General features: G+C 57.9%; 58 protein-coding genes and 1 pseudogene (1 of these 59 cut by a window edge). 27 read left to right on the top strand and 32 right to left on the bottom strand.

Going from position 1 to position 55960, the window contains the following annotated elements; translation table 11 throughout:
* The 4 genes from frr to rpsB form a co-directional block, all read right to left on the bottom strand.
* Positions 1–394, bottom strand: the 5' portion of a protein-coding gene (gene frr, locus BN1125_RS03435) for a ribosome recycling factor (RefSeq protein ID WP_042010686.1). It extends 164 nt beyond the left edge of the window; 394 of the gene's 558 nt are visible here — the first part of the coding sequence; the start codon lies at positions 392–394; its stop codon lies off the left edge, out of view.
* 115 nt (positions 395–509) lie between these two features.
* Positions 510–1244 carry a UMP kinase gene (gene pyrH / locus BN1125_RS03430; protein ID WP_033137947.1) on the bottom strand — a complete coding sequence of 245 codons (735 nt, stop codon included), beginning with the start codon at positions 1242–1244 and terminating at the stop codon, positions 510–512.
* 71 nt (positions 1245–1315) lie between these two features.
* The gene (gene tsf, locus BN1125_RS03425) at positions 1316–2197 is read right to left on the bottom strand and encodes a translation elongation factor Ts (RefSeq protein ID WP_042010684.1); all 882 of its coding nucleotides are present in this window, start codon (positions 2195–2197) and stop codon (positions 1316–1318) included.
* 104 nt (positions 2198–2301) lie between these two features.
* Positions 2302–3030, bottom strand: a complete 729-nt coding sequence (gene rpsB, locus BN1125_RS03420) for a 30S ribosomal protein S2 (protein WP_042010683.1) — start codon at positions 3028–3030, stop codon at positions 2302–2304.
* Positions 3031–3399: 369 nt separating this feature from the next.
* Between rpsB and map the strand changes: the two genes are divergently transcribed.
* From map to BN1125_RS03400, 4 genes are all read left to right on the top strand, one after another.
* On the top strand, positions 3400–4188 hold the full coding sequence (gene map / locus BN1125_RS03415; protein WP_042010682.1) for a type I methionyl aminopeptidase: 789 nt from the start codon (positions 3400–3402) through the stop codon (positions 4186–4188).
* A gap of 87 nt (positions 4189–4275) precedes the next feature.
* Positions 4276–6924 (top strand): bifunctional uridylyltransferase/uridylyl-removing protein GlnD, encoded by a 2649-nt coding sequence (gene glnD, locus BN1125_RS03410; RefSeq protein WP_042010680.1) that lies wholly within the window; start codon positions 4276–4278, stop codon positions 6922–6924.
* A gap of 174 nt (positions 6925–7098) precedes the next feature.
* A complete protein-coding gene (gene dapD, locus BN1125_RS03405) occupies positions 7099–7926 on the top strand; it encodes a 2,3,4,5-tetrahydropyridine-2,6-dicarboxylate N-succinyltransferase (protein ID WP_042010679.1) in 828 nt (275 codons plus the stop codon).
* Between the two features lie 128 nt (positions 7927–8054).
* Positions 8055–8438, top strand: a complete 384-nt coding sequence (locus BN1125_RS03400) for a DUF3461 family protein (protein WP_042010678.1) — start codon at positions 8055–8057, stop codon at positions 8436–8438.
* A 270-nt stretch (positions 8439–8708) separates the two neighbouring features.
* On the opposite strand, the gene ptsG is transcribed toward BN1125_RS03400, so the two are convergent.
* From ptsG to BN1125_RS03370, 6 genes are all read right to left on the bottom strand, one after another.
* Positions 8709–10139, bottom strand: a complete 1431-nt coding sequence (gene ptsG, locus BN1125_RS03395; RefSeq protein WP_042010677.1) for a PTS glucose transporter subunit IIBC — start codon at positions 10137–10139, stop codon at positions 8709–8711.
* Between the two features lie 415 nt (positions 10140–10554).
* Entirely contained in the window at positions 10555–11520 is a 966-nt protein-coding gene (locus tag BN1125_RS03390) for a MalM family protein (RefSeq protein ID WP_042010675.1), read from the bottom strand.
* 91 nt (positions 11521–11611) lie between these two features.
* The gene (locus BN1125_RS03385) at positions 11612–12925 is read right to left on the bottom strand and encodes a maltoporin (protein WP_042010674.1); all 1314 of its coding nucleotides are present in this window, start codon (positions 12923–12925) and stop codon (positions 11612–11614) included.
* 540 nt (positions 12926–13465) lie between these two features.
* A complete protein-coding gene (locus BN1125_RS03380) occupies positions 13466–13906 on the bottom strand; it encodes a flavodoxin (protein ID WP_042010672.1) in 441 nt (146 codons plus the stop codon).
* A 103-nt stretch (positions 13907–14009) separates the two neighbouring features.
* Positions 14010–14783 carry a tRNA pseudouridine(65) synthase TruC gene (truC, locus tag BN1125_RS03375; protein WP_042010671.1) on the bottom strand — a complete coding sequence of 258 codons (774 nt, stop codon included), beginning with the start codon at positions 14781–14783 and terminating at the stop codon, positions 14010–14012.
* Positions 14780–15115 carry a YqcC family protein gene (locus BN1125_RS03370; protein ID WP_042010670.1) on the bottom strand — a complete coding sequence of 112 codons (336 nt, stop codon included), beginning with the start codon at positions 15113–15115 and terminating at the stop codon, positions 14780–14782. The genes truC and BN1125_RS03370 overlap by 4 nt, the downstream gene beginning before the upstream one ends.
* 228 nt (positions 15116–15343) lie before the next feature.
* Between BN1125_RS03370 and BN1125_RS03365 the strand changes: the two genes are divergently transcribed.
* The 5 genes from BN1125_RS03365 to BN1125_RS03345 all read left to right on the top strand — a co-directional run bounded on the left by BN1125_RS03365 (position 15344) and on the right by BN1125_RS03345 (position 18240).
* Complete coding sequence (locus tag BN1125_RS03365) at positions 15344–16384, top strand: DUF3549 family protein (RefSeq protein ID WP_042010669.1); 1041 nt, start codon at positions 15344–15346, stop codon at positions 16382–16384.
* Positions 16385–16473: 89 nt separating this feature from the next.
* On the top strand, positions 16474–16773 hold the full coding sequence (locus BN1125_RS03360) for a DUF3301 domain-containing protein (RefSeq protein WP_042010668.1): 300 nt from the start codon (positions 16474–16476) through the stop codon (positions 16771–16773).
* A gap of 61 nt (positions 16774–16834) precedes the next feature.
* The gene (locus BN1125_RS03355; protein ID WP_042010667.1) at positions 16835–17071 is read left to right on the top strand and encodes a DUF2789 family protein; all 237 of its coding nucleotides are present in this window, start codon (positions 16835–16837) and stop codon (positions 17069–17071) included.
* 83 nt (positions 17072–17154) lie between these two features.
* Entirely contained in the window at positions 17155–17451 is a 297-nt protein-coding gene (locus BN1125_RS03350; RefSeq protein WP_042010666.1) for a hypothetical protein, read from the top strand.
* Between the two features lie 3 nt (positions 17452–17454).
* A complete protein-coding gene (locus tag BN1125_RS03345) occupies positions 17455–18240 on the top strand; it encodes a Zn-ribbon-containing protein (RefSeq protein ID WP_042010665.1) in 786 nt (261 codons plus the stop codon).
* 94 nt (positions 18241–18334) lie between these two features.
* On the opposite strand, the gene BN1125_RS03340 is transcribed toward BN1125_RS03345, so the two are convergent.
* A complete protein-coding gene (locus BN1125_RS03340; RefSeq protein ID WP_042010663.1) occupies positions 18335–18883 on the bottom strand; it encodes a SecY-interacting protein Syd in 549 nt (182 codons plus the stop codon).
* Positions 18884–19070: 187 nt separating this feature from the next.
* On the opposite strand from BN1125_RS03340, the gene queF reads away from it, so the two are divergent.
* The 7 genes from queF to BN1125_RS03305 all read left to right on the top strand — a co-directional run bounded on the left by queF (position 19071) and on the right by BN1125_RS03305 (position 28263).
* Positions 19071–19919 carry an NADPH-dependent 7-cyano-7-deazaguanine reductase QueF gene (gene queF / locus BN1125_RS03335; RefSeq protein WP_042010746.1) on the top strand — a complete coding sequence of 283 codons (849 nt, stop codon included), beginning with the start codon at positions 19071–19073 and terminating at the stop codon, positions 19917–19919.
* A 178-nt stretch (positions 19920–20097) separates the two neighbouring features.
* A complete protein-coding gene (locus BN1125_RS03330) occupies positions 20098–22380 on the top strand; it encodes a hypothetical protein (protein WP_042010662.1) in 2283 nt (760 codons plus the stop codon).
* An 82-nt stretch (positions 22381–22462) separates the two neighbouring features.
* Positions 22463–24064: a GGDEF domain-containing protein gene (locus BN1125_RS03325; RefSeq protein WP_042010661.1), complete on the top strand. Its 1602-nt coding sequence runs from the start codon at positions 22463–22465 to the stop codon at positions 24062–24064.
* Positions 24065–24212: 148 nt separating this feature from the next.
* Entirely contained in the window at positions 24213–25568 is a 1356-nt protein-coding gene (ppnN, locus tag BN1125_RS03320) for a nucleotide 5'-monophosphate nucleosidase PpnN (RefSeq protein WP_042010660.1), read from the top strand.
* Between the two features lie 151 nt (positions 25569–25719).
* Positions 25720–26520 (top strand): flap endonuclease Xni, encoded by an 801-nt coding sequence (gene xni / locus BN1125_RS03315; RefSeq protein WP_042010659.1) that lies wholly within the window; start codon positions 25720–25722, stop codon positions 26518–26520.
* A 159-nt stretch (positions 26521–26679) separates the two neighbouring features.
* A complete protein-coding gene (locus tag BN1125_RS03310) occupies positions 26680–27687 on the top strand; it encodes an isocitrate dehydrogenase (RefSeq protein ID WP_042010658.1) in 1008 nt (335 codons plus the stop codon).
* 117 nt (positions 27688–27804) lie between these two features.
* The gene (locus BN1125_RS03305; RefSeq protein WP_042010657.1) at positions 27805–28263 is read left to right on the top strand and encodes a hypothetical protein; all 459 of its coding nucleotides are present in this window, start codon (positions 27805–27807) and stop codon (positions 28261–28263) included.
* A gap of 82 nt (positions 28264–28345) precedes the next feature.
* Here BN1125_RS03305 and rlmM read toward each other — a convergent pair whose 3' ends face one another.
* The 6 genes from rlmM to dinB all read right to left on the bottom strand — a co-directional run bounded on the left by rlmM (position 28346) and on the right by dinB (position 34960).
* Entirely contained in the window at positions 28346–29440 is a 1095-nt protein-coding gene (gene rlmM, locus BN1125_RS03300) for a 23S rRNA (cytidine(2498)-2'-O)-methyltransferase RlmM (protein ID WP_042010656.1), read from the bottom strand.
* On the bottom strand, positions 29433–29819 hold the full coding sequence (locus BN1125_RS03295) for a DUF423 domain-containing protein (protein WP_042010655.1): 387 nt from the start codon (positions 29817–29819) through the stop codon (positions 29433–29435). The genes rlmM and BN1125_RS03295 overlap by 8 nt, the downstream gene beginning before the upstream one ends.
* A 51-nt stretch (positions 29820–29870) precedes the next feature.
* Positions 29871–30500, bottom strand: coding sequence for an alpha/beta family hydrolase (locus BN1125_RS03290; RefSeq protein ID WP_042010654.1), 630 nt, complete (start codon positions 30498–30500; stop codon positions 29871–29873).
* Positions 30493–31413, bottom strand: coding sequence for a transcriptional regulator GcvA (locus tag BN1125_RS03285; protein ID WP_042010653.1), 921 nt, complete (start codon positions 31411–31413; stop codon positions 30493–30495). Before BN1125_RS03285 ends, BN1125_RS03290 begins: the two co-directional genes overlap by 8 nt.
* Before the next feature lie 283 nt (positions 31414–31696).
* Entirely contained in the window at positions 31697–33838 is a 2142-nt protein-coding gene (locus BN1125_RS03280) for a methyl-accepting chemotaxis protein (protein ID WP_042010652.1), read from the bottom strand.
* Positions 33839–33904: 66 nt separating this feature from the next.
* Entirely contained in the window at positions 33905–34960 is a 1056-nt protein-coding gene (gene dinB, locus BN1125_RS03275) for a DNA polymerase IV (protein ID WP_042010651.1), read from the bottom strand.
* A gap of 131 nt (positions 34961–35091) precedes the next feature.
* Between dinB and BN1125_RS03270 the strand changes: the two genes are divergently transcribed.
* Positions 35092–35298, top strand: a complete 207-nt coding sequence (locus BN1125_RS03270) for a hypothetical protein (protein WP_042010650.1) — start codon at positions 35092–35094, stop codon at positions 35296–35298.
* Positions 35299–35439: 141 nt separating this feature from the next.
* Here BN1125_RS03270 and BN1125_RS03265 read toward each other — a convergent pair whose 3' ends face one another.
* Together BN1125_RS03265 and BN1125_RS03260 are read right to left on the bottom strand one after the other, a co-directional pair.
* Positions 35440–36000, bottom strand: coding sequence for a DJ-1 family glyoxalase III (locus tag BN1125_RS03265; RefSeq protein ID WP_042010649.1), 561 nt, complete (start codon positions 35998–36000; stop codon positions 35440–35442).
* Between the two features lie 37 nt (positions 36001–36037).
* Positions 36038–36991: a ketopantoate reductase family protein gene (locus BN1125_RS03260; protein ID WP_042010648.1), complete on the bottom strand. Its 954-nt coding sequence runs from the start codon at positions 36989–36991 to the stop codon at positions 36038–36040.
* Positions 36992–37191: 200 nt separating this feature from the next.
* Between BN1125_RS03260 and BN1125_RS03255 the strand changes: the two genes are divergently transcribed.
* Entirely contained in the window at positions 37192–37674 is a 483-nt protein-coding gene (locus BN1125_RS03255) for a YajQ family cyclic di-GMP-binding protein (protein WP_033137915.1), read from the top strand.
* A 107-nt stretch (positions 37675–37781) separates the two neighbouring features.
* Here BN1125_RS03255 and BN1125_RS03250 read toward each other — a convergent pair whose 3' ends face one another.
* The 5 genes from BN1125_RS03250 to BN1125_RS03230 form a co-directional block, all read right to left on the bottom strand.
* The gene (locus BN1125_RS03250; protein WP_042010647.1) at positions 37782–38606 is read right to left on the bottom strand and encodes a nucleoside-specific channel-forming Tsx family protein; all 825 of its coding nucleotides are present in this window, start codon (positions 38604–38606) and stop codon (positions 37782–37784) included.
* 156 nt (positions 38607–38762) lie between these two features.
* The gene (locus tag BN1125_RS03245; protein WP_042010646.1) at positions 38763–40142 is read right to left on the bottom strand and encodes an AmpG family muropeptide MFS transporter; all 1380 of its coding nucleotides are present in this window, start codon (positions 40140–40142) and stop codon (positions 38763–38765) included.
* A 173-nt stretch (positions 40143–40315) separates the two neighbouring features.
* Positions 40316–40903 (bottom strand): peptidylprolyl isomerase, encoded by a 588-nt coding sequence (locus BN1125_RS03240; RefSeq protein ID WP_042010645.1) that lies wholly within the window; start codon positions 40901–40903, stop codon positions 40316–40318.
* 2 nt (positions 40904–40905) lie between these two features.
* Positions 40906–41490, bottom strand: a complete 585-nt coding sequence (locus BN1125_RS03235; RefSeq protein ID WP_042010644.1) for a YajG family lipoprotein — start codon at positions 41488–41490, stop codon at positions 40906–40908.
* A gap of 17 nt (positions 41491–41507) precedes the next feature.
* Positions 41508–42641 (bottom strand): methyltransferase, encoded by a 1134-nt coding sequence (locus tag BN1125_RS03230; protein ID WP_042010643.1) that lies wholly within the window; start codon positions 42639–42641, stop codon positions 41508–41510.
* Between the two features lie 194 nt (positions 42642–42835).
* Here BN1125_RS03230 and BN1125_RS03225 point away from each other — a divergent pair, with 194 nt between their 5' ends.
* The 9 genes from BN1125_RS03225 (at position 42836) to nqrM (ending at position 50718) form a co-directional block, all read left to right on the top strand.
* Complete coding sequence (locus BN1125_RS03225) at positions 42836–43150, top strand: BolA family protein (protein WP_042010642.1); 315 nt, start codon at positions 42836–42838, stop codon at positions 43148–43150.
* A gap of 445 nt (positions 43151–43595) precedes the next feature.
* A complete protein-coding gene (locus BN1125_RS18880; protein WP_042010641.1) occupies positions 43596–44939 on the top strand; it encodes a Na(+)-translocating NADH-quinone reductase subunit A in 1344 nt (447 codons plus the stop codon).
* 3 nt (positions 44940–44942) lie between these two features.
* Positions 44943–46172 carry an NADH:ubiquinone reductase (Na(+)-transporting) subunit B gene (locus BN1125_RS18875; protein ID WP_042010640.1) on the top strand — a complete coding sequence of 410 codons (1230 nt, stop codon included), beginning with the start codon at positions 44943–44945 and terminating at the stop codon, positions 46170–46172.
* Positions 46162–46962, top strand: coding sequence for a Na(+)-translocating NADH-quinone reductase subunit C (locus BN1125_RS03210; RefSeq protein ID WP_042010639.1), 801 nt, complete (start codon positions 46162–46164; stop codon positions 46960–46962). The genes BN1125_RS18875 and BN1125_RS03210 overlap by 11 nt, the downstream gene beginning before the upstream one ends.
* Positions 46955–47587 (top strand): NADH:ubiquinone reductase (Na(+)-transporting) subunit D, encoded by a 633-nt coding sequence (locus BN1125_RS03205; protein WP_042010638.1) that lies wholly within the window; start codon positions 46955–46957, stop codon positions 47585–47587. The genes BN1125_RS03210 and BN1125_RS03205 overlap by 8 nt, the downstream gene beginning before the upstream one ends.
* A 3-nt stretch (positions 47588–47590) precedes the next feature.
* Entirely contained in the window at positions 47591–48187 is a 597-nt protein-coding gene (gene nqrE, locus BN1125_RS03200; RefSeq protein WP_042010637.1) for an NADH:ubiquinone reductase (Na(+)-transporting) subunit E, read from the top strand.
* A gap of 32 nt (positions 48188–48219) precedes the next feature.
* Positions 48220–49443 carry an NADH:ubiquinone reductase (Na(+)-transporting) subunit F gene (gene nqrF, locus BN1125_RS03195; RefSeq protein WP_042010636.1) on the top strand — a complete coding sequence of 408 codons (1224 nt, stop codon included), beginning with the start codon at positions 48220–48222 and terminating at the stop codon, positions 49441–49443.
* Positions 49444–49446: 3 nt separating this feature from the next.
* Entirely contained in the window at positions 49447–50484 is a 1038-nt protein-coding gene (locus BN1125_RS03190) for an FAD:protein FMN transferase (RefSeq protein ID WP_042010635.1), read from the top strand.
* A 9-nt stretch (positions 50485–50493) separates the two neighbouring features.
* A complete protein-coding gene (gene nqrM / locus BN1125_RS03185) occupies positions 50494–50718 on the top strand; it encodes a (Na+)-NQR maturation NqrM (RefSeq protein ID WP_005338668.1) in 225 nt (74 codons plus the stop codon).
* Between the two features lie 73 nt (positions 50719–50791).
* Here nqrM and BN1125_RS03180 read toward each other — a convergent pair whose 3' ends face one another.
* The 8 genes and pseudogenes from BN1125_RS03180 to BN1125_RS18870 form a co-directional block, all read right to left on the bottom strand.
* Positions 50792–51331, bottom strand: coding sequence for a DUF3833 domain-containing protein (locus BN1125_RS03180; protein ID WP_042010634.1), 540 nt, complete (start codon positions 51329–51331; stop codon positions 50792–50794).
* Positions 51332–51345: 14 nt separating this feature from the next.
* A complete protein-coding gene (locus BN1125_RS03175) occupies positions 51346–51888 on the bottom strand; it encodes a chalcone isomerase family protein (protein ID WP_042010633.1) in 543 nt (180 codons plus the stop codon).
* The gene (locus tag BN1125_RS03170; protein WP_042010745.1) at positions 51845–52066 is read right to left on the bottom strand and encodes a TIGR02450 family Trp-rich protein; all 222 of its coding nucleotides are present in this window, start codon (positions 52064–52066) and stop codon (positions 51845–51847) included. Before BN1125_RS03170 ends, BN1125_RS03175 begins: the two co-directional genes overlap by 44 nt.
* Entirely contained in the window at positions 52066–52539 is a 474-nt protein-coding gene (locus BN1125_RS03165) for a DUF2878 domain-containing protein (protein WP_042010632.1), read from the bottom strand. Before BN1125_RS03165 ends, BN1125_RS03170 begins: the two co-directional genes overlap by 1 nt.
* 2 nt (positions 52540–52541) lie before the next feature.
* Positions 52542–53798, bottom strand: coding sequence for an SAM-dependent methyltransferase (locus BN1125_RS03160; protein ID WP_042010631.1), 1257 nt, complete (start codon positions 53796–53798; stop codon positions 52542–52544).
* Positions 53798–54580 carry a DUF1365 domain-containing protein gene (locus BN1125_RS03155; RefSeq protein ID WP_042010630.1) on the bottom strand — a complete coding sequence of 261 codons (783 nt, stop codon included), beginning with the start codon at positions 54578–54580 and terminating at the stop codon, positions 53798–53800. Before BN1125_RS03155 ends, BN1125_RS03160 begins: the two co-directional genes overlap by 1 nt.
* On the bottom strand, positions 54577–55836 hold the full coding sequence (locus BN1125_RS03150; protein WP_042010629.1) for an NAD(P)/FAD-dependent oxidoreductase: 1260 nt from the start codon (positions 55834–55836) through the stop codon (positions 54577–54579). The genes BN1125_RS03155 and BN1125_RS03150 overlap by 4 nt, the downstream gene beginning before the upstream one ends.
* Positions 55833–55960 (bottom strand): annotated as a pseudogene (locus tag BN1125_RS18870) (short-chain dehydrogenase); the annotation flags it as partial. The gene BN1125_RS03150 and the pseudogene BN1125_RS18870, both read right to left, overlap by 4 nt.

The raw sequence follows: 55960 nt of genomic DNA, 5'->3' as shown, positions 1-55960 counted from the left end.
GGATGTTGCGCACAGCAACACGGGCGTTTTCCGCTTCGGCACGGACGATCTTGGTCAGATCGCGGCGGCGCTCTTCGGTCAGCGGCGGCAACGGCACGCGCAGGGTCTGGCCATTACTGGACGGGTTCAGGCCCAGATCGGAGGTCAGGATCGCCTTCTCGACCGCCTGGATCATGGAGCGGTCAAAAATGGAGATGGAGAGGGTACGAGCATCTTCTGCCACGACGTTGGCCAACTGTTTCAGCGGAGTGGCCGCACCGTAGTACTCAACCTGGATGCCGTCGAGCAGGCTCGGATGAGCACGGCCGGTACGGATCTTGGACATTTGGGTCTTGAGCGCTTCAACGCTCTTGCCCATACGGTCCTTGGCGTCGTTTTTAATCTCGTTGATCACAGTGGTTTTCCTTTTGGCGAACGAGCCGTTACACGGCCCGTGTCTATCTTATTTACTGACGTGATGGATAGGATAAGAGCGCCTTGCAGCTTGCCGTTATCTTACTTACCCACGTTTACTTGCCAACGTGGTGGATCAGAGTACCTTCCGGCTCCCCCATGATAACCCGACGCAGGGCGCCCGGTTTGTTCATGTTGAACACGCGGATCGGCAGATCATGGTCACGTGCCAGGGTAAAGGCAGCAAGATCCATTACCTTGAGCTCTTTTTCAAGAACCTCATCATAACTCAGTTCATGATACAGCACGGCATCCGGATTCTTGACCGGATCCTCGTTGTATACACCATCGACCTTGGTGGCCTTGAGTACCACGTCGGCTTCGATCTCGATCCCGCGCAGGCAGGCCGCAGAATCGGTAGTAAAGAAGGGGTTGCCGGTACCGGCAGAGAAGATCACCACTTTGCCGGCACGCAACTGGCTGATGGCCTCGGCCCAGCTGTAGGAGTCACAAACGCCCTGCAGAGAAATGGCAGACATCAGACGGGCATTCACATAAGCACGATGCAGGGCATCACGCATGGCCAGACCGTTCATCACGGTTGCCAGCATACCCATGTGGTCGCCCACCACGCGGTTCATGCCCGCTTTGGCAAGACCGGCACCACGGAACAGGTTGCCGCCACCGATGACCAGACCGACCTGAACACCCAACTCAACCAGTTCTTTGATCTCTTGGGCCATCCGCTCCAGCACCGCTGGATCAATGCCAAAACCCTCGGATCCTTGCAGGGCTTCACCACTCAACTTCAGAAGAACACGTCTGTATGCAGGTTTGGGATTGGTACTCATGTCACTGATTCCTGGTCATATAAAGACCGCGACATAAGTCGCGGTCTGGGGAAACGGAAAAACCGGTTCGATTAGGCCTTCTGAGCGGCCGCGATTTGAGCTGCAACTTCAGCAGCGAAATCGGTCTCTTGCTTCTCGATGCCCTCGCCCACTTCGAAGCGGGTGAAGGAGACAACGTCAGCGCCTTCTTTCTTCAGCAGCTCGGCAACAGTCATGGAAGGATCTTTCACGAACGGCTGACCAGTCAGGGAAACCTCACCGGTGAACTTCTTCATGCGACCTTCAACCATCTTCTCGGCGATCTCTTTCGGCTTGCCGGAGTTGATGGCGATGTCGATCTGAATTTCGCGCTCTTTGGCAACGACTTCAGCAGACACATCTTCAGGCTTGACGAATTGCGGGCTGTTGGCTGCAACGTGCATGGCCAGATCTTTGGACAGCTCGGCAGAACCACCGGTCAGCTTGGTGATAACACCAATGCGGGAACCGTGAACGTAGGTACCCAGGTTGTCACCTTCAACCAGCATCACGCGACGCAGGTTCATGTTCTCACCGATCTTGGCGATCAGGTTGGTGATGGTCAGCTCGACGGATTCGCCGTTACCGAAGTCAGCGGCTTTGAGCGCGTCAACGTCAGCAATTTTCTGGGCAGCAGCGATGTCAGCGATCTTCTGGCCCATAGCCATGAAGCTGGCATCTTTGGCGACGAAGTCGGTTTCGCTGTTCAGCTCGATCATGACGGCAACGTTGCCTTCGGTGCGAGCAAAGATCACGCCTTCAGCGGCGATACGGCCCGCTTTCTTGGCGGCTTTGGCCTGACCGGATTTGCGCATGTTCTCAATTGCCAGCTCGATATCACCAGCAGCTTCTTCCAGTGCTTTTTTGCAATCCATCATGCCAGCGGCGGTGCGCTCGCGCAGTTCTTTTACCAGGGCGGCAGTAACGTTAGCCATGTCCAGTATCCTCGGTCTTGATTTGACAAGAAACAGGGGCCACAAGGGCCCCTGCTAACCAATTACATCAGCTTGGTTAATAAGGGCTTTACAGTCCTTATTAATTACTCAGCTTCAACGAAGCCATCTTGTTCGGCTTGAACAACGATGTCCTGTTCGCGAGCTTCCAGTACGGTGTCAGCAGCAGCATTCAGGTACAGCTGTACGGCACGGATAGCGTCGTCGTTACCCGGGATGACATAGTCAACGCCGTCCGGGTTGGAGTTGGTATCAACGATGGAAACTACCGGGATACCCAGGTTGTTGGCTTCTTTGATAGCGATGTGCTCGTGGTCGGCATCGACAACGAACAGAACGTCAGGCAGGCCGCCCATGTTCTTGATACCACCCAGGCTCTTCTCCAGCTTTTCCATTTCGCGAGTACGCATCAGCGCCTCTTTCTTGGTCAGCTTGTCGAAGGTACCGTCCTGGCTCTGGGTTTCCAGATCTTTCAGGCGCTTGATAGACTGACGAACGGTTTTCCAGTTGGTCAGCATACCGCCCAGCCAGCGGTGGTTTACATAGAACTGGTCGCAACGCTCAGCGGCTTCTTTTACGGCTTCAGACGCGGCACGCTTGGTACCAACGAACAGTACCTTGCCTTTCTTGGCAGCTACGGAGCTGATAAAGTTCATGGCATCGTCAAACAAGGGAACGGTTTTTTCCAGGTTGATGATGTGAACCTTGCTGCGGGCACCGAAGATGTAGGATTTCATTTTCGGGTTCCAGTAACGAGTCTGGTGACCGAAGTGAACGCCGGCTTGCAGCATGTCGCGCATAGAAACTTTAGCCATTTTATACCTCTGTATGGGGTTAGGCCTCCACACATCCCATATAACCGACCTGTTAAGGCACCCCGGTATATGTGTCGATGTGTGTGTGTTATTGATTAAGGGTGATGAAATGTGGACGCAAGTTCCCCATTCCGGCGCGCTTTATACCATAACTTTGCTCGGGATACCACCGGCCGACACCCGAAACAGGTGTAAATAGGGATCCCGCCAGAGGATGTTGTGGCGGCGATTTGACGTTGTGATGACAATCACACTGGAAGTAGACGGGGGTTGCGGATAAAATTTTGCCCTGATTGCAAACGCATCTATTTTTCATTACCTGTCCTGTCGGCCCTCACCGGCCCAGCGGCAGGCCGTAAGAGAGATCCCATGTCCATTAAAATCAAGACACCGGAAGAGATTGAAAAGATGCGCGTTGCCGGCCAATTGGCCGCCGATGTGCTGGTCATGATTGCGCCCCATGTCAAAGCTGGCGTCACCACTGACGAACTGAACACCCTCTGCCACGACTACATGGTCAACGTGCAGCAAGCGGTGCCGGCTCCGCTCAATTACCACGGCTTCCCCAAGTCCATCTGCACCTCGGTGAACGATGTGATCTGCCACGGTATCCCGAACCATAAGAAGCTGCGCGATGGCGACATCGTCAACCTGGATATCACCGTCATCAAGGATGGTTACCACGGCGACACCTCCGCCATGTTCATCGTGGGTGAGACCACCCCGCTGCGCCGCCAGCTCTGCAAGGTAGCCCAGGATAGCCTCTACGCGGCCATCAAGAAGGTGCGCCCGGGTGCCTGCATCACCGAGCTCGGTGCGGTGATCCAGCCCATTGTCGAGAAGGCCGGTTTCTCCGTGGTGCGTGACTATTGCGGTCACGGCATCGGTGCCGAATTCCATGAAGAGCCGCAGATCCTCCACTACCGCAACAGCGGCAAGCTGGCGCTGAAAGCGGGCATGTGCTTTACCATCGAGCCCATGGTCAACAGCAAGAAGTATCACTGCAAGGTCAATCCGAAGGATGGCTGGACCGTGACCACCAAGGATGGCGGCGACTCCGCCCAGTGGGAGCACACCCTGCTGGTGACCGATGATGGCTGCGAGGTACTGACCCTGCGCCCCGACGACACTATCGACCGCATCATCAAACACAGCTAACATCGAACCCCGGCCCTGATATCCCAACGCGCCGGGGTTTTTACTGCCTGTTTCAGCCAGATGCCTGCCACTTGTGTGTGAGATGCCATGGACGCCAGCCTGATTTCCCCCCATCTGTTACCCGACGATCTACTCACCCGCGACAACTGCAAAGAGTACCTGAGCCGCTTTCTCGGCTGGCTGCACGCCCGTTTCGATGCCGGTGACAACATCATCGAGCTGGTCGCTACCCGCTCCGAATATATGGACCAGCTGCTGACCCGGCTGTGGCAGAAGTTTGGCTTCGACAAGACGGATCTCACGCTGATTGCTGTAGGAGGCTATGGCCGCGGCGAGCTGCACCCCCACTCCGACATCGACCTGCTGATCCTCTATGACGGCGACGAACTGGACGAGGTGCTGGGGCTACGCATTGGCGAGTTCATCACCTTGCTGTGGGATCTCAAGCTGGAAGTGGGCCAGGCGGTACGCAACGTGGCGGAGTGCATCGAGCAGGGCCAGGCCGACATCACGGTGGCCACCAACCTCATCGAGGCGCGCTATATCACCGGCCGCGAGGGGGGCTTCCAGCAGCTCAAGGAGGCCACTGGCCCCCAGCACTTCTGGCCGAGCGAAGCCTTCTTTCGCGCCAAACGACAGGAGCAGGCAGAGCGTCACCAGCAGTTTCTCGGCACCGCCTACACGCTGGAACCCGACCTCAAGAGCAATCCGGGCGGCCTGCGCGATATTCAAACCCTCGCCTGGGTCGCCCGTCGCCACTTCGGCGCCACCACCCTGTTCGAGATGACCAGCCACGGCTTTCTCAACCGCGCCGAGTACCGCGAGCTGCTCGACTGCCAGAACTTCCTCTGGAAGGTGCGCTTTGCCCTGCACATGGCCATCAACAAGGGGGACAACCGCCTGCTGTTCGATCGCCAGCGCACCGTGGCCCAGATGCTGGGGTTCGAGGGGGAAGGCAACACCCCGGTCGAGCAGATGATGAAGCGCTTCTACCAAACGGTGCGGCGGGTCTCCGAGCTCAACGAAATGCTGCTGCAGCTGTTTGACGAGGCGATCCTCGGCAACAGTGCCATGGATGTGCGTCGCCTCTGTGACGAGTTCCAGCTCCGTGGCCGCCTCATCGATGCGGTGGATGCGGAGCTGTTTAGCCGTGAACCGGTCGCCATTTTGCGCCTCTTCTATCAGATGGCCCAACATCCCGAGATAGCCGGCATCCACTCGGCCACCCTGCGCCAATTGCGCGAGGCGCGCCGCAAGCTCAACTGCTGGCTGCAGGAGTTGCCGGAGTGCCGTCGCCTGTTCGTGGCGCTGCTGCGCCACCCCAACGGCATCGGCCTGCCGCTCACCCTGATGCACAAATACGGCATCCTGGCCGCCTACCTGCCGCAATGGAACCTTATTGTCGGCCAGATGCAGTTCGACATGTTCCACGCCTACACTGTCGATGAGCACACCCATCGGCTGCTCAAGAACATTCATCAGTTCCCCAATCCGGCCAACCGTCAGAGCCACCCGCTCTGCCACGAGGTCTTCACCCGGCTGCGCAAACCGGAGCTGCTCAGCATCGCCGCCCTGTTCCATGACATCGCCAAGGGGCGGCGCGGCGATCACTCGGAGCTCGGTGCCGTCGATGCGCTGGAGTTCTGCCAGTTGCATGGTCTGGATCGCTACGAGAGCCGGCTGGTCGCCTGGCTGGTGCGCCATCATCTGCTGATGTCGGTCACCGCCCAGCGCCGCGACATCTATGATCCCGACGTGGTCACCGATTTTGCCCACAAGGTGCGCGACGAGCAGCACCTCGACCTGCTCTACTGCCTCACCGTGGCCGATATCTGCGCCACCAACGACACCCTGTGGAACGACTGGAAGGGCACCCTGCTGCGCGAGCTCTACTTCGCCACCCAGAAGGCGCTGCGCCAGGGTCTGGAGAATCCGCCCGACATGCGGCTGCGCATTCGTGAAAACCAGCGTCAGGCCAAGCAGTTCATGGCGCAGCGGGATGTATCGGAAGAGGCTATCAACCAGCTCTGGGCCGATTTCAAGGCCGATTACTTCCTGCGCCACAGCCCGGAACAGATCGCCTGGCACTGTCGCCACATCATCGAGCACGGCGATAACCCGGCACCGCTGGTGATCATCGGCAAACACCCGACCCGTGGCGGCAGCGAGGTGTTTATCTACTGCCGCGATACCCCGAATCTGTTTGCCACCGTCGCTTCCGCGCTGGATCAGAAGAACCTCAATATCCACGACGCCCAGATCATGAACTCGCGCAGCAACTATGTGCTCGATACCTTCGTGGTGCTGGAGCCAAACGGTGACCCAATTAGCCCCAACCGCACAGCCACCATCAAGAAGGCATTGGAGAAGGCGTTGCAGGAGCCGGGCAAGCTGGTACTGCGCAACAAGCCGCTGTCACGGCGCCACCGCCAGTTCAGCGTGCCGACCCGGGTCGTTTTTCTGCCCCGCTCCTCACCCCATAAAGGGGAGAGCCGCTACACCCTGATGGAGCTGACCGCCCTCGATACCCCGGGCCTGCTGGCACGGATCGGGGCCGTGTTCCAGCAGTGCGGTCTGTCGCTGCACGCTGCCAAGATCGCCACTTTCGGCGAACGGGTCGAGGACTTTTTCAGCCTGACCAGCCTGGATGGCGAGCCATTGACCGCCGAGCAGCAACAGCAGCTGGAAGAGCGGCTGGTGCACCAGCTCAACCCCCAGCACTCGGTGCTGGATTAAGCGAAAAGTGTTTCGAAAGACACTGATTGTCTGGCGTTTTTTGCCATGCCAAACAAATGGTTGGCGCACACAGGGCGAAGAAATGGCCGCTGGCCGGAAGAATTCCGATCCCCCCCTTAAAAACAGTCGGAAAAGTGTGATACAACAGACAGAATTTTTTAAAGGAAACCTGTCATGACCGAGTTGCAACAGATCATTGAAGCGGCCTTCGAGCGCCGCGACACCATTACCCCAAGCGCTGTGGACAGTGCTACCAAATCCGCCATCCTGCAAGTCATCGAGCTGCTGGACTCCGGCAAGGCCCGTGTTGCCGAGAAAATCGCCGGTGAGTGGGTTGTCCATCAGTGGTTGAAGAAAGCGGTACTGCTCTCGTTTCGTATCAACGACAACGGCATCATCAAGGGCGATGACGCCCAGTACTACGATAAGGTTCCCCTCAAGTTCTCCAACTACACCGAAGAGCAGTTCAAGGCCGCCGGTGTACGCGTAGTACCGCCAGCGACCGCCCGCAAAGGCTCCTTCATTGCGCCAAATACCGTGCTGATGCCCTCCTATGTCAACATCGGCGCCTTCGTTGATGAAGGCACCATGGTCGATACCTGGGCCACCGTCGGTTCCTGCGCCCAGATCGGCAAGAACGTTCACCTCTCCGGCGGCGTCGGCATCGGCGGCGTGCTGGAGCCGCTGCAGGCCAACCCGACCATCATCGAAGACAACTGCTTTATCGGTGCCCGCTCCGAAGTGGTTGAAGGGGTGATCGTCGAAGAGGGTTCCGTCATCTCCATGGGGGTCTTTATCGGCCAGTCCACTCGTATCTATGATCGTGAAACCGGCGAGATCCACTACGGCCGCGTACCGGCTGGTTCCGTGGTCGTCTCCGGCTCTCTGCCCTCCAAGTGCGGCAAGTACAGCCTCTATGCAGCGGTGATCGTCAAGAAGGTCGATGCCAAGACCCGTGCCAAGGTCGGCATCAACGCCCTGCTGCGTTCCATCGACGAGTAAGCGGTTTTGCTGTGATTTCAAAGGGCGCCTGATGGCGCCCTTTTGATTTTGGCGCCCCTGTCACAGGCAAGCCATGAGGCTTCGGTTAAGATAGAGATGACAGGATCGTTTCACACCGAGGAAGCCCGATGTACGAGAATCTCAAGAGCCTGGGGATCCAGGAACCCACCTCAGTGGATAGCTATACCCTGCGCCAGGAGGCCAACCACGACATCCTCAAGATCTACTTCAAGAAGCAGAAGGGCGAGTTCTTCGCCAAGAGTGTCAAATTCAAGTATCCCCGCCAGCGCAAGACCATGCTGGTCAATTCGGGCACCCATGAGTACAAGGATGTCACCGAGATCAACGCCAACCTCAAGTATGTGGTGGATGAGCTCGACAACCTGACCCAGGGCGTCCATCTGCAGGCCGACCCGGACATCAAGCAGAAGATCCTGCGCGACCTGCGCCATCTGGAAAAAGTGGTGCAGAACAAGATCAGCGAAATCGAGCGGGATCTGGAGAAACTCTAACCCCCTCCACTTCCAACAAAGGAGCGCCCGGGTGGCGCTCTTTTTATTGGCAGACACGTTAAGCCCTTAATTTGCGAAAAAGCGGTTCAATACAGTGAGCCACACACGCTATGTATCCATCCTAGCCGGAGCTGGGCTCCTGCAAACCACATCCCAGGCAAACCAATTGCTTCGGCTATCCAAGCCGTACCGCCAAGGCAGGCTCACGCAAATAGCAAGAGGGAGGCTTGCGCCTCCCTCTTCAAGAACTCTGCTATGCAGGCAACAGGATTAGTTGCTCTTCATCCAGATATCCATGTCAGTTTTCAGGTTGTCGGACTTGGTACCGAAGATGGCTTGGACGCCGGAACCCGCCACGACCACACCGGCAGCACCCAGTTTCTTCAGACCAGCCTGGTCAACTTTGGCGACATCTTTCACGCCAACACGCAGACGGGTGATGCAGGCATCCAGCGACGCGATGTTCTCTTTACCACCGAAGGCGGCAACCAGCGCAGCAGACATCTCGTCTTTGCCCTGACCAACGGTCTCTTCAGCAGTCTCGTCTTCACGACCCGGGGTTTTCAGGTTCATGGCACGGATAACGAAGCTGAATACGACGTAATAGATACCAGCGTAAACCAGACCCAGACCTACCAGCAGCAGCATGTTGTCGGCACGCGGAGATTGCACCACGAAGTCGATGAAGCCGTTGGAGAAGGTGTGACCATGTACCACACCCAGCATGTTGGTCAGCACATAGGCCAGACCAGCCAGTACCGCGTGGATTGCGTACAGTACCGGCGCGATGAACAGGAAGGAGAATTCAATCGGCTCGGTAATACCGGTCAGGAAAGAGGTCAGGGCAGCAGAGGCCATGATACCCACGATCTTGGCGCGGTTTTCCGGCTTGGCAGCGTGAGCAATGGCGAACGCAGCAGCAGGCAGACCGAACATCTTGAACAGGTAGCCACCAGCCAGCTGACCGAAGCCGTTACCGGCAGCGCGGGACGCCTCATCAGCAGTCAGGAAGCAGGTCATGATACCGTGAACAGTCTCACCGGCGCCGTTGACGCAAGTACCCGCCTGATAGAAGAAAGGTACGTTCCAGATGTGGTGCAGACCGAACGGGATCAGGGAGCGCTCAACCACGCCGTAGATACCGAAGGCCAGAACCGGGTTCTGGTTGGCAGCCCAGTCAGAGAAGGCACCGATAGCGCCACCCACTGGCGGCCAAATCACGGACAGGATCACACCCAGACCGATGGAGAGGAAACCGGTGATGATGGGTACGGCACGTTTACCCGCGAAGAAGCCCAGATACTCGGGCAGCTGGATCTTGTAGAAACGGTTGAACGCCCAGGCAGCCACACCACCGGCCAGGATACCCCCCAGCACACCGGTATCGATGCTTTCAACGCCCATCACCGGCGCCATCACCTTCAGGGTGGCGGTCATGATGCCGTAGCCAACGATGGCAGACAGACCGGACACGCCGTCGTTATTGGTGAAACCCAGTGCCACGCCCACGGCGAACAGCAGGGCCATCTGGCCAAATACTGAGCCACCGGCTTGCTCCATCAACTGGGAGAAAATTTCTGGCAACCAGCTGAAGTTTGCAGCACCGACGCCAAGCAGAATACCTGCTACTGGCAACACGGATACTGGCAGCATCAGCGATTTACCAACCTTTTGCAGATTAGAAAACGCATTTTTCATCATGTGTGTATGCTCCTGAATGGATCGTCTTCCCTGAACGATTTATCTGGATGATATTTCATCCAAACGCTTTCGCTTCAGGTTTGTTTATTTTGACCATCAGAATATAACCCAGCGGGTCATAAATTGCTGCTTTCGAAGGTGGGGGAATATTGAATTTGGAGGGAAGATCACAACTTGTTTAGCCGCTAAAAAGCAGCACCAACACAAGTTAATAATCCGCATTATAAGTCTATGACAGATAAATATACATTGCAGTTTCAGTTTGTATTTTAATAACGCAAACCACATCAAACTGAAACCAATTGTAACTCAATGTAACTTCATCATTTTTATTTATTACAGTCTACCGATTAAAAAGGCCTCCAACAAGGGAGGCCTCAATAAATATATCTGACCAGCAAAGGCCGATATTAGGTTATTTTTGCGAGCGCTTCACCGCATCGACAAACACGGTTTTTGCCTTGGTTGAACCGGCCCGTTCGGCCTCGTTCACCAGCTTCATCGCCTTGTCGATATCCCCCGCCTTGACCGCTTTTTCGATCTGGCTCTGATAGAAGGTTTCAGTTTCACTCAGCATGGCTGGCGCCGGTTTAGCTGCGACTGTTGCCGTCGTAGTAACGGCTGCAGCCGTCGCTATCTCGGCGACCTGCTGACCCTGGCTCATGGCCACCTTGTCGGCATATTCGGGTTTGAATACCGCTTCAAGACCACTTCCTTTAGCCATATCTTTTACTTTGATCTGCAGCAAGCCCCACGGCGAGTGCGGGATCACCGGATCCTTGATATCAGGCTCAACGGTGCCATTAGCACGAGCAAAAGCTTTTGATGGATGCAAAATTGTGGTGCTGCCTGAGAGCTGATCCGCGGGCGCATAAACGATCATATATGTTTCGCTGGCCGGATTGCCCGGCATGCTGCGGTCAACAAAGAGACGCCCTTCTATACGGTCGTTATCGAGCAAGTGAGCAGGCTGATAACTGAATACTGACTCACCCAGTACGCGAGTCACCTTGAACTCGGCATCCAGCATAATGACTTTGGGCACCATCACGGTTTTGCTCACCTGTGATGCCAGGCTGATCGCCAGATTGCCGGTGTTGACCGGCAGGCGATAAGCCGCAAAGTAACTCATCCCCTCATCAAACTGAAAAGTGGGTTGCTTGCCATCGATGGCCAGCAAGGTCTCACCTTCAGGCAAGGGGGCATAACTGAAATCTTTAAACGCCACACAGCAGCTTGAGGCTTTGGCCAACGCTTGCTTGGCTTGAGCGGCATCGCTCAGAATCGCGCCATGTTCTTGCAGAGGAACGATCATGTTTCCGGCACAACCGGTTAATAGCGCAGTGATTACGGCTGCAGTAGACATCTTTACCCGTTTCATTTTTCTTATCTCCATCATCCGGTGGCCGTGATCCGGCGAAACAAAACTGCCCCCATAAGGGGGCAGTGACTAACTTAACTTAAATTTTTGCTTACCACCAAGCTTCTGCTTGAACACCATAGTTCCAAGTGTCTTTTGATGATTTACTATCGAAAGGCTTACCAGCCATATCGTTATCATCAAGACCCACGTAGGAGGCAAACACACGAATTTCAGGACGGGCCCAGAAGCTGGAACCGGCAGACCAGGCTTGAGCCAGAGTCAGCTTGTAACCAGAATCCTTTGCTTCAGAACCATCGGTGGACTTGTTGTTGTCCTTGTAGTAACCGCCTTCAAAGATGGTCTTGTTGAAGTCATCCCACTTGTACATCGGGCGAACAACAACTGACATGGTTTCCCACTTGTCGTTGCCATCCCACATTTCGTTACCTACCCCGTAGACCAGCTGGTGACCCATCTCCCAGGAGTTACCCATCGGAAGAACGCCCCAGTTGATGATACGGAAACCATCGGCACCGTCTTTGGCTTCAGCACCGTACCAGGAACCATCACCATAGAAAGCCATGGTCTTGGAGTAACCTTCGGTACCATACTGCAGCACGGTTTTGTTGAAACCACCGAGGATGCCTGCGGTCAGTTCAGCAGTCAGCATGACACCATCTTGCGGGTCTTTGTTCAGTGCTTCCTGATCATCGGTCTCGTTAACCAGTGCGTAATCCACGCCCAGTTCCAGAGAGGCATCGGTCCACAATGGGATGCCGGCATAACGCAGATCCAGGGTATTAACGTTCAGATCTTCGTTTTTCTGGAACTCACCAGGCTTGGTCTCGGTGTACTGACCGAACACATCAGCCGCGCTGCGATCGTTGCGTACCCATGCGAAAGAGACTTTACCCGGGCCAGCCTGGATGCCTTCGATACCTGCACCAGCACCGGAGATGTTCCAGTAGTAGAAGTCGGAGATATGGATGTCGTGACGTTGGTAGTAACGCTTACCGGCCCACAGGGTGGCTTCAGGAGCAAAGCTCAGTAAGCCTTTGGCTTGTACGTTGAACTGACGCAGAGCGAAGTCGGAATCACCATTGCACTGCTCGGCATCGAAGTTACAAACAGTACCGGTACTTTCCCAGTCATTGGAACCGTCGGAAGTCATGGCAAACATGGAGTCAACATAGAAAGTCTTGCCATCTTTGTTGAATACTTCTTGGCCAAGCTGAACTTCACCATAAGTGTCGTCTTCATTACCAAGACGACCCACTTTTTGTTTGCTCAAAGGCTGCATGTCACCATCACTGGAGACACCGACACCAGAACGCATGTAACCGTGGAAATCTACGGCAAAGGCGGCTTGGGAAGCCAGGGCGGCAGTAACGGCTGCTGCAATCGGGAGCCACTTCATTTTCATTGTCATAATCCTTATTTCCCGCAGTGAGGAGGGTGATCCTGAATATTCAACTTCTTATCACCATGTAATCCTGTTGGTGATAACCGAGGTTGATTATAGGGAGCGGTTTTCACGACAAGTATGAGGCGACTCACAAAATGGCGACAAATCGCTCGGCAAACGATCGCCACAACACCAGCCAGTAAAAAACCGTCACAACAAGCAATAACCACCTAAATAAAGCACAAATTTGGCAATCACAGACAACCAGAAAGCGTTACCAGTAATTAATTTGCGATAGAACCAAAGTGATTATTTTACGATTGAATGACAAAAACATGACTGAGATCGCTTTCAAGATTGAACTTTTATTTGGACGACGAGTCTGCGGCACGCTTAAAACCATAACGACGAGGGAATGCAAAAAGGGGAAAATCTCACTCCCCCCCCTATCGACCATCACAATGGGGAACCTTGCTGAGTGAGATGACATGTGTGCAAATCGCCATCCCCTGCCGGTTCAGGGGCAGGGGAGTGATACGACTCTATTTCAGAGAATACTCAGGGCTGAATATCCCACTTTTTCAGCCAGGTGAGTGCCACCTGTTCGGGTTCATCGTGCAGGGTGGCATCCAGCTCCAGCGGGGGGATCACTCGCGTGGCCCCCAGCTCTTGCAGCCATCCGTCCAGCCGACGGCCTGCGCCACAAAAATGGTCATAGCTGCTGTCGCCCATGGCAATCAGGGCATAACGCAGCCCCTTGAGCCAGGGCGTCTGGTCAGCCAGCTCGCTGGCAAAGGGCTGCAGATTGGGCGGAATGTCCCCCTGCCCGGTGGTGGCACTGACCAGCAATAAAAAACGGCCGGGGTCGATGTCCGCCAGCCGTGCTTCTTCGTGCAGGGCACAGTGATGCCCCTTGCGTGCCAACTCATCTGCCAAGGTCTCGGCCACCAGCATGGCTGCGCCGTAGACAGTTCCTACCACGATATCGATCTGCGCCATTCTCCGCTCCCTGCTTGAGTCACTATCTTGAGCAATGCTCATGAGCAACTCTATCAGCAAGCTGGCGTCAGATGCCACCGGTTCAGGGCCGAGGATCAGGCGCTTAGTAGTCGCTCTCGCTGGCGGGCCAGCCCAGCGCGGCAAACAGGCGCAGCACATCCTGCCCGAGCGGTGCCTGGATCCGCATCGGTACCTTGAGTACCGGATGGGTAAAGCTCAGGGTGCGTGCTACCAGCAGCAGCCGTTCACAGCCAAAGTGCTCGCGAAAGAAGCGGTTGTGGCGGCCATCCCCGTGGGTAGTGTCCCCGACGATGGGGTGGAACAGGTGATCCATATGGCGGCGCAATTGATGTTTACGCCCGGTCTTCGGAAACAACCTGACCAGGCTGTAACGGCTAGTAGGGTGCTTTTTGGAGACCGCGTGGGGCAGCTCGACCTGATGCAGGCGGCGGAAGGTGGTGATGGCATCTTGCGCCGGGCGATCCGGGTTGCTCATGGCATCGGCGATCTTGTCCAGCTGCTCCTTGAGGGGGTAGTCGATCACCCCCTGCTCGGGCGCCCAGCCCCGCACCAGCGCCAGATACTCCTTGTGTACCTGACGCTGGGTAAAGGCTTCAGTCAGGGCACGGGCAATCACCGGATCGAGCGCAAACAGCAGCACGCCGGAGGTGGGACGGTCGAGGCGATGCACCGGATAGACATGGCGGCCGCCAATGAGATCCCGGGTCATCTGCATGGCGAAGCGGGTCTCAGCCTTGTCGAGCCAGCTGCGGTGCACCAGTAGGCCGGACGGCTTGTTGACCGCCACCAGCCACTCATCCTGATAGAGCAGGGTGAGCTTCAGGTCACTCTCTTCTCGGGTTTGCTGTGACATCATTGTTCGATCACTTTGCCGGAGAGCAGCAGATCGAAACGGGCGATCAGGCGCAGCAGCGCTTTCACCTCGGCCAGCTCCTCTTTATAGACCTCACTGGCCATGGGATAGAGAGAGACATTAGCGGGCAGCGGTGCCTGCAGCATCACCAGTTGCTCCATGCGCGGGATCAGCACGAACTGCAGCCACTGATCAAAGCTCAGGGTATCGACACAAAAAGGCAGGGTGCTTGCCAGGGCTTCGTCACCGGGATGGTCAGCTTGCCAGCGCTCAAGGCGCTGCAACTCGGCGGTGAGTTCCCCCAACAGGCCAGCTACCAGCAAATATTGATTCATCTCGCTCTCTTCCTCATTACCACGGGTGAAACCGGCCCAATCAGCCAAGCCGGATCGTCGATATGCGGCAGCCAGCGCAGCCTGCCGCCTGTAAAAAAGGGCGATACTATACACCTCCCCCCGCATGGCTGCCATGTTGATATCTGCCGCAGCGCGCGTCTGCTGCTACTGGCTATCCTCGGCCAGGGCCTTATAATCGGCCCGCATCACCTTTAGCCGGATCTCACCATGTCTGCGACGCCTACTGCCATCAATACCTTGACCGAATTTCTGACTCAGGCTGGCACCCAGTTCCAGCTGTTTGACATGGGCCGCCAGGTGCGGCCGCTGGCAAGCGATACCTTTGCCCGCGTCGAACAGCAGCAGGAACCCTACCCCTGGCCGCTGCAACAGCACGCCTGGCTGGGCGTTCACTTCTTTCAGCAAAGCGAGTCGCGCCACTACCTCTGGTTTCTCAAGTTTGCCCTCGATGAGCGCGGCCTGCTGATGTCAAACGGCCCCAAATTGTTCATGGATCAGGTGGTGGAGACCCTGGGCTACAAGCTCACCGGCGATCTGGATGAAGAAAAAGCCCAGCGCTTGGCCGACAACCCCTACACCTTCCGTCCGGCGGAGGCCAAGATGGCCAGTCTGCACGCCAAGCTGGCCCGTCAGCTGGAGCAGGCCCCTTCTGCCTACTACGATGCCCTCTGCCACTATCTGGCTGCTCCCAATGACAGCGGCTGGCAAACACTGGGGCTGCAGGGGTTTGCCGATCTGGCCGAGCGACTGCATGACGAGCGCAATCTGGCGCTGATCTGCAAGGCGCTGCCCAAGCTGCCGCAAGAGCCGCTCTATGCCCTCTGCCAGAGCCTGGAAAACGCCCCGCTGCCACCGGCGGTGCAAGGCGCCCTGCTTGAGCGGATCGGCAAAGAGCAGGAGTGCGCCGCCCCCAACCCGGAAACCTTGGCCTATCTCTGTCGCGCCATGGCCTCCTGTCCCGGCAGCACCTTGCGCAGCAACAAGCTGCTGACCCTGCTGCAAACCCAGCCGAGCCCGGCCCTGCTGCTCGCCATCGCCGGCCGGCTCTGGCCCGATCTGAAAGATGCCCATCTGCTCAGCCACTATCTGGAACAGCTGGCGTTGCAACCGACCCAGTTCTTCAATCAGGTTTTTGCCGAGTTGGTCACTTTACCGGCCCTGCGCAATGATATGCTGGCCAGACTGCGCGACCCAGAGCGCAGCGAGGCGCTGGGCAAGGCCATCGGCCGTCTGTTTGCCTCGGCCTGATCCCGCGTTCGCGCACGGACAACGACAAGGAGACGGGAAGCCCGCCATGGGGATTCCCGTCATCACACGGACAACAAGGAAGCCCCTCCATGGGAGAGATGCTCGGAATTCTGTTGCTGATGGCCGTTGCCGGACTGTTCTGGCTGCAACGCCGTCAGGCTGAAGTGGCCTGGCAATATATGCGCCGCTACTGTCAGCACCATGATCTGCAACTGCTGTCGCTGGCTCGCTATCGGCGGGAGCTGGCGCGCCATCCCCTGCGGCTGCTGACCCACTACCAGTTTGAATTCTCCAGCGACGGCGAGAGTCACTATCAGGGCACCCTCAAGATGCAGGGGCTGCATGTGGTCGGCGTCGAACTCCCCCCTCATCGCATCCCCTCTGCCTGATCGCCGGTCTCGTCTCTGCGCCCTGACTATAATCTCAGGAATTAGTTAAGGGAGAGACGAGATGGCACACCTAGCCCACGATCTGCCAGCCCTGTTTTCCCAGCTCGGGATGGCCAACGACGAGTTGAGCCTGCACCGCTTTGTGCACGACCATCATCTCGACAACGAAACGCTGTTGCCGGAGGCCAGTTTCTGGAGCGCCGCCCAGGCCAGCTTTTTGCGCGATGCCCTGTGGCACGACTCCGACTGGTGCGAGGCGATCGACCAGCTCGATCTGATGTTGCGCCAGCCCCGCTAAGCCGCCCGCCCCTTTCCTCCCCTGCCGGCTTTGGTTAAGATCCCGCCCCGATATCGATCCCCCTTTTCACCCAGAGCATGCTTATGTCCGCCCACGAGATCATCCGAATTGCCAACGAGCTGGCCGCCAAGGGGCTGATGCCCACCACCGCCATGATCAAGGCCCGCCTCACCCAGCCCGTGCCAATGGCCGAGCTGCTGAAAGTGCTGAGCCAGTGGAAGCAGCAGCCCGTCGCGACCGCCGAGAGTGAGAGCGTGTCAGAGGCAGCGCCCCAGCCAGCACCGGCGCTCACCCTGCAGCAACTCGCCGAGCAGCTCGCGCGCATCGAACAGAAGGTGGATCGCCTGACCGACCTGCTTATCCAGCAGGGGCAAGGCTGAACCATGTATATCGTCGAGCTCTGCTTTGAGTGCTACCGCGATACCTCCCTTGGCGACGCCGAGCGGGCCATCGTCAACTACCTCGACATGCTGCGCTATCAGGGGCAGATCCTCGGGCGGGAGTTCCCCACCAGCATGCACGACGGCTATTTCGTCAGTCGGGTGGTCTGCCCGGAGCAGGATAGCCTGCACCCGGACAACCAGAGCGATCAGGTCAGACTGGCCGAACAGCAGCTCAATCAGGCGGGGCTGCTGGCACCGAAACTGCAGCTGCAGGGGGCGGATCTGCTCTCTGACAGTACCGATCCATGCGGCACACAGGGCGAACGGCCGAGCTGGATGCTGCTCTATACCAGCTTTTTGCATACCTGCTCGCCGCTGCGCTGTGGCGACCACTTTGCCCCCATCCCGCTCTACCAGCTACCCGCCGTCGCCAACGGCGATCAGAAACAGATCATCAAGTGGCAGGAGGATTGGGAGGCGTGCGATCAGCTGCAGATGAACGGCTCCATCGCCGAGCATGCGGCGCTGCACGAAATCGGCGAAGTGGGCAGCCGCCTCTACCGGCGCGGCAGCGATCTCGCCAAGCGGCTGGAAGTGCTGAGCGGCATCCCCACCTACTACTACCTCTACCGGGTGGGCGGGCTGAGCGCCGCTGACGAGAAGGCGCGCCTCTGCCCCAGCTGTGGCGGTCAGTGGGTGCTGGCAGAGCCGCTACACGAGATCTTCGACTTCAAATGCGACAGCTGCCGACTGGTCTCCAACCTCTCCTGGGATTTCAAGGATTAAGCGCGTTCCCCGTACACGATGCCATAAAAAAAGAGCCTTGCCGCATGGCAAGGCTCTTTTCGTTCCGATGAGTAACCTTGGCTCGCACACGCGTCTATTGCGGCAATGTCTCCAACCGTTCCAGAAACACCGGAAGAGAAGGGGCCAACGGCAGACGGCGGCCGGAGTCGAGCCACTCCAGCCACACCTGACCACTCTCGTTATCCAGCGAGATCAGCGTCATCTCGTTACGGGTGGTGGCAATAAAGATGGAGGGGGCACGCTTTAGCTTGCGCAACATCAGCAGATGGCCGATGAGGTTCTCTTTGAGCAGATCGAGATCCGCCTCGTTCCACGGCAGGATCAGTTCAAGGCGCAGCCCCTTGAAGAGGCAGGGGATGGGACGGCTGAACCAGTGACCAAACAGGGCAATGGCGCTGGGATGAATCGTCAGCTCGAGGGCATCGGCCATAGCCGAAAAATCGGCAGGCTCGGGGCGATAGTGAGGACGCCAGCCCACCCGACCATCGGCGGGCTCACCAAGCTGACAGGGAGAACGCCACTCCGCCTCCCACTCGCACAGAGGCAGGCCTCGTCTGGCCTCGCCATCCCGTTGCCAGCGGGTAAAAAAGTGCTTCAGGGCAGACAAAACTTGATCCGACATCGAAAATCCCCACAATTGCTGGCAAAGTCTGCTATTGCACCACCAAACCGGGTGACAGACAAGGTTGCCAGCCGAGCCTGGGCGCAGGCTGTGCCGACCACCAAGCCAAACGGCTGCACAACTGCGGCCAGGCAGGCGCTAGCACGCTTCCTTTCCATCATCATGAACACATCAGGTGAGCAAACACGTGAGCAAACAAGATAGATACGCCGGGGCCAGCGCCCTGACCGGCCTGAGCCTGGGCCAGCAATCCGATTACATCAGCCAGTACACCCCCTCCCTGCTGCAGCCGGTTCCCCGCAGCCTGAACCGGGATGATCTCCAACTAGGTGATGATCTGCCCTTTAGCGGTTGCGATGTCTGGACCCTCTATGAGCTCTCCTGGCTCAACGCAAAGGGCAAGCCGATGGTGGCGGTGGGTGAAGTGACCATTCCGGCCACCAGTGCGAACCTGATCGAATCCAAATCCTTCAAGCTCTACCTCAACTCGTTCAATCAGACCCGTTGCGACTCTATCGAGGCAGTCGCCGCCATGCTGACCAAGGATCTGAGCGCCTGCGCCGGCGAGCCTGTCAAAGTGACCCTGTTCCCCCTCGACAAGGCGCCACACCAGATTGCCCTGCTGCCCGGCGAGTGCATCGACGAACAGGATATCGAAGTAGACAGCTACGAGTTTGACGCAACCCTGCTGCAAGGGGCGGCCGGTAGCGAGCAGGTGGAAGAGACCCTGCACAGCCACCTGCTCAAGTCCAACTGTCTGGTCACCAGCCAACCGGACTGGGGCTCTGTAGTGATCCGCTACAAGGGGCCGAAACTCGATCGGGAGAAGCTGCTGCGCTACCTCATCTCGTTCCGCCAGCACAACGAGTTCCACGAGCAGTGCATCGAGCGGATCTTTATCGACCTCAAGCACTATTGCCAGCCTGAGCAGTTGACCGTCTATGCCCGCTACACCCGCCGCGGTGGCCTCGACATCAACCCGTTCCGTTCCGATGTCGAAACCGTGCCGGCTAACCTGCGCCTGATCCGTCAATAAACGCAAGTATTGAAGAGGGGCGGCCCGGTATCACATCAGAGCACCCGGCTATCTCTTCCCTGCAGGGGCCGCGGTGCACTTGGCTACAGAGGAGCCTGAGTCCCCCCCTCAGTAAACGCTGGACTCGCAGGGGTGGGCTTGGATAACATGCCAACACCGCTGCGCAGTCCTTAATCCAATGAATCAACTGTTTTTTCTGGCCATGATGATGTCCTCCCTGTCAGCTCCGAATCTGGATCTGGACAAGGTGCAACTCTCCATCGATCTGCAACAAGCGCAATCGATGGTACTGACCGATCCTGCCAGATGCGTCCAGATCACCACCGCCTTCCTGACGCGCGCAGCCAATACCCCTCAGCAAATCATCAGTAATCGCCAGGAGTTCGGTTATCGCGAGCCCATCCTGAGTTACAGCACGGTGGCCCAAAACATAGGCGCCTATCTGCTCAAAGGAGAGTGTCTGCTGCAACTGGGCCAATATCAGGCCACCCAGCAAGCACTCGACAAGGCGATGGCGCTGGCAGACAAAGAGCGGCAACCGGAACTCAAGGCCCACGGCCTCTATCTCAAGGTCCGCAGTCAGGCCCTCAAACCTGATAACCAGAGCACCAGCCGCGCCCTGATGGATCAACTGGACGAGCAGCTGGCCATCCCCATTCTCAAGCAGAGCCAGCTGCAGATTTATAGCCGCCTGCAACGCACCAGCTTCGACATCGAGAACCAGCACTTCGATGATGCCAAGGCCCATCTGGCAGATGCTCGGATCTGGGCTGCCAAGACCCCCAATCCCCTCGCCAGTGCCTGGGTCAGCGCCATCAGCGGCGACCTCTATCGTGTGCTGCAGCAACCCCAGCTGGCGCTGGGTGAATATATCGATGCCCAGCAGCAGGCCAAACATCTCAACAACCCGCTCTTTCTCGGCCTGCTCTCTAACCAGATAGTCAAACTCTACCAGCAGGAGCAGGAGCCCCAGAAAGCGCTGCAATATGCCAATGAAGCGGCCAACTATTTTCACTCCATCGGCAATCCGTCTCTGCTCTGCGACTCGCTTATCGTGCTGGCCCGGCTCAATCGCTATCAGGGCGACCTCAATATGGCGCTGGTCTACTTCTTCAATGCGCTGGACTTGCTCGATGAGGGGAGCAGCCGACCACAAGCCTCTCTGCTCAAGTACGAGATCGGCAAAACCTATCTGCAGAGCGGTAACCTGTCGCTGGCCGGCAACTACCTCAATGCCGCCCGTCAGTCTCATGAGCTGAGCGATGCCAAAGAGCCGTTGATCGATACCCTGCTGTTGCTCGGCGAGCTCTATCTGAAGAAGCAGGAGGCTGCCATCGCCATCCTGCAGTTGGAAAATGCCCGGGAGTTGGCCAATCAGGTCGGTGACACGCGCCGTCAGTACGAAGTATTCCGCCTGTTGTCGCTTGCCTATGAACAGAAGGGATACCTGCACCAGGCCCTCGACAGTTACAAGCGCTTCCATCGTTTGGGGGAAGAGATCCGCCAGCAGGAAATGGATCAGGAGCAGGCAGCAATCCGCGACAACTATGTCCATGTCGAGCGGGTACAGCACATCAAGGAGCTGGAACAACAGCTTAACAACAGCCTGCACCAGCAGGAGCGTTACCTCTGGTCAAGCATCACCACCAGCCTGCTGCTGGCACTCTTTATCTACCTCTTCTTCACTCTCTGGCTCAAATTGCGTACCGCCCGCCTGCAACTGAAACGCACTGACGAGGCCCTGCTGATCGAACCCCGTTCCGGACTTGCCAACTGGCAGCGGCTGATGAATCGCTGGCCACGGGAGATGGCAAAACGCCAGCTGAAATCGGATCGCTGGTATCTGAGCGAAGTTCCCACCAGCGAATTTGATGACAAGCTGCACTATCTGTTGTTCAAGGTGCCCTTTATGGTCAACACCCTCGAGCGCCACGGCTATCAGGTCAGCCGTGAAATCGAGCAGGCGTTCGGCTCCTATATGGTGACCCTGACCCCGCAAGATGGCCGCATCTATGATCTGCGGGAGGGGCACATGCTCTACGTCGTGCCACAGCGCCACGTGACCGACCTGCACCAACTGGCAGGGGATCTGCTGACCGCTATCGCCGCCTTCCCTTGCCAGTATCCGCTGGATCGCCAGATAAGCTTGGGGATTGTCAGCCACCCCTTCCTGCCCAAGGCGGCAACCGCACTCGATCACAATGGCCTGTTCGACCTCTGCTATCTCGCCTTGTCGGGAGCCATTCAACTCAGTGAAAAATACCGGCAAAACGCCTGGCTGGAGCTCGCCGCCATCGATTGCCAACAAGCCGCATTTTTTAATGGGGATGTGTGGCAATGCGGCCTGATGGCAATTGACAAAGGGCTGGTAAAAGTGAATTCTTCTCATGAAAAGCAATGGGTTAACTGGCCCAGCCTTGCAAGGACGCAAACCGCTGATGACCAGCCGACAACAAATTGATAACAGACAACGCTCAACCTCGGGTTCGGCCACTGTTGCTATCCAACACCAAAAACAATAATGACAACAGGGCGACCTGATAATGAATGACATCGCTGCCGTAGCAGGACAATTGGCCAGGCTCAGGGAATCCCTCCAGCAAAAACAGCTGGAGCTTGACGGCGTTCTCTCCTTTTCCGATGCAGAGCGTGCCCGTGGCATCCAGTTTATCAACAAGCTGATGCTCTCCTGCCGCGGCTTCGATCGCGAGCTCGACAATCGCTGCGCCAAGCTCAAGCAGAAACTGGATAGCAATCCTGCCTTGACCTCCCTGGAGGCCGATCTGCTCGCCATCGAGAAGTTGCTGCAGCAGCACAGCAATGCCATCGAAGAGTCGATGACGCTGACACAGGCCGCCATCGATCTGGGCTCAAAGCAGCTGAAAACCATCAAGGGCTTCCCGGAGGAGACCCGCAAGTCCCTCAAGGAATTTCTGGCCAGTCCCGCCGGTTACGGCATTGCCGATCACCAGAAGAAGGTGATCAAGCTGCTGGAGTTCTATCAGCAGGCGATCAAGATCCAGCTGCTGCCAAGCCGGCCACTGCAAGGCGCTTCCCCTCCCCAGCAGCAAGAGAGTGAGCCCCGGCCTGATGTCGAACCGTTTGCCCCCAAAGATCATGCGCGTATCGCAGACGAGCTGCAGCGACTCATCACCGAACTCGATTTCGCCGGCTCAATTGGCGAGGGCCTCGGGGATATCCGCCGTCAACTGCTGATCGGCATCAATCCAGCCATGCTGGCAGAGACCTGTATGCTGGTTATCGAGCTCATCATCGAGGGCACTCGTGAGGAGCGTAAAGCCTCCCGCGCCTTCCTCAGCTCCCTCAACGAGAGCCTGTCAGCGGTGCATGTCGGGTTTACCGAATCCCTCGACGAAGGGCGCGCGCTGCAAAACGAAACCCGTGAAACCCGCGAAGCCCTGGTCTGTGAACTGCAGGCCATCGATCACTCCCTGGCCAGCCATAACTCCATCGATGCACTCAAGAGCGCCATCTCCGGCCATATGGGGGCCATTAATCTGCTGCTGCAAGAGCGCGAAAGTACTGCAGCGCGGGAGCGTCACCTGCTCACCCACCTCTCTATCATGGAGGCCAAGCTGCGGTTGATGAAAGAGGAGACAGGAGAATACAAGAAGCGGCTGACTATTCAGAAACACAAGCTGTTCCTCGACAGCCTGACCCAGGTACACAACCGAGCCGCCCTCGACGAAAGGCTGGAGCAGGAGTACAAACGTTGGCTTCGCTACCGCACTCCGCTCTGTATGGCGATCATCGACATCGATCACTTCAAGAACATCAATGACAACTATGGCCACATGGCCGGCGACAAGGCGTTGAAAGTGGTCGCCAAGGCGCTGCAAAGCGCCCTGCGTGACACCGACTTCATCGCCCGTTTCGGCGGGGAAGAGTTCGTGGTGCTGCTGCCCAACATCAACCCGGACAAGTGCCAGACGCCGCTGGAGACCCTGCGCCAGACCATCAAGAGCATCCCGTTCCGTTTTCGCGATGCCAAGGTGGAGATCACCATCTCCATTGGCGCTACCCTGTTTAAGGAGGGGGACAGCCCTTCCGATGTGTTCGAACGGGCCGACAAGGCGCTCTACCACTCCAAGAACGCAGGTCGGGATCAAGTGACACTGGCCTGAGTGGTGACTAAAAAAACAGCGAACAGTCGTCTCCCTATTTCCCTCCCCCCTCTGTTACCACTACTATCGATCTCAGGGGATGCAACATGGCGTCCCCTTTTCTCCCCAGGGAAAAACACAACGATAACAAATGAGTTAAGGGGAACCTATGATTACGCACATCAATCCCGTAGGCAGCATGGATTTGCTGTCACAACTCGAGGTGGATCGCCTCAAGCAGACTGCCTCCAGCGATATCTATCAACTGTTTCGCAACTGCTCGCTGGCAGTGCTCAATTCCGGCAGCCATACCGACAGCTCCAAGGAGATCCTGGAGCGCTTCAAGTCATTCGACATTCATGTGATCCGGCGCGAGCGCGGGGTCAAGCTGGAACTGTTCAACGCCCCCGAGCACGCCTTTGTCGATGGCGAGATCATTCGCGGCATTCAGGAGCACCTCTTCTCGGTGCTGCGCGACATTCTCTATGTCTCCAACCAGCTCGAGTCGAACCGGCTGGTCAACCTCACCAATTCGACCCATATCTCCAACGTGGTGTTCGCCATCCTGCGCAACGCCAAGGTGATCCAACCCGGTGCCGACCCCAACCTGATTGTCTGCTGGGGTGGCCACTCCATCAACGAGATCGAGTACCAGTACACCCGCGCCGTGGGCAGCGAACTGGGCTTGCGTGAGCTGAACATCTGTACCGGTTGCGGCCCGGGCGCCATGGAGGGCCCGATGAAGGGGGCCGCCGTCGGCCATGCCAAACAGCGGGTAAGAAATGGTCGTTACATCGGCCTGACCGAACCCTCCATCATCGCCGCAGAACCGCCCAACCCCATCGTCAACGAGCTGGTGATCCTGCCGGATATCGAGAAGCGACTGGAAGCCTTCGTGCGTCTGGGCCACGGCATCATCATCTTCCCGGGCGGTGTCGGCACCGCCGAAGAGCTGCTCTATCTGCTCGGCATCATGATGCATCCGGCCAACGAACGCCAGCCGATGCCGATCATTCTGACCGGCCCGAAAGAGAGTGCAGACTACTTCCGTGCCATCGATGACTTCATCAAGGCGACCCTCGGTGAACCGGCGACCAAGCTCTACCGGATCATTGTCGGCGATGCGCCGGAAGTGGCTCGGGTGATGAAAGAAGCGATGCCAAAAATCCGCGAATACCGCAAATCGGTCGGCGATGCTTACTCCTTCAACTGGTCCCTCAAGATCGAGCCGGAGTTCCAGCTCCCCTTCGAGCCGGATCACGCCAGCATGGCCAGTCTGGATCTGCACCGCAACCAGCCGCCGCAGCTACTGGCTGCCAACCTGCGCCGCGCCTTCTCCGGCATCGTCGCCGGTAACGTCAAGGAAGGGGGCATTCGCGCCATCGAGAAGAAAGGCCCCTTCAAGCTGCACGGCGACAAGGAGCTGATGCACCTGATGGACAAGCTGCTGGAAAGCTTCGTCAAGCAGCAGCGGATGAAGCTGCCTGGCAGCCAATATGTGCCCTGCTACGAAATCGCCCACTAGGGTAGAGATAGCAACCTCATCGACAGAGGGGCGCATCAGCGCCCCTCTTTATTCGCTTTCTTTGTTGACTCAGCCCTCCCCGAATACCACCAATCCCCCATCAGGCGAGTGGTTTGTTACAATGGGGCGTCCCGACCGCCAAGAGTGCCCCATGTCAACTATCCGGCCACACCTGCTCATCATCGATGCCCTCAACCTCATTCGCCGTCTGCACGCGGTACAGGCCCAGCAGGCTCTGACCCCTGCCCAGGCACTGGTCGCCACCCGTGCCAATCTGATCAATACCTGCCGCAAGCTGCTGACCAATAGCGAGCCGACCCATGTCATCGCGGTCTTTGACGGCGAGGTGCACAGCTGGCGCAAAGAGATCTATCCGGCCTACAAGGAGGGGCGAACGCCCATGCCCCCCGAACTGCGTGAAGGGCTGGCGACCCTGCAAGATGCCTTCTGGGAGTGTGGTGTCGATGCCCTGCTCTCCGACACCGATGAAGCGGATGATCTGATCGCAACCCTCGCCAGCGGCATCGCCAGCCACGGCCATCAGGCGACCATCATCTCTACCGACAAGGGTTTCTGCCAGCTTATCTGCCCGCAGATCCGGGTGCGCGACTACTTCAACAAGCGTTGGCTGGATGCGGCCTTCGTCCAGCAGCAATATGGGGTAGCCCCCGCGCAACTGGTCGACTTCTGGGCCCTGACCGGTATCAGCGGTTCCAATATCAAGGGGGTACCGGGGATCGGCCCCAAGACCGCCACCCAGCTGTTGCAGCAGTACGGCAATCTGACGACCATGCTCGAGGCTTGCCAGCAAGAGGGGGCAGCCAAGCCCCTGCTCAAGCTGCACCAACATCAGGATGAGGCCCTAATGGCCCGACGGCTGGTACGCTTGCAGCAGGATATTCCACTGGGATTCAACCTGCGGGAGATCCGTTATCCGCCCCAGCCGGACTAAATGGCCGAACAAAAATGCAGGCAAGGGCATGAACCATGACGAGACTCACCCCAGCTGTTGATAAAAATGAGTAAAATGTGAAGGAATGTGGTGGGTTTGCTGAGCAAATGCTATAAAGCAGCCCCATCCTCCCCTGTACTCTGGAAGTGGAATCCTCTCATGTCCAAAAGAAAAATTACCGTGATCCCCGGTGACGGCATCGGCCCCAGCATCATCGAATCAGCCATCCAGATCCTGACCCATGCGGGCTGTGACTTTGAATACGAATACGCTGATGCGGGTTTGGCTGCCCTTGAGAAGCATGGTGAGCTGCTGCCCCAGGCCACCCTGGATCTCATAGAGAAGAACAAGGTGAGTCTGAAAGGACCATTGACTACACCGGTCGGTGGCGGTTTTACCTCCATCAACGTCTCCCTGCGCAAGAAGTTTCACCTCTACGCCAACGTGCGTCCGGTCATCTCCTTCAAGGGTACCCGAAGCCGCTACGACAACATCGACATCATCACAGTGCGTGAAAATACCGAAGGGATGTACTCGGGTGCAGGTCAGAAACGCAGCGATGACAACAAGAGCGCCGAGGCGATGAGCATCATCACCCGCGAAGGGGCCGAGCGTATCGTCAAGTTTGCCTTCGAGCTGGCCCGTCAGGAAGGGCGCAAGAAGGTCACCATCATCCACAAGGCCAACATCCTCAAGTCGACCTCAGGCCTGTTTCTGGAGGTGGCTCGTGACGTAGCCAGCCGTTATCCGGATATCCAGAGCGAGGAGATGATCGTCGATGCCGCCTGCATGAACCTGGTGATGTATCCGGAGCGTTTCGATGTGATGGTCACCACCAATCTCTTTGGCGATATCCTCTCGGATCTCTGTGCCGGCCTGGTCGGCGGGCTGGGCATGGCGCCAGGTGCCAACATCGGCGATGGCGCGGCCATCTTCGAAGCGGTACATGGCTCTGCGCCAGACATCGCAGGCAAGAACATTGCCAACCCGACCTCGGTGATCCTCGCCGCCATCCAGATGCTGGAGTACCTCGGCATGCAGGATAAAGCCGAGCGGATCCGCGAAGCGGTGCGTGCCACCATTGAATCCGGTGATCGGGTCACCCGGGATCTGGGGGGCACGGCTTCCACCAACGAGTTCACCCAGGCGATCATCGAACGGCTGTGATTTAATTTATTGATTTTAAAAGGGAGCTTCGGCTCCCTTTTTTATGTTTACGATTACTTTGCCACTCCCCGGACAGCAACTATGTTCAATAGAGAAGAAGAACAGGGAGTGTTTTTCATGAAGGGATACTGGTGCTATCTGGTTTCGGGTCTGCTACTGGTTTGGAGCACTGCCAGTGCCTTCGAACAGGCTCAATCAACCCACACCGCCAGACTGCCGCAGCAGGAAAAACGGACGGCCAGCGAGGTCTGGCGCTCAAGCCTGGATACCAACGCTCTGCTCAAGGCGCCCAAGCCCTTGTCTTTCGGCATAGAGGTGACCACCGACAATTTTGGCAACCAGAAGCTCACCTCCTATCAACAACTCAATCTTACCCCGGAAAAAAGAGTCAGTCTGTCGGTCGATCGCTTCAGACCCAAGGTCAAGTTCAAGGCTGGCGGTATGAACACCGCCCTCAGACTGAGAGGAGACGGAATAAAATTGCAGTTTAATCCGGTCGATAAAACCATCCCGCTGCAGATCGAGATCAAAGTGACCGACGACGAATCTTCCCTGCGCCTCGACTACCGTTTCTGAGATTTTCCGGCAGCCGGATAGCAAAAGGCCGACAGGTTTCCCTGTCGGCCTTGGTATTTATCGTGCAGTCTTAACGCTTACGTCACGCTTTGGGCTCGAGTTTGGAGACCCAGAACTTGTTGTAAACATGCACCGTGATCTCTTCCCGATCGTGATAGAGCTGCTTGGCCTGAATAACGAACGCCTTGTCGATCTCCTTGAGCATCTCGCGCAAGACCTCGATATTGTGCACCGACTCGGCATACCGTTTCTTCATCGGCAGCTTGAGGTTGAACATCGCCTCCTGGCAGTCACCTTCACGGAACCAGTCCGCAATCATGTGAACGACCCGCGCCGGTTTATCGACCATGTCACACACCAGCCAGTAGGTATTCTTCTTGCTCGGACGCCAGACGAAACCGTCATCCCGGATATGCTTGACCTGACCGGTGTCCATCAGGGATTGGGCCATCATGCCGTTGTCGACCGCCGTCACCATCATGCCACGACGCACCAGCTGATAAGTCCAGCCCCCCGGGCAAGCCCCCAGATCCACCGCCTTCATGCCTGAGCAGAGACGCACATCCCACTCTTCCCGCGGCACGAACACGTAAAACGCCTCCTCCAGCTTGAGGCTGGAGCGGCTCGGCGCATCGGCCGGGAAGCGCAGGCGCGGGATCCCCATGTGGAATCCGGAGTTGTTGAACGAATAGGAGTAGCCCAGCAACACGTGATCATTGGCCATAAAGAAGGCGTGGAACACCGGACGGTTTGGCGTCTCCTTCTTGGTCAGGATCTCGTTGCTGCGCAGCGCCTGACGCAGCGGCACGGTGAACTTGCGGCAGAAGGCCGACAGCTCTTTCGCTTCGTTGGTATCCGCGGTCTCGACCCGCAGATCGCCGCAAATAGTGTAGTCACTGACCGCCTCGAGGATGGGGGTGATCCTGTCCGCGACATCCAGCGCCTTCAGCTCGTGGGTCACCACCAGCATCTGACGGATGAAGATGAGCTCCCGGAACGGCAACTTGCGCGCCAGCAGATCCGCCTGCTCCTCGTCATACAGTTCGAAGATCACATAACCGCTGTCGTCCTTGACCCGGGCGAAACCGTAGCACTGCATGTTACCGGCACGCTCGGTGATCTCTGCAGCCGCCTCTTTCTCAAAACCGGGGCGGCAATAAAGCAGCAGATTATTCATTTTTTCCTCCAAGACGACAGCCAGCCCAGATCAGGGCCGCCCATCCCAACATAAAACAGAGGCCACCGGCCGGGGTAATGAGCCCCAGCCCCTTGCTGCCAAGCAGCACCATGGCGTAAATACTGCCGGAAAATCCGATGATCCCCAGCACAAATGCGCTGCCAGCGAAGGTGATCACCTTGCTGCGCACACCACACCAGCCCAGAACCAGCAGGGCCAATGCGTGAAAAAACTGATATTGCACGGCGGTATTGAATGCCGCCAGACGCGCGGGCGTCATGCCGGTCGCCGCCAAGCCATGGGCGCCATACGCCCCCAGCATGGTAGCCGTCAGCCCGAAGAGACCGGCCAGTATCAGCCAATGTCGATGGATCTGCATCCTCACTCCCCCTCTCTCATTAAGGCTGGCAAGAAGGCCAGTCCACGCTTGCTATCCGTGCCGGGCGACAAAATGGCTGATGGCCGCCGCCGCATGCTGCATATTCTCCTGCTCACTCATGCCACTGGCTTTACGCGGTTTGAAACCATGATCACCATCGGTCAACCAATGGACCGATACGGCGGGTGAGAAGGGGAAATCGGCCAGTTCGGCGCGACGCCCGAAGGTATCGCGCTCCCCCTGCAACAGCAGGGTTGGCACTGCAATATGCTTGAGTACCTCGCCTCGCCAACTGTCGGGCTTGGCCGGAGGGTGGAAAGGATACCCGAGAATGAGCAATCCTGCAGCATTCATCTCACCCTCGCCTTCACGATACAGTTCTGCGGCCATCCGCCCGCCCATCGACTTGCCCGCCAGAAACAGCCGTGGATGGGCAAACTCGCGGATCATCTCGTGCCAATGGGCGAGCAGCACAGGCGCCCTGTCAGGCGGGCGGCGCTTGCCATCCTGTGCCCGCCTTGTCATGTAGGGAAAGTTGAAGCGCACCACTTCGATATCCGGCCCGGCCAGCAAGCGTGACAGCTCGGCCAGAAAGGGGTGTTCCATCCCTGCACCCGCACCGTGGGCCAGCAAAATGCGCACGGGGGCATCTGCTGCCCCCTCGCGGATCACATCAGGCATCGGCGAGCCTTGCCCTGCGACGTGCCTCCTCCTGCTCCACCAGCTCCAGCATCCAGTCGCGGAAAGCAACGATCTTGCCCTGATCCGACTGCTGCTCCTGACACACCAGATAGAAGGCGTTTTTGCTCACCAGTACCTGCTCGAACGGGCAGATAAGGCGACCGGCCTCAATCTCGGGTTGCGCCAGTACGCTATGGCCGAGCGCCACCCCCTGACCGTGGATCGCCGCCTGGATCACCATGGTGGAGTGGCTGAAGATGGGCCCCTGATTGACGTTGGGGGCATCGATATCGAGCTGACGGAACCAGGCCTTCCAGTCGCGGCGGGAGGTATCGTGCAGCAGGGTATGGTGCGTCAGATCCTGCGGCGTGCGCAGTGGCTTGGGCCCGGTCAGCAGCAAGGGGGAACAGACGGGAATCAGGTATTCGGTATGCAACTTGTCACTACGCAGACTGGGCCAGTTGCCGCGCCCGTAATAGATGGCCACATCCACATCGTCGGTCAGCGACCCTTCGTCAAGATCGACCGCCTTGATCCGCACATCGATATCGGGGTGACGCTCGCTGAACTTGACCAGCCGCGGTACCAGCCACTGGATGGCAAAACTCGGTTGCAGACTGACAGTCAACGCTCCCTTGGCACTGCGGGCCAGCAGCTTGTCGGTCGCCTCCGAGATGGAAGCAAAGATATCCTTGATATCGAGGAAGTAACCCTGCCCCTCTTCCGTCAGCAGCAGGGAGCGGTTTTTACGGCGGAACAGCTTGATGCCAAGATACTCTTCCAGCGCCTTGATCTGGTGGCTGATGGCAGCCTGAGTGACAAACAGCTCTTCTGCTGCACGAGTAAAGCTTAAGTGACGGGCCGCAGCTTCAAACGCCTTGAGGGCATTGAGCGGTGGTAAACGACGAGACATGACACCAGCCGACGATGAGTTTTTCTAATGGAGCGCATTATAATTTGTCGGTTGCGGGCCGACCAGTGAATAAACATAATTCGCCCAGCAATAAGTCGTCATATGGCTCACATTTTCTACTACATGTTGGTTTGCATGTGTTTTTCGTGGGCCTTTCGACTGTGATTGTGGTGTTGTGTTTCTTCCTCTGCGGGAAGAGGGGCTCAAATCTCACGGTTTGATCCTGTCTGTCATCTGAATGTGTTTGGCGCCTCCAGCTGGATGGCGCCTTTTTTCATCCTTGCTATACCTTGAACTGCCCTACCAGTTGCTGCTGTTTATCCGCCAGCGCCGACAGCTCACGACCATTTTCGGCGGAAGTTGCCGCTTCGGCCCGTATGGTATGGCTCACATCGCGAATGTTGCTGACATTGCGGTTGATCTCGTCCGCTACCCGGCTCTGCTCCTGTGCCGCCCGGGCAATCTGCTCGTTCATCTGATGGATGGTTGAGACAGACTGGATGATCTGCTCCAGCACCTGTACCGAGAGATCCACCTTGGCAAGGGTCTCATCAGCCTGGTCATGACCGTCGCGGATCGCCTTGACCACGGCGCCGGTACCGGATTGCAGCTGGCTGATCAGGTTCTGGATCTCGACTATGGCATTCTGGGTACTGCCTGCCAGATTGCGTACCTCATCGGCAACCACGGCAAAACCTCGCCCCTGTTCACCGGCACGCGCCGCTTCGATAGCCGCATTGAGCGCCAACAGGTTGGTCTGCTCGGCAATCCCCTGGATCACGATGAGGATGTCATTGATGTTGCCGCTGTTAGCCGAGAGATGCTCGGCAACCGGCTGGGCATCGTTGATGATGGTCATCAGCTTGCGCATCGCTTCCTGGGTATCGGCCACCACATACTTGCCCTCTTGCGCCGCGGCATCCGTCGTATTGGCTGCGGCCACGGCAGCGCTGGCATTGCCCGACACCTGCATCGCCGTGGCGCTCAGCTCCTCAAATGCCGTCGCCACCAAATCGATCTCCTGATACTGGGCCTGCATGCCACGACTGGTGCGTTCGGCCACCTGCGCTGCACCTTCGGCACTGTTGCGGGTGCCGGAGACGGTATCAATCACCTGGCTGATAGTAGATTGCAGCTTGTTGAGGAAGCTGTTGAACCAGGTGGCCAGCTCACCTATTTCATCCTGTCGCTGGATCTCGATGCGCTGGGTCAAATCCCCTTCACCACTGGCAATGTCCTTGAGACGGGCAACCACGGCCCGGATAGGCGCAACGATCCGGCGCGCCATCAGCCAGATAAAGCTCAGGGCCAGTAGCGAGATCAAGACCCCGATAAACAGTTGCGAGACCACGCTGCGGCTGGCCTCGCTGGCCAGTTCATCCTGTAGCTGCTGGGCCGAAGCCAGCACCACGGCTCTTGGCAATTCAATGTAAATGCCCCATTTGTGTTCAGTGCCTCGCATGGAGACAGGGACAAAGGTCTGCAACAGGGAGCCGTCACTGCTCCAGCGCGTCAGCTCTTTACCCTGAGCCTGCCACCCTTGCAGGTCACCAGCCAGTGCCTGATGGGTTTGAGCAAGTTTCTCACCCGGCGTCACAACAAACTCGTCCGCGCCAGCCACACGCCCATCGTGGCTCACCAACAATATCTTTCCCTTGCCGTCATAGAGCGCCTTGTCCATGGCGGAGACCAGATTCTGCAAGGTGGTCAGAGAGATGTCGACACCCACCATCCCCAGTAAGTTCCCTTGCTCCAGCAAGGGCACAGTCACCGAGGTCATCAATACCTTGTTGTCGCCCACTTCATCGAGATAAGGCTCCAGCAGACAGAGGGCTCGGGTGCGAATGCTGCAGCGATACCATTCGTTTTCAACCCCACCGGCAGCGGTCTGGCTATCGTCAGCCAGCGTATCCTCACTCTGCACCTCGGGCACCAGTTGGCCATTGTCATAAGCCCAATAGCTGGAGAAGCGCCCTTTATCATTTGAGCCCAGCTCCGTAGAGCCCTGATAATTGCTGTCCTCCCCATCCAGCTGATCGGGCTCAAATACCGCATAGACGCCGAGCAGGTTGGTGGAAGAGGCCGCCGCATCGTGCAATTGCTGATTGATAGCCCCGCGCAGCGCCTCCGAATGGACAAAGTTCTCGGCCGCATTTTTGCGCTGGAACAACACGCTCTCCGCCAGCAAGCTCGCCCGGAAATAGGCCTCATCGAGATAGCTGGTCACCTTGGCCGCCTGCTCCGAGCCCATCGCCTTCATCCAGTGTTCAGCCGACTGCTGCGCCTCGTGCATGGTGGCTTGCCGCACCTGCTGCTGCATCTTGTTCGCGTTGTAAATCGAAGAGGCAACCAGGGCGGCCGCTGTCACCAACAGACAGCAACCGGCGATCAGGGTGATCCGACCCTGGACAGAAAGAGCGCTCATGCCAATATTCCTACGTCATACAGAGATGAATTGATTATCGACTTTATAAACAAAAACTTAACTCTGTCACAGCAAATCCAGCGAGAGTTGATTAACTTCCCCCTCTTTTGGTAAACCCACCACCAATCCCAGCAGGCGAACCGAGCGCCCTTGCGCCCGCTGCAGCCCCTCCTTAAGCAGGGGGGCAAACAAGGCGGGCTGATATCCCCCCTGACTGCGATAGACGGTGGTCTGATGGAAGTCGGCAAACTTGAGCTTGATTCCCTGGCCCATCACCTGCTCGGCAGGACACGCCAGCTGAAATCGCCGCTCCAGCTCCGGCAACAGTTGTTGCAATATTGTCAGGCAGGCCTCTTCGTCACAGAGATCGCTCGCCAAGGTGGTTTCCACCCCGATAGTTTTGCGGATCCGGTGCGCCTGTACCGGCTGCTCATCCACTCCCCAGATCCGGGTCGTCAGCATCTCCCCCAGCTTGCCAAAACGACTGCAAAGTTCTTGTGCCGACAAGGCCCGCGCATCCTCGCAGGTGTAGAGCCCCTGCGCCTCCAGCCGCTCGGCGGTCTTGCGCCCCACCCCGGGCAGTTTGCCAAGGGGCAACGGGCAGACAAATTCGGCCACCTCGTCGGGACGAATGACAAACAGGCCATCCGGTTTGCGCTGCTCCGAGGCGAGCTTGGCGAGAAACTTGTTGGGCGCCACACCGGCCGAGGCGGTCAATCCCAGTTCGGTGACGATGGCTTGCCGGATCTCTTGCGCCATCAAGGTGGCGCTGCCGCCACAACAGCGACTATGGGTGACATCCAGGTAAGCTTCATCCAGCGACAGCGGTTCCACCAGATCGGTATAACGGCGGAAAATGGCCCTGAGCTGACGGGAGATATCCTTGTACACCGCCATCCGCCCCGGGATCAGTACCAGCGGTGGACAGAGTTTTTTCGCCAGCGCGCTCGGCATGGCGGAGCGTACCCCAAACCGGCGCGCCACATAGTTGCAGGTCGAGATGACGCCGCGCCGATCCGACGCGCCGCCGATGGCGAGCGGTACTTCGCGCAGCGCCGGGTTGTCCCGCATCTCCACCGCGGCAAAAAAGCAGTCCATGTCGATATGGATGATCTTGCGCATACCACTGTATAAATAAACAGACATGGCATCATCTTACCCCAAGGAAGGCAGCCACTCTATCTCTCTCGATGCGGCCAGAATGATAGACTCTAAGGAGACCCCAACCACCATCATGACAAGGAGCGTGCGAGATGAAATATCTTTGGCTGGGACTCTGTTTACTGCCGTTGACCGGCATCGGCAAGAACAACCCGACGGCAGAGTGCCGCTGGCTGTACGACCGGATTGAGATACTGGAGCAGGCCATCAAGAAGGGAGACACGCTGGGGACACAGAAGGAGCTGTCACGCTGGCGCGGGGAATTCGAGGCCAAGCAATGCAAACAGTATGACTATTAAGCCTGACAAGAGGGTGTGACCGGCCATTGCAGAGACAAACGGGCCCCGGTCAAGCTGACCGGGGCCCGTTTTGCGAGATGTGCTGTCGAGGCATGGTTTTACGGCCTCGCGCTCACACCGCTTCATCATGCAAGCGTGCGGTTACGGCAGCACCATAGGGCCAGCCACCGCCATGGCCACCTCATCCCCGCGCAGCACCCGTACCAGTTCGAGGGCAAACTCGATGGCACTGCCCGGCCCCTGACTGGTGATAAGGCGATGAGCCTCATCCCTGACGACCCGCTCATGTGACAACTGCGATGCCGATAGTCGGGGCTGAAAGCCGGGATGGCAGGTGACGATGGCACTATCCAGCAGACCGTGATGTTGCAACACCACTACCGGGGCGGCGCAGATGGCCGCACGCCAGCGACCAAGTACCGCCAGCTCTTTAAGCAGATCGATGGCCAGCGGGGTATCGCGGATCACTTCGCTGCCGGGCAGACCGCCGGGCACCACGATGGCTTCAAAATCCCGACTGGTCAGTTCGTCGATATGACAATCGGCCACCAGCTGTACCCCGCGCGATGCCTTCACCTGCCGGGATCCGGCAGGGCAGCAAGAGGCCAGCGCCACCTCGATGCAGGCGCGCACCAGGGTATCGACAATCGCAACCGTCTCTATCTCTTCCGACCCGGGGGCCACCAGCACCAGTACACTCACGTTCGCCTCCTTGCTGCTTGCTCTGCCATGTAAAAGGTCAGGCTGCCTGACTCTTCTCTTTGATCGCCTGATAGAGACCCTGATTGATCGGTACGGCAATGCCATGCCGGGCAGCCTTGGCCAACAGGAAGCCGGTAATGGCCTCAATCTCGGTCTCGCGTCCCAGCTCCATATCCTGATACATGGAGGAGTAATTGTCAGCGGTCAGTTCCACCACTGTCATCACCCGGCGCTGCAACTCCTCTGCCGTGGTCACAATCCCTTCGGCGCACATCACATCCGCCACTTCCACGCAGATCTGCTGCAGGGCATCGGCAAAACGGGGGCCAGCCAGCTCGCCGTTTTTCAGCTTATAAAGGGCCGTCAGGGGATTGATGGCACAGTTGATGGCCAGCTTTTGCCACTGGCGCGTCAATAACTGTTCATCCCACCCCGCCTGACCGAGGGCCGTAGCAAGATCATCCGCCAACCCGGCATGTGCCTTGGCTGCGTCATTGATCGGGCCAAGCCAGGTCTCACCCTTGCCAGTATGACGGAAGACAAAATGGCCACACTGCATGGCGCCATGGCTGGTCACCCCGGCGATCACCGGGTTGTGCGGGAACATCTCGGCCACCTGCTCGGCAATGCCCATCCCGTTGTGCAGCAATACGATCGGCGCGGCCACATCCAGCGACCCCACCAGCGGCGCCAGCGCAGCAACTACCTGACTGGCCTTGGTCATCACCAGCAGGCGCTGGATCTTGCCGGGTTTGCAGACAAAGCCGCGCTCGATATTGAGCAACTGGACATGCCCCTCCAGCGAGGTGAAATCGATCCCCGGATGGAGCGTGGACTTATGATGCTCGCGCAACAAGACACGGGTGGATTGACCGCTCTGGGTCAACAGGGAGGCAAAAACGCCGCCGAGAGCACCGCACCCCAACAATGTCCACTTTGGGGCGACAGGTGGCATAACGGGTTGTCGGGAATGTGTTAATCCGCTTGGCATGGTGTGACTCTGTCAGGGTAAGGGTTGCAATCCTCTCAACCTGTTACCGGAGATAAGTGAAGATGTCGCCAGAGGACACTAACGGGTCCTCCCGTCCTGCGCGCAGGGGATTCTAGCAGAGCACCCCCATCAAAATCAGCAAATTTGCCCGTTTTCTGGTAGATTTGCCCCCCGATAACGCAACATGAGGAGCTCCGGCTATGCCGTCATTCGATATTGTCTCTGAAGTCAAAATGAACGAGGTGTTGAATGCAGTCGACAACGCCAATCGTGAACTGGCCACCCGTTTCGATTTCCGTGGGGTAGAAGCCAGCTTCGAGTTGAACAAGGAAGAGGTGAAACTGGAAGCGGATGCCGATTTCCAGCTCAAGCAAATGGTCGAGATGCTGCGCGGCGCCCTGCTCAAGCGCAACATCGAAAACAGCTCCATGGAAGTGGGTGACTCTGTTCACTCCGGCAAGCGCTTCCACCTGACCGTCAAGTTCAAGCAAGGGATCGAGAAAGAGATCGCCAAGAAGCTGGTCAAGCTGATCAAGGATTCCAAAATCAAGGTGCAGGTCGCCATCCAGGGCGATGAAGTTCGCGTCACTGGCAAGAAGCGTGACGATCTGCAAGAGACCATGGCGCTGGTCCGTGGCGCCGAACTGGGCCAGCCGATGCAGTTCCAGAATTTCCGCGACTGATTACTCCACTCTGCCGTGGCGCACTTGATGGCTCGCGTCATGCTATCTAAATCGCGGTCATAAAAAAACCGGAGCAGATGCTCCGGTTTTTTGTACCTCAAGTTTGATTAGAACTTGTAGGTAACAGAGAAGTAGTGGCCAAAACCAGTTGATTTGCTGATATCGTTGTTTTTGACGCCGTACACGTCGTTGAAGTACTTCAGGCCGTAACCGACGGCGTAGCGATCGGAGTGCCAGTAGATGCCGTGGAAGGTCGCAACGCCGGTTTCGTTACGATCGTCGCGATCGTAGGTGTCGGCATCGAACAGGTAGTCCAGGTAGCCCTGATAGGAGACGAAGGAGCCGTTAGAGAAGGTGTAGAAGGGCTTGAACCAGTTCATGGAGAACTGATAGCCGTTCCAGGTACCCTCTTCTTCCTGGAAGAACTTGCTCTCGGTGGCGTGACGAGCGTACAGGTTCATGCCCACCTTGCCAAACCAGGGAACCATCACATCGGCGCCCAGGCCGATCTGGTTCTCCATCATGTTGTCATCAACGTTGTTCAGGGAGGCGATGTAGAGCTCTTGAACCGGGCCGAAGGAGAGATCTTTACCGGTCAGGGCATCCAGAGACAGACGCGGAGCGAACTTCATGAAGATGTTCTGGCCACCGTGCTTGTCGCTGTGACGGCTGTCGAAGATATCGAAGACGTCGACATAGCCGTACAGATCGAACAGGCCGGAACGACCACCAAACTCCATTTCGAGGTAGGTATCGTTGTAGTTACCGTCTTCAGTAAAGGTAGGACGCTGATCGATGGTGTGCATGACGTTGAACTGCATCCACTTGTAGTCATTCTTGTGGATGTCACCGCTGTAATCAGCAGCAAAGGCCGGGGTAGCAGCAGAAGCCAGCAGGCCGGCAGCGATCAGAGTCTTGGTAAATTTGGCCATTTTATTGGTCTCTTGTACGTTAGTTGAGGTTTTCCGTAGCCTGCCCACAAGGAGCGGGGGGAATTCTAATCAAATAATATTGGGGGGGAAACAACTTCTCGGGAACTTTATCCGGAAGTGTGAATCTAATCACCCCCGCCCTCACGCAAACGCTTGCTATTTGTCAGCCGCTGAGAGCAACTCACTCCCTTTTCTGGCGACAAGCACAATCAACAACAACACCGGCAAGCCCAATAAACTGGTTCCGATAAAGAAGGCACTGTAGCCAATCTGCTCCACCACCTGCCCCGAAAAACCGGCCAGCAACTTGGGCAATAGCAACATCACCGAGCTGAACAGGGCGTACTGAGTGGCCGAAAATGCCACATTGGTCAGGCTGGAGAGATAGGTCACGAAGGCCGCGGTCGCGATACCGGCACTGAGGTTATCCAGCGAGATGATCAGGGTCAGCAACTCCAGGTTGTGGCCCACCTGATTGAGCAGGGCAAACAGCAGGTTGGTGCTGGCGGTGAGCAGTGCCCCCAAGAACAGAATGCGCAGCGTGCCAAAGCGCATCACCAGCACGCCCCCCAGCGCAGCGCCCACCAGGGTCATGATAACGCCAAACACCTTGGTAATAGTGGCCACCTCGGTCTTGCTGAACTGCATATCCACATAGAAGCTGTTGGACATCACTCCCATCACCACATCGGCAACCCGATAGCAGGCGATAAGCAACAGGATCAACAGCGCCGAACGACCGTAACGGCGGAAAAAATCGGCAAAGGGACACCAGACCGCCTCATAGCCCCAGGCCCCCGCACTCGCTAATGGAGCGGGCCACCCCTTCTCCTGCAACAGTGCCTTGCGTTCGGCCTGTTGCTTGCCCTGCCCGGCCAGATCGATATCCGGCTCGTGGCAAAACAGCGTGGTGATGACCCCGAGTGACATCAGACCCGCCATCACCAGATAGGTAATCTGCCAGCCACGATAGTCATAGCCGCTGTTGCTGCCAAACCACGCTGCCAGCGCCAGCGCACCAGCGCCTGCCATGATCATCGCCAGTCGGTAACCGGTCATGTAGGAGGCCGCCATCGCCGCTTGCAGCCGCTCGGGGGCGGATTCGATGCGATAGGCATCGATGACGATATCCTGGGTCGCCGAGGCAAAGGCCACCAGCAGGGCAAACATCGCCAGTTGGGCCAGCTCGGTCTTGGGATCGCAGAACGCCATGCCAACCAGCGCGGCGGCAATCAGCAACTGGGAGAAGAACATCCAGCTACGGCGCCGGCCCAGCCAGCGGGATAGCAGTGGCAACGGCATGCGATCCACCAGCGGCGACCACAGCCATTTAAAGCCATAGGCGAGCGCCACCCAGCTCATGTAACCGATATCGGTCAGGCTGACATCGGCCTCGCGCAGCCAGAACGAGAGGGTGCCGAACACCAGCAACAGCGGCAGACCCGATGAAAACCCCATGGCAAAGAGAATAAACACCCGAAATTCGAGATAGACAGCGAGGGACTCTCTCCAGCTTGGTTTGCGGATCATGTTCAACTACCTGAGGGCTTTGGAAAAGTGCGTCATTTTGGCAGGTTGATGGCAGATAGCCAAGGCGAGCTAAGAGATACGCAAAAGAAGCCCGGATAGAGCAAAGGCCCATCCCGAACGGGATGAGCCTTGCACTGTGGCATGTCGAAGGCCCGCTGATGAGCAACGTCCGATGAACGTTACTTGCCCGCGTTCTTGTCGACTTTCTTGTCCGCCGGGGTTTCCGCCAGCAACACCACCTTTTTGAGGATGACAGGACTGGTCGGCACATCGTTGGCTCGCAGGATCGGACTGTAACCTGTCTGCACCTGAGCCAGCTTGTCCAGCACCTCCATCCCCTGCACTACCTGACCAAAAACGGTATAACCAGCGGCGCCGCTGGCGTTGAGATTGTTGTTATCGACCAAGTTGAAGTAGAACTGGCGGGTCGCACTGTCGACCGCCTGGGTTCGAGCCATGGCGATACTGCCACGTTGGTTGGGCAGGCCACCGCGGGATTCGTTGACCACAGGCTCATAGGTAGGCAACTGCTGGAACTGCTGGTTGTAGCCGCCCCCCTGCACCACGAAGTTCTGGATCACCCGGTGAAAGAGGCTGCCATCATAGCTACCGTCTGCGACGTAGCGCAGAAAGTTCTTCACCGTCTGAGGCGCCTGTTTGGGAGCCAACTCCACCACGATATTGCCGTGATTGGTCTCCATTCTCACCTGCGGGGCGGCCAATGCCAGCGGAGTGACCAACATAGCCAGCAACCAGAGTTTTTTCATGTTCAGACTCCTGCGCCGCTCGGTTGACCCTTCAGATAGCCACGCAGGGCCTCATCCGCCATGATCTGCTGCAATACGTTGCCCAGCTGCAAGTTCAGAGTGGATTCCAGATCTGCCATGCTCGGCTCGCTCGGGCTCTCCTTGCTGGAGGACATGTTGAACTGCTTGGTCAGACGGTTGCCCTGGAAATCGGCGATCACCTGCAGGCTGACGCGGGACTTGGTGACATAGGTAAAGGTCTTCTCTTCCACATTGACAGCGGCGTTGGAGATCACCAGCGTCAGGTTGGTGGTGCCACTGTTGCCCACTTCGAGACCCTGGCTGCGCAGCCCTTCGGCCAGCCGTTCGGCCATCAGCAGATTGAGCGGACGCTCGCTGTTGACCAGCACGGGGGCTTTCTCTTTATGTTTGATGGAGAAGACATAAGCTGCCTCACGCTTGTCTACCCCTTCCATGGTGATGCGATTGCCAGAGTAGTATTGCTGGTTGGCGGGGATCACCTGCGGATTGAGCAGCGCTGTCTCCGGCCAATGAGTGGCACACCCGCCCAGCATCAGGGCGGCCAGCAGCAAGAGTGACTTTTTCATCATGGTTTCCTTTGGCTTTAGCGTTTGATGGCTTTCAAAATAACGAATTTGCTGTTCGACGCAACGACTTGTGCGTTGGCAAATAAGCGCTTGAGTTTGTTGTGATAGTCCAGATGACGGTTGCCTACTATCCAGAGTTCACCCCCTTGAGGCAACACCCTGTGCGCATCGCTGAACATCTGCCAGGCGATATGATCGGTGATCGCCTGCAGCTGATGGAAAGGAGGGTTGCAGAGGATCCGATCCGCCGAGCCGACCGCCACCCCGTCGAGACAGTTATTGACCATAAAGCTGGCGCGCGGCAGTGCATCGGGCAGATTGTGCTCGACGTTGAGCTGGGCCGAGGCGACTGCCATATAGGATTCATCGATAAAGGTCACCTCCACCTCGCTGTCTTTGGCGAGCAGCGACAACCCCAGCACCCCGTTGCCACAGCCCAGATCGATCACCTTGCGGGCACTGTGGATGGGCAGGTTGTCCAACATAAAGCGGGCCCCGATATCCAGACTGGTGCGCGAGAAGACGTTGGCGTGGTTGTGGATGAGCATGTCAGTTCCCTCCAGCGGCCAGACGGTCGGGAAGGGGTTGGCCAGCGCAGGTTGCTCGGCCTGCGGCTCGCAGTGAATGAGACGCGCCTTCTTCCAGGCCAGCGAGGTACGGGTGGGCCCCAGATACTTCTCAAACAACTGGAGGGTGGAGGTATGAATATCCTTCGCCTTGCCGGCAGCAATAATGCGGGTCGCCGGTGTCACCACCCCACGCAATGCCAGCAGTTGCTGCTCCAGCAGTGCCTGATATTTGGATACCTTTATAACTACCAGTGCCGGCACATCGGGCAGTGGCGCCAGCGCATCCTGTAAGCGGATCCCGCCCACATCCAATCCGTTTTCGGCCAGATTGGCCAGGGTCGCCCGCTCACTGATGTAGGAGTCGGTGACACAGCAGGGGGAGTACGGATACAGATAGGCAGCCAGCGCGCCAAAGCCGTCATTCATGATGATGACGGGACCCGCCTGCTCGCGGGGGGACTCCGCCAGGGTGTTGATCAGATATTCGTCAGCCGCATCCCAGGCTTGCAGGGGCTCCTGACTCTGGCGCGGATAGCGGTATAGCCTGAAGCGGCAATGGGGGGTCTCGAGAAGGGTTTGCATAGGGAGTGTCCAGCCTCGGCTTGATTCGTGTATACAGGCGCCAGGGGCGACGCAAAGTGGCGCTATTCTAGCGAGGAGAAGGAATTTCACCAGTTCGACAGGGTGATCCGCTGGCGATTTCCCTCTTCCGGGGGCTTATTCCATGTCGCGACTGCCGATAGAATGGCCCGACATTCACTCTGGAAGCGGATCCTATGACTATCCAACAACTGATTGAGGCCAAGCTGACGGCAGCCCTTTCCCCCACCGTGCTGGAGGTGATCAACGAGAGCCACATGCATCGGGTTGAACCGGGCTCAGAGAGCCACTTCAAGGTGGTGATCGTCAGCGAGCAATTTGCAGGGCAGCGGCTGCTGGCCCGCCATCGCCAGGTCAATGCCATCCTGGCCGATGAGTTGGCTGGCACTGTTCATGCTCTGGCACTGCATACCTACACACCAAGCGAGTGGCAGGAGAAGGGCAAGGCACCGCGCACACCAGCTTGTGTTGGCAACCCCTCGCTGTCCTGAATGGCTGAGCGCCGCCCATTGCTCTGATGTCCCCCTATGGGTGAGAAACAAAAATGAAACAAAAAACCGCCAGCACGCAGATCCTGATAGCCATAAATGGGTATTTATTTCAGGTTTCCTTGCTGGCTTCAGCACGCCACCGGACAATAATACCTCCATGGAGGTATTAAAATGAAAAAACCTTTAAAACCACGGATTACAGGGAGTTCAGGGCTTATTCATTGCAGGTTAATTTTGTGATGACACAGGGATTTTACCTATTTGGCATGGCAGAAAATGGGCCTTAAGTGGTAAACTCAAGCGCTTTTGAGTGACCTCGCATGTTGAATAATTGCTGGGCCCGACCACCCGGCGCAGCAACAACATAGACTCATTCAACCACCCGTCGTGATGTATTTCTCGGCGCTAACCAACCTCTCTTCCCGTAACGGTAGTGCAATTAAGTATGATTACAATCAAAAGAGGACTGGACATCCCCGTGCTGGGTGCGCCAGAGCAAGTAATCTACGATGGCCCCGCCATCACCCGTGTTGCTACGCTGGGCGAGGAGTTCGTGGGGATGCGACCTACTATGTTCGTCAAAGTAGGTGATCGCGTCATCAAAGGTCAGGAGCTCTTCGAAGATAAGAAGAATCCCGGCGTTAAATTCACGGCCCCCGCCACCGGTGTAGTTTCAGAGATCAACCGTGGAGCCAAACGTGTGCTCCAGTCCGTGGTCATCGACCTCGACGGCTCCGATGAACAGGTGACCTTCGAGCACTTTGCCTCCGCCGAGCTGGCTAAGCTCGAGCGCAGCAAGGTGCAAGAGATCCTGGTTGCGTCAGGTCAGTGGATCGCACTGCGTACTCGCCCGTTCAGCAAAGTGCCTGCTGTCGGTTCTGCCCCGCGCGCCATCTTCGTCACCGCGATGGACACCAACCCGCTGGCAGCCAACGCAGAGCTGATCATCAAGGAGCAGTCACAAGCGTTCCTCGACGGTCTGGCCGTACTGACCCGCCTGACCGACGGCGCCGTCTATGTCTGCAAGGGCGAAGGCAGCCTGCCTCACTCCTCTTTGGCTCAGGTCAAGGAAGAGATCTTCGTGGGTCCTCACCCTGCCGGTCTGCCGGGTACCCATATCCACTTCCTGGATCCGGTCAGTAGCACCAAGGTGCAGTGGCACATCAACTATCAGGATGTGATTGCCCTTGGCAAACTGTTCACCACTGGTGAGATCTGCACCGACAAGGTGATCGCGCTGGCTGGCCCGAACGTGCTCAAGCCGCGTCTGCTGCGTACCCGACTGGGTGCCTGCATCAGCCAGCTCACCAACAACGAGCTGCGTGCCGATGAAAACCGCGTCATCTCCGGTTCCCTGTTGAGCGGCGCCAAGGCTGATGGTGTTCACGACTATCTGGGTCGTTACCACAATCAGGTCTGTGCACTGGGCGAAGGTCGCGAGAAAGAGTTCCTGGGCTGGATCAACCCCAGCGCCAACAAGTTCTCCATCACCCGCACCACCCTCTCTCACCTGATGAAGGGTCGCCTTATCAACTTCACCACCACGACCAACGGTAGTGACCGCTCAATGGTGCCTATCGGCAACTATGAACGGGTGATGCCACTCGATATCCTGCCCACCCTGCTGCTGCGGGATCTGGTCTCTGGCGATAGCGACGGTGCGCAAGCACTGGGCTGCCTGGAGCTGGATGAGGAAGATTTGGCGCTCTGTACCTTTGTCTGCCCCGGCAAGACAGAGTACGGCCCGATCTTGCGTGAGTGCCTGACCAAGATTGAACTGGAAGGTTAAGCGATGAGTTTCAAGCAACTTCTTGAAAATATGGAACACCACTTCGAACCGGGTGGCAAGTACGCCAAGTACTATGCCCTGTTCGAAGCGGCGTACACCCTGTTCTATACCCCGGGTTCCGTTACCCGCAATGCCGCCCACGTCCGTGATGCGCTCGATCTGAAGCGCATGATGATCATGGTGTGGCTGGCGGTGTTCCCGGCCATGTTCTGGGGCATGTACAACGTTGGTAACCAGGCCATCGCCGCCATTGCCCATCTGGGCACGGCTGCGGGTGCCAGCAGCTGGCAATATGCCCTGGCTACCATGCTGGGCGCCTCCCTCGATCCGGCTGTCGCCGGTATCGGCAGCAAGATGCTGATCGGCGCCACCCACTTCTTCCCAATCTACATCACCGTCTTCCTGGTTGGTGGTTTCTGGGAAGTGCTGTTCGCCATGGTGCGCAAGCACGAGATCAACGAAGGCTTCTTCGTGACCTCCATCCTGTTTGCCCTGATCGTGCCGCCCGAGCTGCCCCTGTGGCAAGCTGCGCTGGGTATCACCTTCGGTGTGGTGATGGCCAAAGAAGTGTTCGGTGGTACCGGCAAGAACTTCCTGAACCCTGCCCTGGCAGGTCGTGCCTTCCTGTTCTTCGCCTACCCGGGCCAGATCTCCGGTGACGCAGTATGGGTTGCCGTCGATGGCTACTCGGGCGCAACCGCGCTGAGCCAGTGGGCCCAGGGCGGCCAGATGGCACTGATCAACGGTGCAACCGGCCAGGCTATCAGCTGGATGGATGCTTTCCTGGGGAACCTGCCGGGTTCCATCGGTGAAGTCTCTACCCTGATGATCCTGCTGGGTGCGGCCATGATCGTCTACATGCGCATCGCCTCCTGGCGCATCATCGCCGGCGTGATGATCGGTATGATCGCCACCTCCCTGCTGTTCAACGTCATCGGTTCCGATACCAATCCCATGTTCAACATGCCGTGGCACTGGCATCTGGTACTGGGTGGCTTCGCCTTCGGTATGGCCTTCATGGCGACCGACCCCGTCTCTGCTGCCTTTACCAACAAGGGCAAGTGGTGGTATGGCGCGCTGATCGGCGTGATGGTCGTGCTGATCCGGGTGGTGAACCCCGCCTTCCCGGAAGGCATGATGCTGGCCATTCTGTTTGCAAACCTGTTTGCTCCCCTGTTTGACCACTTCGTCGCTCAGGCAAACATCAAGCGGAGGATTGCTCGTGGCGTTTAATAAAGACTCAACCTTCGGCACCATCAGCGTGGTCACCGGCCTCTGCCTGGCCTGTTCCATCGTGGTATCCGTTGCTGCTGTTGGCCTGCGTTCTACCCAAGAGGAGAACAAGGCGCTGGACAAGCAGAGCAACATTCTCGCCGTAGCCGGTGTGGATGTGAGCGATGTGGCCAAGCGGGATATTGCCAAACTGTACGGCAATAATATCGAAGCCCGCTTGGTGGATCTCGCCACCGGTAACTTTGTTGACGGCAAAACCAACAAAGATGCCGACAGCTTCGACACCAAGCAGGCAGCCAAAGATCCGGCCACCAACATCCGTCTTGCTCCCGCTGACGACAAAGCGAGTTTGCGCCAGATCTCCAAGCAGATCCCGGTATTCTTCGCCAAGGATGCCGACGGCAAGATCGACAGCATCATCCTGCCCATCTACGGTCAGGGTCTGTGGTCGACCATGTATGCCTTCGTCGCCGTTGCCGCTGATGGACAGACCGTAAAAGGCATCACCTACTACGACCACGGTGAAACCCCGGGTCTGGGCGGTGAAATCGAGAATCCGGCCTGGCGTGAGCTGTTTGTCGGCAAGAAGCTGTTCGATCAGGATGGCATGCCGGCGCTGCGCATCATCAAGGGTCACGCACCGGCAGGCTCCGAGCACGAGATCGACGGTCTCTCCGGCGCTACCCTGACCGGTAACGGCGTACAGCATACCTTTGACTTCTGGATGGGTCCCAAGGGCTTCGGTCCTTTCCTGGCCAAGGTTCGTGCAGGAGAAATCAACAATGGCTGACAAGAGCGAAATGAAAAAGTTGCTGTTGACTCCAGTGCTGGGCAACAACCCCATCGCCTTGCAGGTGCTGGGTGTCTGTTCCGCACTGGCGGTTACCAGCCAGATGAAGACAGCGTTTGTAATGACCCTCGCGGTCATAGCGGTCACCGCGTTCTCAAACCTGTTCATCTCCCTGATCCGCAACCAGATCCCGAACAGCGTGCGGATCATTGCCCAGATGGCGATCATCGCCTCGCTGGTTATCGTGGTTGACCAGGTGCTCAAGGCGTATGCCTATGACATATCCAAGCAGCTGTCGGTATTCGTCGGCCTCATCATCACCAACTGTATCGTGATGGGCCGCGCCGAAGCCTACGCCATGAAGAGCGCGCCGCTCCCCTCCTTCCTGGATGGTATCGGCAACGGTCTGGGCTATGGCGCCATTCTGCTGAGCGTTGCGACCGTGCGTGAACTGCTGGGCTCCGGCACCTGGTTCGGCATCGAGCTGCTGCCGCTGGTGAACAACGGTGGCTGGTATGTACCCAACGGTCTGCTGCTGCTGCCGCCGAGTGCATTCTTCATCATTGGTCTGATCATCTGGGGCGTGCGCACCAAGGATCCCAAGCAGGTGGAGGCGAAGGATTAAGGTATGGAACACTATCTGAGTCTGTTGATTAAATCGATCTTCATCGAAAACCTGGCACTCTCCTTCTTCCTGGGGATGTGTACCTTCCTGGCGGTGTCCAAGAAGGTAAAGACCTCCATGGGTCTTGGTATTGCCGTTATCGTGGTGCAAACCATCGCCGTACCGGTCAACAACCTGATCTACAACTACGTGCTGAAGGCCGATGCCCTCTCCCCTAACCTGGATCTGAGCTTCCTGAGCTTTATCACCTTTATCGGGGTGATCGCGGCGCTGGTACAGATCCTGGAGATGGCGCTGGACAAGTACTTCCCGGCGCTCTACAACGCGCTGGGTATCTTCCTGCCGCTCATCACCGTGAACTGCGCCATCTTCGGTGGCGTCTCCTTCATGGTGCAGCGTGACTACACCTTCGTGGAGTCTGTGGTCTACGGCGTGGGCTCAGGTGCAGGCTGGATGCTGGCGATCGTTGCGCTGGCGGGTATCCGCGAGAAGATGAAGTACTCCGATGTTCCGGAAGGCCTGCGTGGTCTGGGCATCACCTTCATCACCGCCGGTCTGATGGCGCTGGGCTTTATGTCCTTCTCTGGTATCTCCCTGTAATCGGCTTTCCTGCAATCAGAAAGGAACGATAGATGGAAATTATTTTGGGTGTGGTCATGTTTACCGTGATCCTGCTGGCACTGGTGGCAGTCATTCTGTTCGCCAAGTCCAAGCTGGTGACCGCGGGCGACGTGACAATCAGCATCAATGGTGACCCGGCCAAGGCTGTGGTTGGTCCTGCGGGTGGTAAGCTGTTGGGCGCCTTGGCTGGTAGCGGTATTTTTGTCTCCTCCGCCTGTGGCGGCGGTGGCTCCTGCGGCCAGTGCAAGGTACGGGTGAAATCCGGTGGCGGCGACATTCTGCCGACCGAACTGGATCACATCAGCAAGGGCGAAGCCCGTCATGGCGAGCGTCTGGCCTGTCAGGTTACCGTGCGCTCCGACATGGATATCGAACTGCCGGAAGAGATCTTCGGGGTGAAGAAGTGGGAATGTACTGTTATCTCCAACGATAACAAGGCCACCTTCATCAAGGAGCTCAAGCTGCAGATCCCCGATGGCGAGAGCGTACCGTTCCGCGCCGGTGGTTATATCCAGATTGAAGCCCCGGCTCACCACGTGCACTACAAGAACTTCGATATTCCCGAGGAGTATCGCGGTGACTGGGATCGCTTCAAGATCTTTGAGCTGGAGTCCAAGGTCGATGAGCCGATCATCCGTGCCTACTCCATGGCCAACTATCCGGAAGAGTTCGGCATCATCATGCTGAACGTGCGTATCGCGACCCCGCCCCCGAGCAACTGGACTGCCCCTCCGGGCCAGATGTCCTCCTACATCTTCAGCCTGAAGGCTGGCGACAAGGTGACCATCTCAGGTCCGTTCGGTGAGTTCTTTGCCAAAGAGACCGATGCCGAAATGGTATTCATCGGTGGTGGTGCAGGTATGGCGCCGATGCGTTCCCATATCTTCGACCAGCTGCGTCGCCTGAAGTCCAAGCGCAAGATGAGCTTCTGGTACGGTGCCCGTTCCAAGCGCGAAATGTTCTATGTCGAAGACTTTGACATGCTCGCCGCCGAGAACGAGAACTTCACCTGGAACGTCGCCCTGTCTGATCCGCAACCGGAAGACAACTGGGACGGCTACACCGGCTTCATCCACAACGTGCTTTACGAGAGCTATCTCAAGAACCACGAGGCACCGGAAGATTGCGAGTTCTACATGTGTGGACCTCCGGTGATGAACGCTGCCGTCATCAACATGCTCAAAGATCTGGGCGTTGAAGACGAAAACATCCTGCTGGATGACTTTGGTGGTTAATCCATGCACAGTGTTGTAAAGACCTGGCTAGCCTTCGGGCTAGCCTTTTTCTTGACTGGGTGCGGTCAGGAGACGGTCCAATCCAAACCGGAGATCCAGATCACCGGTAGCACCATGGGTACTTATTACTCCATCAAGGTGGCGGACAGCGCCATCAGCGATCCGGCCAAGCTTCAAGCTGAGGTGGATGTCTTGCTGGAGCGGGTCAACGATCAGATGTCGACCTATCGCCCCGATTCCGAACTGTCGCGCTTCAACCAGAGCCGTGACAACAAACCGGTAGTGGTCTCCCGCGATACCGCACGGGTCGTCACAGAGGCCATTCACATTGGCCGTGAGAGCCAGGGGGCGCTGGACGTCACCGTGGGCCCCTTGGTCAATCTGTGGGGCTTTGGCCCGGACAAACGGCCAACCAAGGTGCCGAGCGACGAGCTGATCACCCAGACTCGCCAGAAGACCGGACTTGGCAACCTGCACGTCATCACCTCGGTGGATGCCGACACCCTGCAAAAAGATGTGCCGGATCTCTACGTGGATCTCTCCGCCATCGCCAAGGGCTTTGGTGTGGACAAGGTGGCTGAATACCTAGAATCTATGGGGGCCCGCAACTATCTGGTTGAAATCGGCGGTGAGCTGAGGATCAATGGCGTCAACGGCAAGGGTAATCCCTGGCGGGTCGCTATCGAGAAACCCACCGCAGGCACCGGCACGGTGCAAGAGGTGATCGTTCCCGGTGACAACGGGGTTGCTACCTCCGGCGATTACCGCAACTACTATGAACTGGATGGTCAACGCTTCTCCCACACCATAGATCCGCGCAGCGGCAAGCCGATCCAGCACCGTCTGGTGTCGGTCACCGTGATCCACCCCTCCTGCATGACCGCAGACGGGCTGGCCACCGTGTTTATGGTGATGGGGACCGAGAAGAGCCTGGCCTATGCCAATGAGCGCGGCCTGGCGATCTTCGTGATCACCAAGACGGACAACGGCTTTGAAGAGGCTTACTCCGATGCCTTCAAGCCCTATCTGGTCAAGAAGTAAGAGGTAGAGATGCAGATTTTTCTGATCACCTTCGGGGTATTCATGCTGGTGATAGCCGCCATGGCTATCGGTTATATCTTCCAGAAGAAGACCATCTCCGGTTCCTGTGGCGGTCTGGGTAGCGTCGGCATCGAGAAAGAGTGCGATTGCCCGGAACCCTGCGACAACCGCAAGAAGAAGATGGCCAAGGAAGAGGCCCGTCGCAAGATGCTGGAAGAGAACCGCATCATCTGATGACTCTGATTTTGCCATAAATAAAAGCGCGCCCTCGGCGCGCTTTTTACTGGCCGTTATCTTTCGTTAATGGTCAGGGCAGACGTTCAATATAGAGGATCACCTCACCAAGATGGATACCGAACTTGCTGATCTCGGCACGATTGATCAGGCGATCCTCATCCAGCAGGTACATCCAGTCATCGAAGCTCACCCGCACCACCTCGCCATCCGGCAGCGCCAGATCGAGCTGATAACGCCAGTTGAGAGCAAACCCTTGGGTTTTACCCACCGCCTCACCCACCACATCAGAAGCGGTACCGCGCCAGTGACCATCAGCCCCCTTGCTCAGATACCAGGTGCGGGTCTGCTGACGGCCATCGTCAAAGTAGAACTGCTCGAACAGCTCCCCCTTGCCATCCTGCCAGCGCCCCACCATCTCGACCCGAAAGCGACTGGTCACTTCACCGCTGCGGTCGGTCACCAGGCCGTGAGCCACCAGCTTGCCGTTGAAGAAACGGGCGAGATCCCAGTTTGGCCCCTGCCCCTGATAGTCATCGAGGGTGGCGCCACAGCCGCTCAGCAGCAAAAAGGGGAGCAACAGCAACCAGCGATATGCACGATAGAAAGACATCAGAGACTCCATGTTCAGGGTTGGCCACGCAGGCGGCGGGTTAGGGCGGGGTCGCGGCTGTTGTCAGCCAGCCAGATGGCGAGGAAGGCGGCAGAAAACTGCGGATCGGCCAGGGTGCCGAGGGGCTTATCCTGCCACCAGAAGTGGCCTGCCCCGCCCTTGTCGACATAGAAGGTCAGCCGATCGCCCGCCTGCACATCGGGCCAGAGTGCAGCGAGCTGACCGAGCCAGCTCTGACGCTCGGCGTCAGTGCCAAGACCGAGTCGTTGCCACTCAGCGGCGGTAGCGCTCAGCAGATCTTCCCGCTCGATGGATCTGGCATAGGTGAGGGTCAGGGCCTGCGGATAGTGACCGGGCTGATAGCGCCCACTCGCACTGTAGAGGGTGGCATCATAGAGCTTTAACCAGAGCCAGTTCATTTCCCCCTGCCCGACCGGGCGCAGCTGCTGCCAAGGAGCGGCAGAAGCCTGCACTGCGGTTGCAGCCAAGAGCGTAAACGCCAGCAGCAGCGGGTTAATTCCACCCCATATGCCAGTGGTTGGGGTCTTCCAGTTCATGCCAGTCCATCTCCTGTTCCTGCAGGGTGTTGATCTCCTGCATCACCACCTGCACCAGCTGCCCCTGCGCATCCCGCTGGCAGGCAACCACCAGATAGAAGCGATCTGTCAGCTCATGCTGGCTCTCTTTGGTCCATTTGGAAAACAGCAACGAGTCGGTCGAAAAGGTGTTTGTCATCATTCACCCTCCAGCTTGACCATTACCCACAGTAGTACGGGTAACCACCACATCCAGATCACAGCCAGCAACGCTGTACTGACCCAGATGCCCCAGGGTAAGTCTACTGCCCCCATAGCGGCGCCCGCCACATAGGAGGAGGCACCGCCAAACACGCCAAACAGCGCCTGCTGCCAGCGGGGCAAGCGCAGCAGCCAGCGCAATCCATGGGAGAGGGTGAGGGCAAAACCGAGCCAGAGCAGGACCAACCAGAGGGGAAAACCGGACGGGAACCGGAACACGCCGATCTGCCAGAGCAGCGCATCCAGCAGACAGCCGGCCACCGCGATGGGGAGCAGCCGCCAGTCACGCTGGCGGCAGGGTGAGAAGAGAAAGTGCAGCAGCAACATTGCCAGCAGCGGGCCCGGCTGCTGCCACTTCACCGCCAGCAACCAGTAGAGGTTGAACCCCAGCAGGTGAGCCCACTGCCACATGGTCAGTGACCGCTTACTGGCACATCACCGGACCAGCCAGCTGGCCCCGGCTTGGCGGCCTCCAACTGAACCAGGCTGATAGTGCGCTCCCAGAATCCCCCCTCGCAATAGGCAAAATAGAAGTGCCACAACCGGATGAAATCCTGGCTGTAACCGAGCTTGGGCAGCTCGGGCGCCAGCGCCAGAAAGCGCTCGCACCAGTGAGCCAGGGTGCGGGCATAGTGATGGCCGTGATCGTGCAACCGCACCAGTTGCATGTCGGTCTCCCTCGCCAGCAACCCCGCCATCTGGGAGACGCTCGGCAGGCAGCCACCGGGGAAGATGTAGCGCTGGATGAAATCAACCCCGCGCAGATACTGGGCATGGCGCTGATCGGCGATGGTGATGGCCTGAATGAGCAGGCGGCCACCGGGCTTGAGCAGCCGTGACAACTGGCGGAAATAGTCGGGCAGGAAGGCGTGACCCACCGCCTCAATCATCTCGATAGAGACCAGCTTGTCATAGGTGCCCTCCAGCTTGCGGTAATCCTCCAGCAGCAAGGTGATGCGATCCCCCAGCCCCTCCCGCTCAATCCACTGCTTGGCATAGTCGTGCTGAGCCCGGGAGATGGTGGTGGTAGTCACCCGACAGCCGTAGTGGCGGGCGGCATAGACAGCGAGGCCCCCCCAGCCGGTGCCGATCTCCAGCAGATGATCGTCAGGCCCCAGTTCCAGCCGCTCACAGATGGTGCGCAGCTTGGCCTGCTGTCCCTCTTCGAGAGTGGCCTCGGCGCTCGGATAGATGGCGCTCGAGTACTGCATATGGCTGTCGAGAAACCCCTGATAGAGGGTGTTGCCGAGATCGTAGTGAGCGGCGATGTTGGCGCGCGAACCGGTCAGAGTATTGCGACTCCGCCAGTGACGTACCTTGTTGAAAGGGAAACTGAGCCAGCCGAGGCGCCGCTCAAGGGAGTCGAGCAGCGTCAGGTTGCGGGCCAGCAGCCGCACCAGCGCCACCGGATCCGGGCTGGTCCAGAGCCCCTCCACCCAGGTCTCCCCGGCTGCGATGCTGCCACCGAGCAACAGGCGACGATAAAAAGCCGGATCCTGCACCACCAGTTCGGCGTGCAGATCGGTGCCCGCTACACCAAAGCGGTGGCGCTCACCACCATCCCGCAGCAGTAGCTGGCCATGTTCTAGACGTCCCAGCAGCTTGAGCAGCAGTTGCCTTGCACTTTTATCGATGAATGAGGCTGAGAGGGTAGATTGAGCAAGTTCCATTAGCGGCTCTCCGGATGGGTAAATAGCGGTGTTCGTTTGATAAAAAGACGCAGGGCCTGCCAGTAGATCCCGATCAGCACCTTCATGGTCATCCAGGGCCAACGTGCGAGCAGGGCCACCAGCCCCTTGCGCGACAACGGCTGGCGAGTGAGCGCCAGGGTTGCGTCAAACAGCTTGGCTTCACCGGATACGGGATGACTCTCGATATGGATCAGTGTCTCCTGCGCGGGCGGCCTGATCCGCCAGTGATAACGCATCGCCAGCCCCATAAAGGGGGAGACGTGAAAATCCTTGTCATGGGGCGCCAGCGCCGCCAGATCCAGCAGGTAGTAGTGACGCTCGTTCCAGGGGGTGTTCGACACCTCAGCCAGCAGATAGCGCGCCTCGCCCTGCCGGTAGCAGAAGTAGAAGTTGACCGGGCTGAAGTAGAATCCCAGACAGCGCACATTGCCGAGCAGCAGCACCCGCCCTTCGGAGTCGGCATCGCCACCCAGTTCGCTCACCTTCTGCCACACCGCCTGTTTGAGACTCCCCTCACTGCCCTTGAGATAGTCATGGCGGTGAAACGAGAGCAGCCCCGCCCGTTCCACCCCGAACCAGCATCCCTGCGCGATCCGCGGTAGCTCGTCGAGGTCCAGTCCCAGCATAAAGAGGCTGTAGGAGAAGGCGTGGGCCCGCGGCGCAAAACGGCGATGGCGCACCGATCCCTGCCAGATGGCGCTGGTGACGTCAGCCAGTTCGCCGGCACGTTGATGGTCGGTGGCCACGGTGACGCCGTTCATAGCTCGGCTCCGAAGCGCCTGGCGACATCCAGTGCGCTGCGCACCCCATCCTCATGGAAGCCGTTGTACCAGTAGGCGCCACAGAAGTGGGTATGCTGCTGACCGCAGATCTCCGCGCGACGCTGCTGGGCAGCGATAGATGCTTGATTGAACACCGGATGGTGGTAGACGAAGCGGCGCAGCACCTTGCTCTCATCCACCTTTCCCCTGGGATTGAGGCTGACGCAGAAGGGCTCCGGCGAGTTCACCCCCTGCAGGATGTTCATGTTGTAGCTCACCAGCGGCCGCGCCTCGTCGTTGCCATCGAGCTGATAGTTCCAGCTGGCCCATGCCTTGCGACGGATGGGCAGGCAGCGGGCATCGGTATGAAGCCAGACTTCGTTGGCCTGATAGGGCATGTCGCCGAGGATGGCCTGCTCCCGCTCGTCGGGATCTGCCAGCAGCGCCAGCGCCTGATCGCTGTGGCAGGCGAAGATCACCTCGTCAAACCGCTCCTCGCCGTAACTGCTCACGATCACCACGCCGTCCGCGTCCCGCCGCGCGCTCTGCACCGGACAGGCGAGGCGGATCTGCGCCTGCCAACCCGCCGTAAGGGGGCCGATATATTCCCGCGAGCCACCTGGAATCACGTACCACTGGGGGCGATTTGCCACATCGAGCAGACCGTGATTGGCAAAAAAACGCAGGAAGAAGCCAAGTGGGAAGGCTCGCATATCGGCCAGCGTCGACGACCAGATTGCCGCCCCCATCGGCAAGATGTAGTGGCGGGCGAAGTAGTCGCTAAACTCCCCTGCCAGCAGAAAGTCCCCCAGGGTCAGCTCGGAGCCGGCTCCCTGATGTTGACCATCAGCCAACCAGGCCCGCGCCTCCCGGTTGAAACGCAAGATCTCGGCGACGAAGCCGTAGAAGCGCGGACTCAGCAGATTGCTGCGCTGGGCAAACAGGGTATCTAGATTGTGGCCGTTATACTCCAGCCCCTCAGGGCTCTTCACCGAGAAGCTCATCTCGGCCGGTTGCCGCGCCATGCCGATACGCGCCAGCAACGCCAAGAAGTTGGGGTAGGTGCGATCGTTGAAAACGATAAAGCCGGTGTCGATGGCATAGCTGCGTCCAGCCTGATTCACATCGACGGTGGCGGTGTGACCGCCCAGGGTTGTTGCCGCCTCGAACAGGGTTATGTCATGGAGTTTGTGGAGCAGAAAACCGGCGGTGAGCCCCGAAATCCCTGAACCGACGATGGCGATCTTTTTCTTCATGAATGGCTTCCTTTCGATACGAGTGCGCGGCCAAGGCGCAGCCAGAGCCCCACCGGCAGCGCACCAAGCAGGCGCAGCAACCAGATGAAACGGCGGGGAAAGTGGATCTGGTGACGACCTGCAG

The organism is Aeromonas fluvialis, from assembly GCF_000819885.1.
Classification (GTDB): Bacteria; Pseudomonadota; Gammaproteobacteria; order Enterobacterales; family Aeromonadaceae; genus Aeromonas; species Aeromonas fluvialis.
Note: the sequence above shows the minus strand (reverse complement) of the source record. Positions and strands in the feature narration are given on the sequence as shown.

Coding starts and splice junctions, on each gene's coding strand:
- BN1125_RS03330 (WP_042010662.1), top strand. CDS start 20,098: ATGAATCAACTGTTTTTTCTGGCCATGATGATGTCCTCCCTGTCAGCT.
- BN1125_RS03385 (WP_042010674.1), bottom strand. CDS start 12,925: ATGAAAATGAAGTGGCTCCCGATTGCAGCAGCCGTTACTGCCGCCCTG.
- BN1125_RS03240 (WP_042010645.1), bottom strand. CDS start 40,903: ATGAAAAAACTCTGGTTGCTGGCTATGTTGGTCACTCCGCTGGCATTG.
- BN1125_RS03255 (WP_033137915.1), top strand. CDS start 37,192: ATGCCGTCATTCGATATTGTCTCTGAAGTCAAAATGAACGAGGTGTTG.
- BN1125_RS03250 (WP_042010647.1), bottom strand. CDS start 38,606: ATGGCCAAATTTACCAAGACTCTGATCGCTGCCGGCCTGCTGGCTTCT.
- BN1125_RS18875 (WP_042010640.1), top strand. CDS start 44,943: ATGAGTTTCAAGCAACTTCTTGAAAATATGGAACACCACTTCGAACCG.
- BN1125_RS03370 (WP_042010670.1), bottom strand. CDS start 15,115: ATGAATCAATATTTGCTGGTAGCTGGCCTGTTGGGGGAACTCACCGCC.
- ptsG (WP_042010677.1), bottom strand. CDS start 10,139: ATGATGAAAAATGCGTTTTCTAATCTGCAAAAGGTTGGTAAATCGCTG.
- BN1125_RS03225 (WP_042010642.1), top strand. CDS start 42,836: ATGACTATCCAACAACTGATTGAGGCCAAGCTGACGGCAGCCCTTTCC.
- BN1125_RS03235 (WP_042010644.1), bottom strand. CDS start 41,490: ATGAAAAAGTCACTCTTGCTGCTGGCCGCCCTGATGCTGGGCGGGTGT.
- pyrH (WP_033137947.1), bottom strand. CDS start 1,244: ATGAGTACCAATCCCAAACCTGCATACAGACGTGTTCTTCTGAAGTTG.
- rpsB (WP_042010683.1), bottom strand. CDS start 3,030: ATGGCTAAAGTTTCTATGCGCGACATGCTGCAAGCCGGCGTTCACTTC.
- BN1125_RS03260 (WP_042010648.1), bottom strand. CDS start 36,991: ATGCCAAGCGGATTAACACATTCCCGACAACCCGTTATGCCACCTGTC.
- glnD (WP_042010680.1), top strand. CDS start 4,276: ATGGACGCCAGCCTGATTTCCCCCCATCTGTTACCCGACGATCTACTC.
- BN1125_RS03345 (WP_042010665.1), top strand. CDS start 17,455: ATGTATATCGTCGAGCTCTGCTTTGAGTGCTACCGCGATACCTCCCTT.
- BN1125_RS18880 (WP_042010641.1), top strand. CDS start 43,596: ATGATTACAATCAAAAGAGGACTGGACATCCCCGTGCTGGGTGCGCCA.
- BN1125_RS03170 (WP_042010745.1), bottom strand. CDS start 52,066: ATGACAAACACCTTTTCGACCGACTCGTTGCTGTTTTCCAAATGGACC.
- xni (WP_042010659.1), top strand. CDS start 25,720: ATGTCAACTATCCGGCCACACCTGCTCATCATCGATGCCCTCAACCTC.
- dinB (WP_042010651.1), bottom strand. CDS start 34,960: ATGCGCAAGATCATCCATATCGACATGGACTGCTTTTTTGCCGCGGTG.
- BN1125_RS03305 (WP_042010657.1), top strand. CDS start 27,805: ATGAAGGGATACTGGTGCTATCTGGTTTCGGGTCTGCTACTGGTTTGG.
- BN1125_RS03230 (WP_042010643.1), bottom strand. CDS start 42,641: ATGCAAACCCTTCTCGAGACCCCCCATTGCCGCTTCAGGCTATACCGC.
- BN1125_RS03355 (WP_042010667.1), top strand. CDS start 16,835: ATGGCACACCTAGCCCACGATCTGCCAGCCCTGTTTTCCCAGCTCGGG.
- BN1125_RS03290 (WP_042010654.1), bottom strand. CDS start 30,500: ATGCCTGATGTGATCCGCGAGGGGGCAGCAGATGCCCCCGTGCGCATT.
- BN1125_RS03360 (WP_042010668.1), top strand. CDS start 16,474: ATGGGAGAGATGCTCGGAATTCTGTTGCTGATGGCCGTTGCCGGACTG.
- ppnN (WP_042010660.1), top strand. CDS start 24,213: ATGATTACGCACATCAATCCCGTAGGCAGCATGGATTTGCTGTCACAA.
- nqrE (WP_042010637.1), top strand. CDS start 47,591: ATGGAACACTATCTGAGTCTGTTGATTAAATCGATCTTCATCGAAAAC.
- BN1125_RS03205 (WP_042010638.1), top strand. CDS start 46,955: ATGGCTGACAAGAGCGAAATGAAAAAGTTGCTGTTGACTCCAGTGCTG.
- BN1125_RS03400 (WP_042010678.1), top strand. CDS start 8,055: ATGTACGAGAATCTCAAGAGCCTGGGGATCCAGGAACCCACCTCAGTG.
- BN1125_RS03150 (WP_042010629.1), bottom strand. CDS start 55,836: ATGAAGAAAAAGATCGCCATCGTCGGTTCAGGGATTTCGGGGCTCACC.
- BN1125_RS03325 (WP_042010661.1), top strand. CDS start 22,463: ATGAATGACATCGCTGCCGTAGCAGGACAATTGGCCAGGCTCAGGGAA.
- BN1125_RS03310 (WP_042010658.1), top strand. CDS start 26,680: ATGTCCAAAAGAAAAATTACCGTGATCCCCGGTGACGGCATCGGCCCC.
- BN1125_RS03280 (WP_042010652.1), bottom strand. CDS start 33,838: ATGAGCGCTCTTTCTGTCCAGGGTCGGATCACCCTGATCGCCGGTTGC.
- BN1125_RS03365 (WP_042010669.1), top strand. CDS start 15,344: ATGTCTGCGACGCCTACTGCCATCAATACCTTGACCGAATTTCTGACT.
- BN1125_RS03390 (WP_042010675.1), bottom strand. CDS start 11,520: ATGAAACGGGTAAAGATGTCTACTGCAGCCGTAATCACTGCGCTATTA.
- dapD (WP_042010679.1), top strand. CDS start 7,099: ATGACCGAGTTGCAACAGATCATTGAAGCGGCCTTCGAGCGCCGCGAC.
- truC (WP_042010671.1), bottom strand. CDS start 14,783: ATGATGTCACAGCAAACCCGAGAAGAGAGTGACCTGAAGCTCACCCTG.
- BN1125_RS03380 (WP_042010672.1), bottom strand. CDS start 13,906: ATGGCGCAGATCGATATCGTGGTAGGAACTGTCTACGGCGCAGCCATG.
- BN1125_RS03180 (WP_042010634.1), bottom strand. CDS start 51,331: ATGTCTTTCTATCGTGCATATCGCTGGTTGCTGTTGCTCCCCTTTTTG.
- map (WP_042010682.1), top strand. CDS start 3,400: ATGTCCATTAAAATCAAGACACCGGAAGAGATTGAAAAGATGCGCGTT.
- BN1125_RS03285 (WP_042010653.1), bottom strand. CDS start 31,413: ATGTCTCGTCGTTTACCACCGCTCAATGCCCTCAAGGCGTTTGAAGCT.
- BN1125_RS03350 (WP_042010666.1), top strand. CDS start 17,155: ATGTCCGCCCACGAGATCATCCGAATTGCCAACGAGCTGGCCGCCAAG.
- BN1125_RS03190 (WP_042010635.1), top strand. CDS start 49,447: ATGCACAGTGTTGTAAAGACCTGGCTAGCCTTCGGGCTAGCCTTTTTC.
- BN1125_RS03340 (WP_042010663.1), bottom strand. CDS start 18,883: ATGTCGGATCAAGTTTTGTCTGCCCTGAAGCACTTTTTTACCCGCTGG.
- BN1125_RS03295 (WP_042010655.1), bottom strand. CDS start 29,819: ATGCAGATCCATCGACATTGGCTGATACTGGCCGGTCTCTTCGGGCTG.
- BN1125_RS03270 (WP_042010650.1), top strand. CDS start 35,092: ATGAAATATCTTTGGCTGGGACTCTGTTTACTGCCGTTGACCGGCATC.
- BN1125_RS03165 (WP_042010632.1), bottom strand. CDS start 52,539: ATGTGGCAGTGGGCTCACCTGCTGGGGTTCAACCTCTACTGGTTGCTG.
- BN1125_RS03160 (WP_042010631.1), bottom strand. CDS start 53,798: ATGGAACTTGCTCAATCTACCCTCTCAGCCTCATTCATCGATAAAAGT.
- BN1125_RS03155 (WP_042010630.1), bottom strand. CDS start 54,580: ATGAACGGCGTCACCGTGGCCACCGACCATCAACGTGCCGGCGAACTG.
- BN1125_RS03175 (WP_042010633.1), bottom strand. CDS start 51,888: ATGAACTGGAAGACCCCAACCACTGGCATATGGGGTGGAATTAACCCG.
- tsf (WP_042010684.1), bottom strand. CDS start 2,197: ATGGCTAACGTTACTGCCGCCCTGGTAAAAGAACTGCGCGAGCGCACC.
- nqrF (WP_042010636.1), top strand. CDS start 48,220: ATGGAAATTATTTTGGGTGTGGTCATGTTTACCGTGATCCTGCTGGCA.
- rlmM (WP_042010656.1), bottom strand. CDS start 29,440: ATGAATAATCTGCTGCTTTATTGCCGCCCCGGTTTTGAGAAAGAGGCG.
- nqrM (WP_005338668.1), top strand. CDS start 50,494: ATGCAGATTTTTCTGATCACCTTCGGGGTATTCATGCTGGTGATAGCC.